Below are 48,198 nucleotides of genomic sequence, written 5' to 3'. Positions count from 1 at the left end.
AAGGCGTCGACGACATGCCGGGGGCGGACCGGGACGGGTTCAACGGCAGGCCCCGCCGACCGATTGCAAGCGGTCGGCGGGGCCATTGTGGCTCTTGACAGCGGATTGGGTCATATGAGCGAAAACGCGGTTTGTCAAAACCGCGTAACTATTAAAGTTGACGTAAGCCCTCTTCCAGGCCGGTCTTGCTGTCGGTCTTCTCGTCGCGCATCTTGATGACGCGGGCGGGGACACCGGCCACGACCGCACCGGCGGGGACGTCCTCGACGCACACGGCGCCGGCGGCAACGACAGCGCCCTTGCCTACGTGCACGCCCTCCAGAACCACGGCGTTGGCGCCGATCATGACATCGTCCTCGATGATGACGGGCGTGGCGCTGGCGGGCTCCACGACGCCTGCCAGCACGGTGCCGGCGCCGATGTGGCAGTTCTTACCCACGGTGGCGCGACCGCCCAGCACGGCGCCCATATCGATCATGGAACCCTCGCCGATAACGGAGCCGATGTTGATGATGGCGCCCATCATGATGACGGCACGGTCGCCAATCTCGACGCGGTCGCGGATGATCGCGCCCGGCTCGATGCGGGCGTTGATGCCCTTAAGGTCGAGCATGGGCACGGCGGAGTTGCGGCAATCGTTTTCAACGTCGTAGTAATCGATGGAGTCGGCGTTGGCGTCCAGGATGGCCTTAAGCTCATCCCAGTCGCCAAAGACGGTCTTGCCACGACGACCGCCGTAGACATGTGCGTCGCCCCAGGCAACCTTCATGCCCGGCTTCTCGCGCACGTACAGCTTGACGGGCGTCTTTTTGGGCGCGGTGGCGATGTAGTTGATAATCTCCTGTGCATCCATCTCGGCTGCGTTGCTCATTTGCTATCTCTCCTTTGGGTGGATTCGGTTGATACCTGGTTAGGCAAACATGACCTGGTCGAACGTATAGAAGCCGGGTTCGCGGGCGACGAGCTTCTGCGCGGCTGCCAGGGCGCCGTTGACAAAGATCTGACGGCTCGTGGCGCGGTGGGTGAGCGTGACTTCCTCGTCCTGGCCAAAGAAACCCACCTCGTGCACGCCGGCTACGGTGCCGCCGCGCAGCGAGTGCATACCGATTTCCTTGGGGTCGCGCGCGCCGCACATGCCCTCGCGGCCATAGACGGGGTGGTAGCCTGCCTCGGGCTCGGCCTCGACGACGGCGTCGAGCAACAACTTGGCAGTGCCGCTGGGGGCGTCGACCTTTTGGTTGTGGTGCGTCTCGACGATCTCGCAGTCAAAGCCGGGCAGCTCGCGTGTGGCCTGGGCCACCAGATGACGCAGGGCGGCGATGCCGATGGAGTAGTTGCCCGAGTGCATGACGCGGGCGTTCTGACCCAGCTCGCGCAGGCGGTCCATCTGCTCGGGGGTGTAGCCTGTGGTGCCTGAGACCAACGCCGCGCCCGTGCGCTCGACATAGGCGACGACGGCATCGAAGGTCACGACGTTCGAGAAGTCGATAATCACATCGGCTGCCGGGGCGCTCTCGAGCCCGGACAGATCAAAACCGATCTGGGCGACGATATCAAAAACGGGCTGCCCGCCGGCGTCGACAATGCCTTCGGCGGTAGTGCGGATGAGCGAGCCCATGCGGCCCGTTCCCATAATGACGGTCTTAATCAAGCAGACCAGCTCCCTTCAGAGCATCGGTAAGTGCGGCTCGCGTGTCGTCTGCCATGGGGCACAGCGGCATACGGTAGTTTGCCTCGATCATGCCCATCTGGGCGAGCGCTTCCTTGACGGGGATGGGGTTGACCTCGCTAAAGAGGGCGTTGATGAGCGGCTGGCCGGCAATCTGGATATCGCGGGCGCGCGCTACGTCGCCGTCCAGATAAGCGCGGCACATGTCGTGTACGAGCTGCGGCTGCACGTCGGCCCACACGCTGATGGTGCCCGAAGCGCCCAGGCTCATGAGCGGCACTGTGAGTGCATCCTCGCCCGAGTACATGCGGAAGTCATCGGACAGCAGGTGGGCGATCTTGGCCGCGTAGGCGACGTTGCCCGAGGCCTCCTTGATGCCCATGATGTTGGGGTGCGCGGCTAGGCGCTCTACGTTGCGCTCGCTGATACCGCAGCCGCAGCGGCCGGGGATGTTGTACAGGATGCAGGGGATGTCAACGGCATCGGCGACGGTCTTAAAGTGCTGATAGATACCCTCTTCATTGGACTTGTTGTAGTAGGGGGTGATGAGCAGCAGACCGTCGGCGCCCAGGCCCTGATAGGTGAGCGACTTGGTGAGCATGGTCTGCGTGGAGTTGGAGCCCGAGCCGGCGATGACGGGGACGCGTCCTGCAACATGCTTGACCACGGCGGCGACGACGGAGTTGTCCTCGTCATCGGTCATCGTGGCACTCTCACCGGTGGTGCCCAGGGTGAGGATGGCGTCGGTGCCGTTTTGCAGGTGGAAATCGATAAGGCGCTCGAGCGCGTCAAAGTCGACGCTGCCGTCCTTTTTAAACGGCGTAACCAGGGCGACGATTGAGCCCTCGAGAGTGCGGATGTCCATGTTCTTCTCCTTCGCCTTCGCGATCTGGATGCGTTTGTTCCATTGAGCTGCGACTGCTAGGCGCTCGTCTTGGGCGCGACGGCGGGCACTTTCGGCGCGCGACTTGGCCAGCAGCTCTCGGCCGCACGGCAGCACGTCGAGCGTGGCAAAGTAATCGCCCGGGCGCTCAGAGCGTCGAATGAGGTCGGCCGAGCCATCGGGGCGCAGCAGGACCTCGGCGGAGCGCAGGCGGCCGTTGTAGTTGTAGCCCATAGAGTAGCCATGCGCACCGGTGTCGTGAATCACGAGCAGGTCGCCCATTTCGATATGCGGCAGCTCGCGGTCGATGGCGAACTTGTCATTGTTCTCGCACAGATTGCCCGTGATGTCGTAGGTGTCTGTGACGGGCGCTGTGGTCTTGTCGTCGCCACCCGGCTGGCCCATCACCGTAATGTGGTGGTAAGCGCCGTACATGGCAGGGCGGATCAGGTCGACGGCGCTTGCATCGACACCGATATAGTCCTTGTAAATCTGCTTCTCGTGAATGGCCTTGGTGACCAGGCAGCCGTAGGGACCCATCATAAAGCGACCCATCTCGGTGCAGATGGCCACATCGCCCATGCCGGCAGGAACCAGGATCTCGTCGTAGGCAGCGTGTACCCCCTCGCCGATGGCGTGAATGTTGTTGGCCTGTTGCTCGGGCTGATAGGGAATGCCGACGCCGCCGGACAGATTGATGAAGGCGACGTGCGCGCCGGTCTCGCGCTCCAGGCGTGCGGCAAGCTCAAAGAGGATGCGTGCGAGCTTGGGGTAGTAGTCGTTGGTGACGGTGTTGCTGGCAAGGAATGCGTGGATGCCAAAGTTTTCGGCGCCCTTGGCCTTGAGCATGCGGAAGGCCTCGAAGAGCTGCTCGGTGGTCATGCCATATTTGGAGTCGCCCGGGTTGTCCATGATGCCGTTGGAGAGCTGGAACAGACCGCCTGGATTAAAGCGGCAGCTGACCGTTTTGGGGATGGGCCCCGCAACGCGCTCAAAGAACTCGATGTGGCTGATGTCGTCAAAGTTGACGATGGCGCCCAGCTTGTCGGCGAGCTCAAAGTCGGCAGCCGGCGTATCGTTGGACGAGAACATGATGTCGTGTCCCGTGATACCCAGCGAGCGGGCGATCATGAGCTCGGTATAGCTCGAGCAATCGCAGCCGCAGCCGTATTTGTTGAGAATGGAGATGAGCGCCGGGTTGGGGTTGGCCTTGACGGCAAAGTATTCCTTAAAGCCCGGGTTCCATGCAAAGGCGTCGCACACTTCTTGCATGTTGCGGCGGATGCCCGCCTCGTCGTATAGATGAAACGGCGTGGGGAACTGCTCGACGATATGCTCGAGTGTCTCCTTGTCCACAAACGGCTGCTTGGCCGCATATGCCTCGTTGGGGGTCAATGCCATGTCCCGTAAACCTCGCTATCCAGACGGCGCCATCTGCGCATCGAATCCGCATAGCGTGGACCCAATGTCCGGATAGCGCTCCCGCATTGCTGCAGACAGTCCTGTGGGTGTTTCCCACAGGCCCACCAGGTTGTTCGTGCCCGAAAAACCCAGTTCGGCGGGTTTCGCCTCCCCACGGGGTCAAAGCCTGCTGGCTCGCCCGCGGCTCTTCGTGCCCGCGCCTCTATCAAGTGGTAAAGACCCTATCACGTTGCACTTTACCAAACAAGAGTATTCGTATATAACGTTTAAAAAATGCAAGGATATGCTGGAAACATGTGCGCCACAATCCTGTATCACAATAAGTTGCAACAGATGTGCCTCACGAAGGGATCCTCTATGACCGAGCTCCAAGAACTCCGTCGCTATCGCCGCGATCTCCATCGCATTCCGGAGCTCGATTTCGATCTTCCGCAAACCATTGCCTATATCGAGGGCGTGTTGGCACCGCTCGCTTGCGAGGTGACCCATCCGTGCCCCAGCTGCGTCTGCGCTTTCTTCGACGCCGGCGTTGGTGCCGCGCATGCCACGGCGATTCGCGCCGATATGGATGCGCTGCCCATTGCCGAGGCAACAGGGGCAGCGTTCGCCTCGACACATCCCGGCAAGATGCACGCTTGCGGACATGACGGACACATGGCCATGGCACTTGCCGCCGCGACGTATGTCGACCGTACGATTCGCGAGCAGCCGGGCGCCATTAGGCGCAACGTACTCTTTGTGTTCCAGCCGGCCGAGGAAACGACAGGTGGTGCCAAGACGGTATGCGAGAGTGGTGTGTTCGAGCGCTATGGGGCCGACCGCATTTTTGGCTTCCATGTGTGGCCCGATCTGCCTGCCGGCACGTTGGCGAGTTGTTCCGGTCCGCTGCTGGCGCGTTCGAGCGAGACGCATATCCATATTCACGGTACGAGCATCCACATCGCTAAGACCTATGGTGTGCCGGTTGGGGAGTCGCACGATGCCGCGTTGGCGGCAGCGAAGTTTTTGGTTGCCGAGCGCGAGCTGATGGACGAGCTGGGCACCGACGAGCCCTGTATCGGTAAGTTTGGTCTGCTGCAGGCCGGTACCGTCTGCAACGCGGTGGCGGGGGAGGCCCATGTTGCCGGCAGCCTGCGTGTGTTTACGGACGACATGTTCGACCGTGCGCGTGAGGGTGTGCGCCGCGTGCTTGATGAGGCATGCGCCGCAACGGGCTGCGCATATGACCTCGATTTTGCCGAGGGCTATCCGCCGGTCGACAACGACCCCGAGCTGTTTGCCAACATCATGCCTGCCTTGCCCGAGCTGCAACTTGTGGACGAGCCGCTGCTGATCGCCGAGGATTTCGCGTTCTATCAGCGCCATCTGCCGGGCGTGTTTTTCCTGCTGGGTACGGGTATGCCAGAGGACCAAGACAACCCGAGTGATTCGGATGGCTGCCCCGCTTATGCCACAAGCGCTCTGCATACCGATAGCATGCTCTTCGACGAGGAGATTCTTCTCAAAGGCTTCGATGTCTACAAACGATTACTTTCGCTTGACTAAGGCGTGAAGGACTATTTGTTCTAGAAAACACGAACAAACGTACGATATAATAGAGATGTAAGTCTATAGAAACGTTTGACGTTACTAACGTAAGGCGATACTATGATTGCATCGTATAAAGATGAGGATACCGAACGCTTTGCCATGGGTGTGCGGGTCAGGAGGTTCGTGCCCTTTGAGCGCGTTGCGCTGAGGAAGATTCGCCAACTGCAGGTTTGTGCTTCGCTTGATGATCTTCGCGTTCCGCCGGGCAACCGCCTGGAAGCTTTGAAGGGCGATCGTGCCGGTCAATATAGCATCCGTGTTAACGAGCGCTATCGGGTCTGTTTTGAGTGGAGACAGGAGATGGCTTGGAATGTCGAAATCGTCGATTATCACAAGTGATGAGACCTCGGCCGATTTGCTGTCGCCGGTGACCCCTGGTGAGCTTCTCAAAGAGGAGTTTCTTGTTCCCATGGGCATTTCTCAATATCGCCTTGCGAAAGAGACCGGGATTCCGGCTCAGCGTATCGGGCAGATTGTCTTGGGAAAACGTCGCGTGACGGCCGACACCGACCTCCGTCTTTGCCGTTATTTTGGCCTGACGGATGGTTATTGGCTGCGCGCTCAGGTGGCGTTTGACCTTGAGGTCGAGAAAAGGCGGATCGAACCGGAACTCGATAAGATCGTTCCTGTTCAGCAGGCCATCGCACTGTAGTGCTCAGAGATGATGGGGTGGCGCGGCGATGAAGCGACGCCGACAGTCTGCTGTATATAGTCCGGGCGGTTGCGGGTGCGGCTTGCTGCTGCTCCCGGTCATCGCTGTGAGCATTGGCGTAATGTTTGCGCTTGCCGGGTTGGCAGCAGCGGCACTCGTGTTGCTGATTGTGGCCATTGGCGTGACGATTTGGCTTTGCCGCAATCGCGAGCAACGCCGTGCCGACGGTAAAACCACTGTCGGCTGGGTCGTCTTCCTGATTATTGCGTACCCGCTGAGTGCCAGCTACCTGGTGTTCTTTGTCCTGTTGATGATCAGCGCCTTTACTGGGGAATCCGTAACGGTGGGTTGACGCGCTGCCAGCAGACGGTTGCGCAAAGTGCGTTTGCTCGGCGTTTGGATAACTGCATTGGCCGTTTACTGCAGCCTTAGCTCTCAGCTAATGAATTCAAGTTCAATCCTTTCTACGATGTGCTGTGTGCCGGCGCGGTAGCCGGATCGTAGGAAGGATGAATAATGGCAAAAGAGGGAAAGAAGCCGATCGGCAAGATTGTCCTAGGCGTCATCGTGGTGCTGGTTATCGTCGGTGCCGTGGGCTCTATGGGTGGCAATTCAACCGATTCGTCTGCGAGCGATTCGGCAAAACCTGCCGAGGCGACACAGCAGGCTGAGGAGCAAAAAGAACCGCAAGAACCGTATACCATTGCTGATGAGGCTGAAGACACCTCCAATCAGTTTGCCTATAAGATCACGGGCACGCTGACCAATAACACGGACAAGGAAAAGAGCTACATTCAGATTGAGTATGTTCTGTATGATGCCGATGGCAACCAGGTTGGAACGGCTCTTGCAAACACCAATCATCTGAAGGCGGGCGGCTCCTGGAAGTTCGAGGCGCTGGGTACAGTGTCTCCCGACCAGGTTGCTAGCTGGGAGCGTTCGGACGTAAGTGGTTTCTAGCATGTTGCATGCACTGGGGGAGGTGAAGCCGTATGCCCGATAAAAAGCTGACCGAGGAGTTGCTCAATGAGCTTCTCGATGCGCCGAACATCGATGGCTATATCAGGGAGCACGACTTTGCCGCCCCGTCGCTTTCGGACTACCTGAAGCAGCTACTGCAGGAAAAGGGCTTGGAGCGTTCGCGCGTGGTTCGCATGGCCGATCTCAATGAGACCTTTGGCTATCAGATCTTTACCGGCGCGCGTCATCCGAGTCGCAATAAGGTGCTGCAGATTGCCTTTGCGATGGCGCTGACGCTCAAAGAGACCAACCGTGCGCTGACGGCTGCCGGGGTAAGCGTCCTTAACTGCAAGGACCACCGCGATGCGATTATCATCTTTTGCATCGATCGCGGGTGCAGCCTCCAAAAGGTCAACGAGGAGCTGTATCGCTTTGGCGAGGAGACGGTGAGTTAGCGGCTGATATCTGAGCCGGTGGAGCTGTCGAACAACGATGCAAACGAACGGGGCGCGGATGCCATGGGGTGTCTGCGCCCTGCGCTATGATGGAGGCTATGGATACTCAGACCCCAACATATTCCAATGACGAGCTGACCGCAGCGCTTGCCGAGCACCTGGCGTCGCTCGATCGCGACGACAGCTATCGCGTGGAGCGTGTACTTAAGCGCTCGTCCGTTGAAACAACCGAGCTCGTGTACTTTGAAGGAACCGGCGGTGGTTCGCTCGGCCCCTTTGTCCGTAAGCGCATCGATGCTTCGGCTCAAATCGGTGGGGCATACGGGCGTCTGTTTGCCGCTCAGCGGGCAGGTAGGCGTTTTGAGCACCTGCCCAGAATCGTCGATTGTCGTCGTGCGGGCGACGAGCTCAACGTGGTTATGGAATACATCGAAGGGGAGACACTCGGGGCGCTGGTGGACCGTCTGGGAGCCACCCCCGATTATGCGCACGAATTGTATCCTGCCCTATGCGATGCCGTGGGCGAGCTCCACGCCGGTTTTGCGATGGCGGGGGAGACGTCGGCGCCGGTGATCCATCGCGACCTCAAGCCGTCGAATATCATCATGACAGGTGCCAACTATACGCCTGATGACGGTCTGACGTTTTCGTCGCTGGTGATTATCGACTTGGGGATCGCGCGCGTATGGCGCGATGGCGCCGATGCCGACACCATCAAGTTTGGGACACGGCCCTATGCGCCGCCCGAGCAGTATGGGTTTGGGCAGACGAGCGTGCGAAGCGACGTCTACGCACTTGGCGCCCTGTTGTTCTTCTGCTTGACGGGAGTCGACCCTAAACCAGGGCTCGACATGCGCGAGCAATGCGAGGCGCGTGGCATTCCCACCCCACTTGCCGATGTCATCTGCATGTCGATGGCGCTCGACCCGGCCAAGCGTTTTGCGAGCGCGGAAGCGTTGGGACGGGCGACGCGCGCGGCATACGATCTGAGTCGCCCCGTGCGGCCTCCTGCGCCTGCGCCTGTCCGTACTCCGGCCTCGGAGACGGTGTTGACGCCCCAAGGGCTCCAGAACCCCACAGGGCTTCCTAGGCCTGCCGCCTCCGCTGCATGCGGTTTGCTCTCTCGCGTTCCGGAGTCTCTGGGGCGTATTTGGAATACGCTCGTCTGCTTCTCGCTGCTTGTGTTCTTTGCCGGAAGTCACTTTGCCGTCTTTCACCCCACGGGAGCAAACCAAAGCTACCCGACGTGGCTTCTCATAATCGAGTATTTTTTCTTTGTCGATGGCCTTATGGTGCTTATGCATTTTGCGCTGCTCGATAAGCGCCGTCTTCGTCGGCGATTCGCACTGCTCGACAGCTATCGCGGCAAGAAACTCGCGAAACTCTGGCTCAAGGCATTGGGTGTGCTGCTCCTATGCATGATCGTCATAGTCGCGGTTGCCAATGCGACCGGCGTTGTCGATACCTCCGCTACCTAAAAGAAAAGGGCCCCATTGGGGCCCTTTGCAGTTGCACTTAGATGCGGTTCATCTGAGCGGCGACTTTGTTGTACCAGTCCTGCCACGTGGGCGGGCAGTACTTTTTGGCCGCAGCCGGGGTAAGGGTGGAGCCGTAGTTGGCGCCCAGATAGGCAACGTGAGCGGAGATGCCCTCGCTCCAGCTGCCAAAGCTGCGCCAACCGCCGCCACGTGCACTCCAGCCCCAGGCGTTATAAGAATTGGCGCAATAAGCACCCTTGGTGCTCTCGATGCAGGCGATGGCGGGGGACCAACGGGGGTCGACACCGGTATTCCAAGCGGCGACGGCAAAGTTATAGCCCTGGCCTGCCATAGGGGAGCCGGCGAGATAATTGTCGATGCGGCTCGTCCACTCATTAATGAACGAATCGTAATCGGAGCTACCGGTATTGGAGTTGTTCACCGTGGTGTCGATGGTGGTGTTGGTGTTGGTGGCCTGGCTGCTGGAATTGCTGCCGCTTACGCCCTCGCCCGAGAGCTTCTCGGCGGCAGCGGCCTTATCGGCCTCAAGCTTGGCAAGCTCGGCGGCATTTTCCTGCTCGGCTTTTGCCTGTGCCTCGCTGCGGAGCTGCTGGGCCTGTGCCAGCGCATCCTCGGCGTTTTTTTGCTCCGCCTCAAGCTGAGACTTGGCCTGCTGGAGCTCGGCCTTGTTCTGCTCGAGTTCGGTTTGCATGCTATTGAGCTCTTCGATCTCGTCGACGCTCGAGCTCGTGATCTGGTTGGTGTATTTGCAGGTCGTGATGAACTCACCCAGGCTCTGCGCGTTGACCAGGAAGCTCACGATGGGATTGGTGCCCTTCTGATACTTGTACAGATCGCGCATGGCAGAGCTTGCCTTGGCCTGCTGCTCGGGAAGCTTAGCCTCGATTTCCTCGATGCTTGCCTCATTGGAGTCAATCTGCTTTTGCAGGTCATCGAGTTTGGTGCGGGCGTCGTTGTAGGCGCTCGTGGCGGCTTCGATCTTCTGCTGGGCTGCGGAAAGCTGGTCCTGCGTTGCCTGCGAGGCGGCATACGCCGCAACGGGGGAGAGCATCGGCGAGGCCGTCAGCGCAACGGCGAGCGCGGCGCTCGTGATGATACGAGCCGGCTTCGACGCAATGAGCGCTGCGGTGCGATGATTCGAATGCTGCATCCAGTCCCTCTGCAATCAATCGTAGGTTATGGTTCGAACGGTATTCTACTACTGCTTTCGACCTCAACTTGAACCTTAAAGGTTCCAAAGGGTCAAGTTGAACTTGAGGCTTTGGCTTTGACCTGCAGTTATGATGAATTGTTGAGAAACCATAGAGTTCAACTTTAACGTTACGGGGGCCTGTTTAAGAGGAACTTTGGGCTGTAAAAGCTATCTCAACGTGGGGTTTTACAACTACAGCGTGCCCTCCTGGCGAGCCTGCTCAATCTCTTCGAGCGCCTCGGCGGGGGTGAACGAGCAAGTGCCGTCGCCGAGCTTGACCACCTGGATTTCGTCGCCGGTATGGACCTCTCCGCCCTTTAGTACCACGCCGAAAACGCCCTCGTGGGGAAAGATGCAGTCGCCGGCGAGATAGTAGATGGCACAGCGGGTATGGCAGACTTTGCCGATCTGACTGATTTCGACGAGTACTTCGCTGCCGAGCTTGAGCTGCGTGCCCAAGGGGAGTGAGAGCAGGTTGATACCCTGGGTGGTGAAGTTCTCGCCAAAGTCGCCCTCGTGCACATCGAGCCCGCGCGCCTGCGCCGTCTGGATGGACTCCGCGGCTAAAAAAGAGACCTGGCGGTGCCAATGTCCGGCGTGCGCATCGGTAGCGAGGCCAAATTGCTCGATGACGGTGTCGCGTCCATCGGCGACGGGCGACTTGCGAGTGCCTTTGTGCTCCGACGTGTTGATTGAGACGATACGGGCAGGCCCGTTGTAAGCATCGTTTGCGGTGCGTAGGGGAGCTGCCGTCTGGGCACGATCCGCAAGTTCGCGCTTGGCGGCGTCAATGATGGGGTTGTTGATCGGATGAGCCTGGGGCACGGTGCACCTTTCGACGGGGCGGGCAACATGTTGAATCCTACAACAATGGTAGGTTCATTGCCCATTGTCATACAACGGTGAGCGCCGTCTTTGTGCTGGCCTTCGTGCTGGACGATTACGTCGATTGCCATAGATACGGTGGAGCTTTGGGCGTCGGCGGCTTGGCACGCTAGAATAAATCAGATGCGCAAAGACCGCCCGTTGTGTGGGCAGTTCATGATAGGAAGTTTCCATGGCATTGCAATTTACAGAGCGCGAGTTCATTCCCGTGCTGCTCGGTGGCGACATCAACGCCTATTCGGTGGCGCGCGCCTTCTACGAGGAGTACCAGGTCAAGAGTCTGGTCTTTGGCAAGTACCAGACGGGTCCCGCGTACCGCAGCCAGATTATCGACTACACGCCCAACGTGGATATCGATACCATGCCCGTGATGCTCAAAACCGTCAACGGCATTGCCCAAGCGCATGCCGATAAGACGATTGTCCTTGTGGGCTGTGGCGATAACTATGTTGCCCTCGTGGCTCAGGCCAAGGATGCCCATGAGTTGGCGGATAACATCGTCGCGCCTTACGCTCCCTACAGCATGCTCGAGCAGTGCCAGAAGAAGGAGATCTTCTACGAGCTGTGCGAGAAGCATGGCGTGCCTTATCCGCATACCTTTACCTTCACCATGGCGATGCTGAACGACCAAGGCGAGGCACCTGCCGAGGTGCTCGACCAGATCGATTTTCCTTACCCGATGATTCTGAAGCCTTCTGACGGCATCATGTGGTGGCAGCACGAGTTCGAGGGCCAGAAGAAGGCCTATGAGATTGCCGACCGCGCCGAGCTGGAACAGGTCATTCGCGATTCGTATGCCAGCGGCTACACTGACGACCTGATCTTGCAGGACCGCGTGCCCGGTAACGACGAGTACATGCGCGTGCTCACCAGCTATTCCGACCGCAACGGCAAGGTGCGCATGATGTGCCTGGGCCATGTGCTGCTCGAGGAGCATCAGCCCCACGGTGTCGGCAACCATGCCTGTATCATTACCGAGCCCAACGACGAGCTCATGGACGGCGTGCGCAAGTTGCTCGAGGACCTTCACTTTGTGGGCTATTCCAACTTTGACGTTAAGTACGACGAGCGCGACGGCTCGTTTAAGTTCTTCGATTTCAACACGCGCCAGGGCCGCAGCAACTACTACGTCACTAACAGTGGCTTTAACGTTGCCAAGTATGTGGTGGACGAGTATGTGTTCAACCGTCCATTTGAGCCGGAGTTTGTGACGGCTCAGGACGAGGCCCTGTGGATGGTCGTCCCCATGGGCGTCGTCGACAAGTACGTCAAGGATCCCGAGCTGCGCGCTAAGGTGCATCGTCTGGACAAGGAGGGCAAGGGCGCCGACCCTTCGTTTATGAAGGGCGACTTTGTCTTTAACCGCTGGCTGCGCATGTGGCACACCAAGCTGCGCCACTTCAAGCTGTTCAAGACGTATTACAAGTAGATGAGCGCGGCGCCCGTCCGGTTTGCATCGGGCGGGCGCGGGTATGATACGCGCAATTGCGCAAGCGTCACCAAGGAGGCGGCGATGGAAAAGCTGGGAGTTATCGGCGGCATGGGCGCCGAGGCCACGTCGTATTACTACGACCAGGTGGTGCGCCACACGGCTGCTGCCTGCGATCAGGAACATATCGACATGGTGGTGCTCTCCAAGTCGACCATGCCCGACCGCACGTTGGCCATTAAGACCGGCGAGCATGCCAAGCTGCTGGCGACCATGAAAGAGTGTGCCCAGGCACTCGAGTCGCTGGGCTGCGCGCACATTGCCATTCCCTGCAACACGTCACACTACTTCTACGATCAGATCCAGTCGTTTACGAAGGTGCCGATTATCCACATGCCGCGTGAGTCGGTGCGCTATGCTCTGGCCGGTGCGGTGATGGGGGAGTGCGAGTTCGACCCCAACCTGAGTATGCCGGCCGAGCCGGTGCACAAGATTGGCATCATGGGCACCGACGGAACCGTGGGCGCGGGCGTCTACGGCCGCGAATGTAAGGCTGCGGGTGTTGAGGTCGTCTATCCCAGCGAGAAACGTCAGAACGATGTGATGTCGCTTATCTACGATGATGTGAAGGCCGGACGTGAGCCCGATATGGATAAGTTCGACCGCGTGATGTGGGAGTTCGCCCGTAGCGGCTGCGACCGCGTCATTCTGGCCTGCACCGAGCTCTCGGTGCTGCAAAAGTACCGAGAGATGCCCGAGATCACCCTCGACGCCATGGATGTCCTGGTGCGCGAATCCATCATCCGCAGCGGCGCCCCCTACCGCCTCTAGCTTCCGACCCGCCAAAAAGGGACAGGTTAATTTTGGTAGGTTTTATCTGGTGAAACAGTAAAGGCCTCGGCTCGTTTGGTGCGAGCCGAGGCCTTTTGCGTTGGGCGGTTGCTGTCGGTGGTGAACTAGAACAGGAAGCCGATGGCGATGAGGGCGATGCTGACGATGAGCACGGCGATGTCCAGGCCCTTGATGGGGTAGCGCTTGTACGAGCTGGCGCGCGTACGCAGATAGAAGCCGCGCTGTTCTGCCGCCAAGGCTGTGGCATCGGTCTTGCCCACGCTTGAGATGAGCAGCGGCACGCACAGTGGCAACATGAGCTTAAGCTTCTTGATGGGGTTCTTGGTGTCGTACTCGACGCCGCGTGCGGTCTGCGCCTCCATGATGGCATTCATCTCCTGACCAAACACCGGCACAAAGCGCAGCGCCGTGGTAAAGGTGAAGGCATAGCGATACGGCACGTGCAGCACCTCGACGCAGGCGTTGGCAAGGTCGTTGAGCTTGGTCACCATGAGCATGAGGATGAGTGGTAACGCCACACCCAGCAGGCGCAGGCAGGCCTTCGATCCTGTGATGAGGCCCGTGTCGGTGATAAAACCCCACACCACGTTGCCATCGCGCATAAAGGCCAGCTGGAGCACCAGCATGATAAGCGCGAGCGGAATCAGCAACTTGAGCAGCGAGAACAGACGGTCGACGACGCCGGCATAGGCACCCAGTGCAAGGGTGAGTGCCAAAAAGCCCAGCAGCGCTACGTAGGTGTCGGACAAGAAGATGCCGACGATGATGGCAGCGGCGAGGCCCAGTTTGACGACGGGGTTCAGGCGATGCAGCAGCGTATCGCCCGGCATGTAGTCGATGACGTTAACCACGGTGGACCATCTCCTTGGTAATTCGAACGACATCGGTGACCTCGCTCACCTGCGCAAAAGCGGGCGAGACGGAAGATGCCAGACGGCGCGAGAGTTCAATAACCTGGGGAGGCTCCACGTAGGCATGCTGCATGAGTTCGATGTTCGAGAATAGCTCGTGCGTGCGGCCGCGGTCGAGGATGCGACCGTCGGCCATTACCACAATGCGCTCGGCAAAATCCGAGACGACTTCCATATCGTGGCAGACCATAATCACGGCGCAGCCGCGCTCGGCCATGGTGCGCACCGTTTCCATGACGGTCATGCACTCGCGGTAATCAAGGCCGCTCGTGGGCTCGTCGAGCACGACGATCTTGGGCTCAACCACTACGACGGAGGCAAGCGCCACCATTTGTCGCTGGCCGCGCGAAAGTGAGAAAGGTGCCTCATCGGCAGGCAGGCCAAAGCGGTCGATAACAAGTTGAGCACGACGCAGAGCCTCGGCACGGTCGATGCCGGCAAGCTCCAGGCCAAAAGCGACCTCGTCGAGTACGGTATCCTTGCAGATCTGGCGGTCGGGGTTTTGGAAGAGCGTTGCGACCTCGCGGGCAATGCGGCTCGTGGGAACGGCTGCGGTATCCAACCCCGTGACGCGCACGCTGCCCGAGGCGGGCTTAAGCAGGCCTGTGAGCAGCTTGGTGAGCGTGGTCTTGCCGGCACCGTTTTGGCCGACGATGCCCACGAGCTCGCCAGGATAGAGCGTCAGGCTTAGGTCGTGGACGGCGGCGCCGCCATTGGGATAGGCAAACTCAACGTGATCGAAGGTGAGCACGGGCTCGGCGTCCTTGGCATGAGGGCGCAACGACGGTGCATGCGGGGAGCCGGCGGGCGCCTGGGCTTCGCTGGCCGCGTGTGCGGGGTCGACGATGCCCGAAATCAGGCGCTCAGCCTCGTCGACATCCAAGCAAGGGGTACCGCTTACCAGGCCATCGGCCTCGAGGCTATTGAAGATACGCGTGACGCGAGGGCAGTCGACGCCGATGGCACGGAGCTCGTCGGTATGCGCGAAGACCTCGTGTGGTTCGCCCTGCAGCGCGATTTCGCCATGGTTGAGCACGAGCACGCGGTTGCAGTACTCCGAGAGCAGGGCGACCTTTTGCTCAACGACGACGATGGTGATTCCAAGTGCGCGGTTTACCTCACGCAGCGTCTCGAAGACCAGCGTGGAGCTGGCAGGGTCGAGTGCCGCGGTGGGCTCGTCGAGAACCAAGACGCGCGGACGCATAGCAAGGATGGCGGCGATGGCTACCTTTTGCTTCTGTCCGCCCGAGAGGGTGGCAATCTCGCGGTCGCGCAGGTCGCTGATGCCGACGGTCTCGAGCGTTTCGCTCACGCGCCGCTCGATCTGGTCGTGGGGAACGCCAAAGTTCTCGAGGCCAAAGAGCATCTCGTCCTCGACGACCGAGGCGACCATCTGCGTGTCGATATCCTGCAGCACACTGCCGACGATTTGCGACACGTCGGTCAGCGAGACCTCGCAGGTGTCGTGGCCGTCAACCATGACGGACCCAAAGAACGTGCCGGTGTAGTGGTGGGGCACGGCACCCGACAGGCAGGCGGCAAGCGTGGACTTGCCGGCGCCCGAGGGCCCGATGATGCCGATGAAATCTCCCTTGTTCACGCTGAGCGAGATGTGGCTGAGCGCCTGCTCGGTCTGCGTGCCATAGGAGAACGAGACATCGTCGACGTTGATGATCGTTTCCATGGATACCTTTCATAGTCATTGGGGACGTTCTTAAATGACCAGTCGTTTAAGAACGTCCCCAAGAGCTCGTTGTTTGGGACAGTCTTTACCGATGGGGCACTGTGGGTTAGTTGAGCCTAAGGGCCTTCTGGATGGGCAAGTAGAGGGCGCCGACCAGAATGGCGTTAAAGACGGCGGTCATGGCGACGACGGGCAACATGGCGGCGGCGAGCTCGCCGACCACGCCGAGCATGGCCATCTTGATGACCATGAAGATGACGCCGGAGACAAAGGTGGTCAGGAAGGTTGCGACAATGGCGATCGCGGGCTTGACCTGACCGTTCTTGCCGGCGGCGTTGACGATGCCGGCCATGAGCATGGCGGCGATGCCCTCAGCGGCAAAATCGACGAACGGCGAAGCGGTGGTGATCTGGATTACGGCAGCCGAGATGAGGCCAATGACGAGCGCCTGGCCGATGTTGGGGCGAACGACCAGGATGGTGAGGCAGAAGGCCGAGATGATGAACTCGGGGCTGATCATGCCGCCCGAGATGCCCGAGATGGCCTTGCCGACGGTGAAGTTGAGGATGAAGCCGGCAGCGAGCAGGATGGCGAGCAGGACGAGAGCACGGACGTCGAGTTTGCCGCGGTCGGCGGTCTGGACGGTGCGGGGCTGGGCGGCGGTGGTGTTCTGAGACATGGTGAAAATCCTTTCGGAATGGGGGTGCAAGAGAAAAGCGGAGGCGCGTGATGCGAATGCGATCGGGCTCGAGATAGAAAAAGGCCCCCGGTCGAAACCGGAGGCCTTCCAATCACCTAGAGCGCAAAAACAGGCGTGAGGGACTCACTGTCGACCGATCGTATTCGCATCACGCCACCACCAGTTGTTGAGAGACTTCATCGTGTTCTTCATGTTGGTGGCTCCTTTCGTGATACCGTGGCACGGTCGCACCTAGTTGCTGTTGCGCTGCACTATAGCACAGCGAAGTGCGTGCGGGGAAATCTTTTTTGAAAAGATTTCAGGCGGGTTTCCCGCCGGTCAAAAGAGCGGGCTGGGCGGGCGAGGCTGCCATTGCTGCCTTGCCCGCCCAGCTAAGACGTTACTCCTTATTGCGACGGTAGAGGAAGTAACCGCCCGCGGAGATGACGGCAACGCCAGCGATGGCGAATGCGGCCACCATGCGGCCATCAAAACGATCGCCAGTGGTGGGCAGGCCGCCCTTGGTGTTCGTCTTGTTAGTGGTTACCGTGGTCGTGGTGTCGGACTTGCTAGGCTTCTCAGGCTTGGCGGCTGGCTGCTCGGGCTTAGCGGGCTGCTCGGGCTTAGCGGGCTGCTCGGGGGTACCGGGCTGCTCAGGAGTACCAGGCTGCTCGGGAGTGCCGGGCTGATCCGGGGTGACCGGATCGGTGGCAAGAGCATCCTTGGCGTAGGTGATGGACACCTTGAGGCCGTTGGTCTCGGTGTTCAGGTCGCTTGGGGTGAAGGGCTGGTCGAAGTTTTCGGCCTTCTGATAGGCGCGCATCTCCTGGAGCAGTGCCTTGCACTTCTTGTAGGTGTTCTCGGTAGCAGCCTTGCCGGCCTTGTTGGCCAGGGCAGTGCGGCCCTCGGTGGTCGTCTCGGCCAGCATGGCGGTGTCGACTTCCTTGTTCTGCTCGATGAGCTCGTTCTGGAGCGCATCGAGGTAGGTGCGGACGCTGGTGGCGAATTGTGCGCGGTTCGCGAAGCAAAGCGAGTTGATGTCCATCAGGACGTAGTTAATGGAGTTCTCGGGCTCCTCGTTGTTCACGATGTCCGTCTCGCTGCAGTGACCATAATCAACGGTCTGGTCGCTGAAGTAGGGGCTGACTTCGGTCATCAGAGCGGAGTATAGCGGGATAGCGACGGAGAACTCGGCGCAGGAGAGCATCTCCTACTGGATGGTTGCAACCTCGGGGTCATAGCCCTTTCGAATCTGGAAGAGGTTGGCCTCGGCGTTGCGGTCGGAACCGATGCTGCTGACACCGTCAGTATTGGCATTAAGGCCGGGGACTTTTTCACCGCGGTTGCCGAAGGCGCGAATCAGCTCAAACGTGTTCCAGTCGGACTTGCTGGGCTGGAAGAACAGCGGCTGCATCTCATGAACCATGGCACCGAGCGTGACGTCATTCTTGTCCTTGTCCTTGACGATCTCGTAGTCGGTGCCCTCGGTCAGCGGAGCCATAAAGTAGTCACGGCCCTGGATATAACGCGCCCAAGAGCCCATGCCCGTATTGTTGATAGATACACCGTAGGTCTGGGCAACATCGAACTGTCCGTCTTCAAAGTACTTGGCGAAGCCCTTCTCTTCGGGCATAGTCTTGATCCCCTCAGAGTGGAGGCAGTTCTCAGGATCGTCAAGATTGACCTGGAAATTGAGGTTACTAATGTTGGGGTTGACCGAAGCGACGTCGTCGGTCAGCTTCATAGCGATCCACTGGTGGCCGGAAAGCGCGGCGAACAGCCAAGTTTCGGTGTTGTCGGCGATGACAATCTGGTCGTTGGAGCAGACGCCCTGCTCGTCAATTAGACTGCCGATAAGCTCGACGCCCTCGCGGGCCGTTGCGCTCTCGCCCAAGATGACGCCCGCGTAGCTGTACTCGCCGATGCCGGTATTTTTGACCTCGGGATTTGCTTTGTGGGCATGCTCGGTCGTGGGATCCGCTGCCTTGGCATCGTCGTTGTAGGAGGTGCTCAGTGTTGCGGAGCAGGAGACGCCCTTCTCATTGATGCCGGCCTCGGAGTAGGCATCCCAGCGTCCGTCCCACTCAGCAGGATGGTCGCGCACGTAGCTGTAACGATACGTAGTCTTGGTCGAGGTGTAGGAGAATCCGGACTCGTTCGAGCTGTAGGTATGACCAGGGCCATAAGAGGGCTCGATGCCATAGTGTTTGAGGTAACGAGTGCCAATGTCCTCGGTGCGGCCATAGTACGTGTTACCGTCGGCCGTAAGGTTCTTGCCCATGTACATCTGCGTGCAGGCGAGCGCAGATGTCGGCATGGACATGATGGTTGCAGCTCCAAAGGCGAGGCCTATGCCAAGCTTTTTGAGCGCGTTGACGGGGTGAGTTTTCCTCATTTTCCCTCCCAGCGTGCGAAAGCCCTCCGTTGCCAGAGGGCTTCAGCCAATAAAGACACCCCATTAGCGTAACGAACTGGAAACAATATTCATCTATGAAAGAAACTTACTCGATAAGCGTAATGAAATATGCGATGAGCGGTTAATTGTACTCAGTTTATAGCTTTACTTTAATAAAGACGCCCTGTAATTACTGTAGTCGAATAAAGTAGCTGGGAATGCCCGAAATGAAAATCCCCTGCTGTTTGGCAAATGCATAAACGGCAGGGGAGACGATAATTGGATGAATATCATACCAATGTAGATTTACTTCTTTCGGCGGTGAATCACGTTGATGGCGTAACCGACGAGCATGGCCAAGACGATGACAATAAAGCCGATCAGGGGATTGTCGTTCATGGGGTCCTCCTATTTTCCGAGCGGTGAGAATTCGTCGACGATGAGGTCGAGGCATTGCGGAAGCGCGCGGGCACCAAAGACGCCCGAGTTGCTGGAGATGATCTCGCCATCGAACTGCATGCCCAGCGACGGCGTGCAGGTGATCTTGGCTTCCTTGGTCTGGATGATCTTGAACTGCGGACGGCCGAGCAACTTGCCGGCGGGGTCGAGCGCGGCGGTGATCACGGTCGGGAGCAGCTGGACGGTTTTTACGGGCTCGATGACCGCGATGTCGACCATGCCGTCGTTCATGCGGCAATCGGGGAACAGGTTGATGTCGTTTTGAATGACCGAGGTGTTGCCGGCCATGCAGCAGATGCCATCGAGCTCCTCGACAATGCCGTCATGCTCAATCGTAAAGTGCGCTACCGTAGGGTTGGGCGTGGCGAGCGCAGAGAGGAAGTAGGCGATCTCGCCGATGTCGTTTTTGGTGGGGGCGGCCTTCATCATGATCTCGGCGTCGAAGCCCGAGCCGGCGATGATGATAAAGCCGTGGCGCTTCTCGTTGCCGTCTTCGTCGAGCCAAAAGAGCTCGCCCATGTCTACTTTGACCGTGCGACCGGCGCGGCAAGCCTTGGCAAGCGCCGCCGCCTCGGGGGCATTGCCGATGTTGTTGAAGAACAGGCAGGCCGTACCGGAGGGGAAGACGAGCGTGGGGACACCGCATCCGCGCATCTGGTCGAGCACGTTGGAGACAGTGCCATCACCGCCCGAAACGACCACGCGATCAAACTCGCGCACGTCTGCCACGGCGTCCTCGGGTTCCATGCCATCGCCGATAAAGCGCATCACGACCTCGTCGCCGCCCTGTGCAAGGGCGTGCGTGAATGCGAAGATTTCATCTGAGCTGGGGCCCGATGCCGGGTTGTGGATGATAAGGCAGCGCATACTTACGTTCCCGTTCTGTGACTAACCGAGTATAGTTGTAAGGCAATGCCGATATCCTACCCGTGTTTTTCGGGCCTAACCTTATTCGATGGGTTGATATGTACATTTCCACACATCAGGCTCTACTCGACTTTTGCCAGCGCGCCCGTGAGTTCGACGCGATTGCCGTCGATACCGAGTTTTTGCGCGAGCGCACGTTCCATCCGCGCCTGTGCTTGGTTCAGATTGCCACCCCTGCCGAGAGCGTCGCGGTCGATCCCCTGGTGATCGACGACCTATCGCCGCTGGCCGAGCTTATGGCAGACGAGAGCGTGACTAAGGTCTTCCACGCCTGCTCGCAGGATATGGAGGTTATGCTCCATACCGTGGGCGTGCTGCCACGACCGATTTTCGATACGCAGGTCGCCGCTGCCTTTTTGGGCGAGCGCCAGCAGATTTCGTATGGCGCGCTTGTTCAGACGTTTTGCGGCGTCTCGCTGCCCAAGACCGAGTCGCTGACCGACTGGTCGCGTCGCCCGCTGACCGATAAGCAGATTGAGTACGCGATTGATGACGTCAAGTACCTGATCGTCGCCTATACCGAGATGATGAGTCGCCTGCGCGAGCTGGGCCGTGTGGACTGGGTGCTCGACGAGCTACGCCCGCTGGCTGACGAGTCGCACTATCGCGCCGACCGTCACGAGGCATTCCGCAAGGTCAAGCGCATCAACTCGTGCAGCCGCCACCAGCTGGGCATCGCGCGCGAGCTCGCCGCCTGGCGCGAGGACCGCGCCGAGCGCCGTAACATCCCGCGCAAGTGGGTCATGTCCGACGACACGCTGCTTGCGCTCGTCAAGCGCAATCCCGTGCGCGTTGAGGAGTTCCGTAGCATTCGCGGTACCGATCAGTTGGGGGAGCGCGACGTGGACGGTGCGCTCATGGCCATCAAGCGCGGCGCAAGCTGCCCGCACGATCGCCTGCCGCTCATGGTGCGCGGGCATCGCCAGATCTCTCCGGAGCTGGAGAGCGTGACGGATCTCATGTACGCGCTTATCCGCCTGGTTGCCGAACGCTCGGGAGTGGCGACCTCGGTCATTGCCTCGCGCGATGACCTGGCCGACTATATTGAGCATCCCGAGCAGAGCCCCTTGCGCGAAGGCTGGCGCTTTGAGCTTGTGGGCTCGCGCCTGGACGATCTGCTCTCGGGCAACATGGGACTCACTGTGAAGGACGGCAAAATCGAGCTTTTGTAGTTACGCGGTTTGCCAAGCGCTGCAAACGTTTTAGAGCTGCAATGCCAAAACATCGATGGTGTCTCGTTGGCTGGGCGAGTGGGTAAAATGCCTCCAACGTGTAACTCGATTCGGAGGAATTCGCATGCCTTATTACTATGGATACGGCTTTGGCATCGACCCGCTGTACCTGCTGGTTGTTCTTGTCTGCACGGTGATCGGTCTTGCCGCACAGAACTATATCAACTCGACGTACAAAACCTGGTCCAAGGTTCGCTCGGACGGCGACACGGGCGCCACGGTCGCTCGCCGCATGCTCGACGCCAACGGCTGCAACGCCGTGGGTATCAAGGGCGTCGCTGGTGAGCTCACCGATCATTACAACCCGCAGGACAACAACCTGTATCTCTCGGATGCCAACCGTTCGGGCGGGTCGGTCGCAAGCGTTGCCGTTGCCTGCCACGAGGCGGGCCATGCCGCCCAGCGTCAAAGCGGTTATGCCATGATGAAGGTTCGCACCGCCCTCGTGCCGGTCGTCAACTTTACCCAGAACACCTGGACCATCGTGTTGCTCTTGGGCCTATTTATGAACATTGCCGGGCTCACGGCCCTCGCGCTGATCTTCTTCTCGTTTAGCGTGCTGTTCCAACTGGTTACGCTGCCGGTCGAGATTGATGCTAGTCGGCGCGCCGTGGCGTATATTGAGCAGTCGGGTATGAGCTCCAAGCAGGTCAACGGTGCCAAGAAGGTGCTGACGGCCGCCGCGCTTACCTATGTGGCTGCGGCGCTCACCTCGATTATTCAGCTGCTCTATCTTATGGCTCGCTACAACAGAAACTCCAACCGATAACAAATTGGGTCGCTGGGCGCCGCGGGGATTCGTGTCCCCGCGGCGCTGTACTATGTGTTGGACTTGAATTTGCGCAGGGCCGAAGCCCTTGTGCACGATGACGAAAGGAGGCTGCGTGGCAGGCTGGAATCTGACCGGCAATACCGTTTCCGCCGAGTTCGACGGTTCGGACGATCAGGAGCGCAAGGAGCTCAGCGTGAGCCAAGCGGTGGAGATCGCCGCCGGCGCGCTCGACGCCATTCCGCAGCTGAGCGTTTTGGGTGAGGTCACGGGTTTTCGTGGTCCCAATGCCCGAAGCGGCCACTGCTACTTCCAGATTAAAGACGACTCGGCCGCCGTCGACTGCATCATCTGGAAGGGCGCCTATCTCAAGCGTACCTTCGATCTGCGTGACGGCATGCAGGTGAGCTTTAAGGGCAGCTTCAACCTCTATAAGGCCACAGGCCGCATGAGCTTTGTCGCTCGCTCGTTTTCGCTGGCGGGGGAGGGTCTGCTGCGTCAACAAGTGGCGCAACTGGCCGAAAAGCTACGCCGCGAGGGCCTGATGGACGAAGCGCGCAACCGCCGCATCCCGGTGTTCTGCTCCCGCGTGGCGGTCGTCACCTCGCTTTCCGGTGCGGTAATCGACGACGTCAAGCGTACATTGCGTCGGCGCAATCCGCTCGTCGAGCTTGTCTGCGTGGGCGCCAAGGTTCAAGGCGAGGGTGCGCCGGCCGAGCTTATCGAGGGCCTGCGCCGTGCCGCCGCCATCACGCCGGCGCCCGACTGCATCTTGCTGGTGCGCGGCGGCGGCTCCTTCGAGGACCTCATGACCTTCAACGACGAGGAGCTTGCCCGTGCAGTGGCTGCCTGTCCCGTGCCCGTGGTGACCGGTATCGGCCATGAGCCCGATACCTCGATTTGCGACATGGTGAGCGACCGCCGCGCCTCCACGCCCACGGCGGCGGCAGAATCGGTGGCGCCGGCTATGACGGAGTTGGCCGATGTGCTCGAGGCGCGCCATCAGCGTCTGGGTGCCGCGATGGCATCGATGATTGGGTCGGCCCAGGTCGACCTGGAGATGCTCGATCAGCGCGGTCGCCGTGCCTGGGATACCTATACGGCTCGCCTGGGCGATGCGCTCGATGCGGCTGCGTGCCGCCCGTGCCTCAACGACCCCACATTTATGGTCGAGCGTCGCGAATCGGAGCTTGCGCTGACCGCCGATCGCCTGTCGGGCGCCATAGTACGCTCGGTCGGGACATTTCGCTCCAACTTTGAGCGCTTGCCCGAGCGTCTGGTTGCAAGCACCTCGGGGCTCGATGGCAAGCGCCATGCGCTCACGCTCGCGAGCTCTCGCCTGGAGCATCAGGGGCGCACGATGCTCAACAAGCCAGCGTCCGACCTGGGCCGTACGGCAGCCTCGCTCGATGCCCTGTCGCCGCTCAAGGTGCTTGCCCGCGGCTATTCCATCGCGTACAGCGTTGACGGCGTGGCTATGAGCGCCAAGACCTTTAAGCCGGGCGACGCCATTCGCGTACGCATGGCAGACGGCAACGTGGCAGCAACGGTCGATACGGTCGAGTAGGCTGCGTTTCATAGCGGTAAACCTTTAGGAAAGGAAACAGATATGGCAGAGAAAACCCCGGTCGAGCAGCTTACGTACAAGCAGGCTTCGCAGGAGTTGGAGCTCATCATCCGCAGCCTGGAGTCGGGCGATATGGAGCTCGAGGAGTCGCTCGAGAGCTATACCCGCGGCGTAGAGCTCCTCAAGAGCCTGCGTACTCGCTTGTCCGATGCCGAGCAGAAGGTCTCGGTGCTCCTTAAGGACGTCGACGGCAACGACGTGCTCGCCGACGGCGAGGCCGCCAACACGGACGACAACCTCTCGTTCTAACCACCCCGACCAAATATAATTACCTTGGTCTGCGAGAAAGGAACCAACCATGTGTGATTGCATCTTCTGCAAAATTGCCAACCACGAGATCCCCTCGACCGTCGTTTACGAGGACGATCAAGTCATCGCCTTCGACGACCTCAACCCCCAGGCGCCGGTCCACACTCTCGTGATTCCCAAGAAGCACTACAGCGATATCGCCGATAATGTGCCTGCCGAGACCATGGGCGCCATGGCTCACGCCATCCAGGAGGTCGCTAAGGCCAAGGGCTTGGAGGACGGTTTCCGCGTCATCTCCAACAAGGGCGTCAACGCCGGTCAGACCGTCATGCATTTCCATATGCACGTCCTCGGCGGCAAGAACTTGGGTGAGAACCTCATCTGAGGGCGCGTAGGCCGTCGACTTGGCTGCCTTTGGAGTAATCTATGCAGCTTTCTCAACTCGAATACCTTCAAGCGGTAGCGAACTATGGCGGCGTGCGCAAAGCAGCTCGCGCCGTTCATGTGAGTCCGCAGGCCGTTTCGTCGGCAATCAAAAAGTTGGAATCTGAGTATCAGATCGTTTTGCTCAACCGATCGGCGGGGGAGGCTGTTTTGTCTCCGGCGGGCAGAGAATTTGCGCGTCGTGCACGCGTGATCCTGGCACAAGTCGACGATCTCAAAAAGTACGCTCAATCGAGGGACGACGGCGTCTCGCCCGACGGCCACTTTCGTCTTTACGCCCCCTGCCTTCATGGGCGGGGGCGCCTTTTTGCCGAAAACTGGTATGACTCGTTTGAAAGCTCGCACCCTCAGATTCACCTCGATGTGTGGCATCAGCCAACGGCTACATGCTTTGAATCACTTATACTTGGCATTTCGGACGCGGCTATCTCGTTTGAGGAACCACGGGACAGCGTCCTTTCTTCAAAATATATGGGTGAAAAGGAGCTCAGGGTTCTTTCATGCCCAGCTGGTCATCAATCTGTGGGTGCTATGACCGTTCGTGAGTTACTGGGCGGCAGGCTCGCTGTTCCCATTAATTTGTCACCCTGTCTCAATGCAATCAATCAATGTCCCGAAGCTCAGCTGGTTAATTTCCGCTTTCGCGATGTCGAATACGGAAACAGGGCGCAGGCTGAGTTTCTTCAAGCCGGGGGATTGATATTGAGTTTTTCTGGCTCTTCTCTCGCATCGGATGGATCGGAAGTGAGCGAGTGCTCCATTGAAGCCTCACATGACGTAGCCTTGCCCATCTACTTTTGCTATCGACAAAATGCCTGGACCGATCGACACCAGACGGTATTTCTTCACCTATTGCGTCATCTCGCTTCGTGAGGCCATTTGGCCTCGTGTCGTCAAGTGAATGTTGACGCCCTGCAACACATAGCTGACAGCTTTGCCCTCATGCTTTTCCAAGATTTCGATTTAGATTGCTGACTCTTGGAGGGCGGAGCATGAAAAACCGTACGGTTTTGCTTTATATGACGTTCGTTTTTCTGTCGAACTTCAGCACTATTTTGTATTTTCTGACGGTTTACCTTGAATTCGTCGGATTCTCGATAGTGGCGATTTCTAGCATGATGATTGCATATCAAGTGAGCAAGTTCATCCTCGAAGTTCCCACTGGCTATATTGCTGATAGGTTTGGACGAAAGGCAAGCGGTCTCGTTGGCGTCGTGGGGATGCTTGGATACTACGCCGCCCTGCTTCTCGTCCGTTCCCCTCTGCTTTTAATCGGTGCGTTCGCTCTCAAAGGTTTTGCCGTTGCATGTCTGAGCGGATCCATAGAAGCGATTTACATTGACAGCGTCTCTCAGGACCAGCTCGTAAGACTTAATGTCGTTGAGCGATTTGTTTTCTATGCCTCTTATGCCATCTCCGCTTGCGTGGGCGGTTTCATTTCGTCTGTCGGTGCATATCTCATTGGTCTTTCGGCAGATATCATCGCAATGGTGTTGACGTTGGTTGTCGTTGTCTGCATTCCTGAGATGCGAAGAGGGGGCACTGCGGGGGCACCTGAGCGTGGAATTAGCCCGAAGATGATCGGTGCCGCTATTGCGTGTAATGGCATTCTTCGTTCAGCGTTCATCATGGACTGTTCTCAGGCATTTGCTTTTGTCGCCCTGGAAGACTTTTTCTCACTGCTGCTTGCGGGCCGCGGAATGAATTCCGTCGCTTCGGGTGTGACCATTGCGGTCCAGCTCCTTGCCTCGGCCTCCATGGGGCTTATTGTGCCCAGTGTGATTGCTCATGTCGACAAGGGCCGTTTTGCGCGTATTTGCGGCATCATTCGCTTAGTCTTGACAGCTTTGTTTTTGATCCCCCTTACTCCGGCTAATTTGCTGCCCGTGTTCTATGTGCTGCAGACAGTTGCGTACTCGTTGTTTGCCCCAATCAAATACTCAGTTTTCCAAAATGCTGCCGACTCATCGATGCGCTGTTCACTGATTTCGGTTCAAAGCCAGATGGTGGCGGTGGGTGCCGTTCTTTTCTATCTGCTCAACTCTGTGCTGAGTAGCGTTGCGGGCATTCGAGTCGTATTGCTTGTTGCGCTCGGGATTTCTTCCCTGGTGTATATCCCCGCGCTATTTCGTCTTACAAGTCAAAGGCCATGAGTATTTAGGCACCGATAACTTATATATCAACGCAATAAACCCGAGCGCGAGGGCGTTTGGGTTTATTATTGAAGTGTATGTAACCTGGCGGCGCCACACCGCCTGTTAGTAGGGAGACACATGAACGTTCTGGTCGTCAACGCAGGATCTTCGACCCTTAAGTATCAGGTCATCGATACCAAGTCCCACAAGGTGTCCGCAAAGGGCTCCTGCGAGCGCGTCTGCTTTACCGGCGGTACCTTCACCCATGCTGCCAACGGCTCCAAGAAGGTGACCGAGAACATCGAGTTCCCCGACCACAAGGTCGCCATCGAGGCTGTCCTGAAGGACCTCGAGGCCAACGGCGTCAAGATCGAGGGCATCGGTCACCGCATCGTTCAGGGCGGTTGGTACTTTGGCGATTCCTCCCTCGTCGACGAGGACGTTCTCGCCAAGATTCGCGAGGTCGCCCCGCTAGCGCCGCTGCACAACAACCCCGAGGCCAACGTTATCGAGTACTGCCTGGAGCAGTATCCCGACCTGCCCAACGTTACGGTCTACGACACCGCTTTCCACTTCAACATGCCCGAGGTCGCCAAGACTTACGCCCTTCCCAAGGATGTTTGCGACAAGCTGCACATCCGTAAGTACGGCGCCCACGGCACCAGCTACCGCTACATCTCCAAGAAGGTCGCCGAGATGACCAACGGCGAGGCCCGCAAGGTCGTCGTGTGCCACATCGGCTCCGGTGCCTCCCTGTGCGCCATCGAGGACGGCAAGTGCATGGACACCACCATGGGCCTCACCCCGCTCGACGGCGTCATGATGGGCACCCGCTGCGGCTCCATCGACCCGGCTACCGTGTGCTACCTGCAGCGCGAGGGCGGCTACACCTTCGACGAGGTCGACGAGATGATGAACAAGAAGTCCGGCCTTTTGGCTGTGACCGGCGGCAAGACCAACGACTGCCGCAATGTCGAGGAGCTCGCCGCTGCTGGTGACCCTGAGGCTCAGCTCGCCTTCGATATGTTCGTCTACAAGATTGCCGCCAAGGCTGCCGAGATGGCCACTTCCATGTGCGGCATGGACACGCTGGTCTTCACCGCCGGCATCGGTGAGCACGCTCCGGCCGTTCGCGCCGGCGTTGCCGACCGTCTGGCCTTTATGGGCGTCAAGATGGACCATGCCCGTAACGCCCTGCGTGGCGACGGCGCTTGGTGCCTGTCTGCCAAGGATTCCAAGGTCAAGATCTTCGTCATTCCCACGGACGAGGAGTTCATGATCGCTTCTGACGTCGAGCGCATCGTCAACGGCAAGTAATTGCAAGAGGGGAGGGGCTGGACGACCGAGCGCCGTTCGGCCCCTCTTTTGTGCTCGTTGGGCGATATGCTTGATAGCTATTTATCAAGTTGTGATAACTTCTTATTAAAATGCGGCCGCCTTAAGGGGTCTGCGTCGACCGTATTGCACTGCAAAGGAGTCTCATGAACGTACTTGTTGTCAACGCCGGCAGCTCAAGCCTTAAATATCAGCTTTTGGATACCGTTACCCGCGAGGTTTTCGCCAAGGGCAACTGCGAACGTATCGGTTCGGACATGGGCATCTTTGGCCACTCCGAGAACGGTGGCGCCAAGCAGACCGAGGAGGTCCCTTTCCCCGATCATCGCTCTGCTATCGCTCGTGTGCTCGAGGAGCTCGAGAAGACCGACTTTACGATTGATGGCATTGGGCATCGCATCGTTCAGGGCGGCTGGCACTTCGATGATTCCGCGGTCGTCGACGACGAGGTCATGGCCAAGATTCTCGAGGTGGCACCGCTTGCTCCGCTGCACAACTACGGCGAGGCCGCGGCGATTGAGTATTGCCGTGAGAAGTATCCGGAGCTGCCCAACGTGGCGGTCTTCGACACCTCGTTCCACATGACCATGCCCGAGGTCGCCTATACCTACGCGCTGCCCAAGGACGTGTGCGACAAGTACCACGTGCGCAAGTACGGCGCCCACGGCACGAGCCACCGCTATGAGTGGATGATGGCCAAGGAGATCCTGGGTTCGCGCTGCCACCGTCTGCTTTCGTGCCATTTGGGTAACGGTGCTTCGCTTGCTGCTATCGAGGACGGCGTGTGCCGCGACACCACGATGGGCCTCACGCCGCTTGACGGTCTGATGATGGGTACCCGCTGCGGTTCCATTGACCCGGCTACCGTATGCTACCTGCAGCGCGAGGGCGGTTACAGCTACCGGGAAGTCGACGACATGATGAACAAGCAGTCCGGCCTGCTTGCCATTTCGGGTATCTCCAACGACGCCCGCGACATCCGCACGCGCGCCTCCGAGGGCGATGAGCGCTGCCTGCTTGCCTTCGATATGTTCGCCTATAAGGCCATGCAGCAGGCCGGTTCCATGATCGCTTCCATGGCGGGCGTGGACACCATTACCTTTACCGCCGGCATCGGCGAGAACGACTGGTCGATCCGCAAGGCCTTCTGCGACTGCTTTGAGTGGTTGGGCGTGCGCATCGACAACAACAAGAACCGCGAGGCCGTGGGCAACGGCCCACAGGTCATCAGCGCCGCCGGCTCTTCCGTCACGGTTATGGTCATCCCCACCGACGAGGAATACATGATCGCCCACGACGTCGAGCGCCTGACCAAGAACAACTAACGCGCGCATTTGCAAGTAAACGAAAGGCCTCCAGAGCAACAGCTCCGGAGGCCTTTTTACTAGCAGGTGGACGGCGGAAACCCCATCCCATTTCGAGCGCAAATACTGGGACACGCTTTCCGGTTGAGGCACGTTGCGGAAAGTGCGACCCACAATAAAGCAAAATTCCGTCCCAAAGTTTCCCAAACAGGCCCCAAGCGGAAGCCACATCCCACAATCTGCCTCCAAACTGGGATGTAGTTTCCGGCACAACAACCGCCGAAGCCCACCGGCCTTTCAATCTCCAAAGTGATCATCATCAGCAACGCCTGCGCTCCCAGCAACGGCACCCATCCATTCAGATTTTCAGCTCCAGCTCGTAGCCAAGCCGCCGTCCACCCCGGATTCTCTGATTGCTACGTGGCGGCAGGGACCCTACAGGGTAAAGCTCTGAAAATATTCCGCAGGACGCATGAAACCCCCGCCGCACGAAGTGCGCAGCGGGGGTTTCATGCATGTCCGAGGACGTTTTCAGAGCTTTACCCTGTAGGGTCCCGAGGGGATATGTCCGCTACTCAGCCATCTGGGCCTGGACGGCGGTGATGGCCACGACACCCACGATGTCGTCGGCAGAGCAGCCGCGCGAAAGGTCGTTAACCGGCTTGGCGATGCCCTGCAGGATGGGGCCGTAGGCGTCGGCGCCGGCGAAGCGCTGGACCAGCTTGTAGCCGATGTTGCCGGCCTCGAGGTCGGGGAACACGAGCACGTTGGCCTTACCGGCAACGGAGGAACCAGGAGCCTTGAGCTGAGCGACGGTGGGAACGATGGCGGCGTCGAGCTGCAGGTCGCCATCGATGGCGAGCTCGGGAGCCTTCTCCTTGCAGAACTTCACGGCCTCTTGGACCTTCTTGGCGACCTCGCCGCCGGCGGAGCCCATGGTGGAGTAGGAGAGCATGGCCACGTGCGGCTCAACGTTGCCCATGAAGGTGGACCAGGAGTGAGCGGAGGCGATGGCGATCTCAGAGAGCTCGTCGGAGGACGGGTTGATGTTGAGGCCGCAGTCGGCGAAGATCAGCGTGCCGTCGGTGCCGAACTGCGGGGTGTCGGTGCACATCACGAAGAAGGCCGAGACCAGCTTGGTGCCCGGGGCGGTCTTGAGGATCTGAAGCGCAGGGCGCAGGGTGTCGGCGGTGGAGTGGCAGGCGCCGGAGACCAGGCCGTCGGCGTCGCCCATCTTGACCATCATGGTGCCAAAGTAGGTGGCATCCATCACCTGGGCGCGAGCCTGCTCGATGGTAACGCCCTTCTTGGCGCGGAGCTCGGCAAACTTCTGCGCGTACTCCTCGTGCTTCTCGGCATTACGCGGGTCGATGACGGTAGCGCCGGGAACGTTGATCTCGTCGGGGTTGCCCAGGATGACGATCTTTGCCAGGCCCTCCTCGATGATCTTGGTGGCCGCGACGATGGTGCGCGGATCCTCGCCCTCGGGCAGGACGATTGTCTTAAGGTCGGCCTTGGCGGCAGACTTCATACGGTTTAGGAAATCGCTCATGTTACTCCTTACAAGCGTTTCGCTAAGCTCCAGGCGCCCGGCTGTTCACGAATAAACCCGCTGCTAGCGGGTTTACCTTTCAATTATGTACGCCGCGGTGCTTGAGCTTTCCTTGTGTGGCAAGCTCATTATAGGACGCATTAGCGCTATAATCGCTCTGATAAATATGTCTCGAAGAATGTTCGAGAAAAGCCCAGCTAACGAGCCCGTGGCTTTTGACAAGGAGTATCGATGCAGATTACCTCAGGCCTGCCTGAAGGCTTTAACGCCGGCGTATACGACATGATTGTCGTCGGTGCTGGATATGCCGGTGCCGTTTGCGCCCGTCGTCTCGCCGAGACTATCGGCTATCGCGTTGCCGTTCTGGAACGCCGTAGCCACATTGCGGGTAACGCCTACGACTGCGCTGATGAGGCCGGAATCCTGGTCCACGAGTATGGTCCGCACATCTACCATACCTTTAATGAGCGCGTCCACAATTTCCTGTCGCGCTTTACCAAGTGGACGGACTACCAGCACAAGGTGCTCGCCAACATCAACGGCACCCTTATGCCTGTGCCCTTTAACCACGCGAGCCTCAAGCTTGCCTTTGGCGATGAGCGCGGCGAGGAGCTGTATCAGAAGCTCGTGGAGACCTTTGGCAAGGACGTCAAGGTGCCCATCATGGAGCTGCGCAAGAAGAACGACCCGGATCTTGCCGAGGTCGCCGATTACGTCTACGAGCACGTCTTTTTGCATTACACCATGAAGCAGTGGGGTCAGACGCCCGACCAGATCGATCCCTCGATCACCGGCCGCGTTCCCGTCTTTGTGGGCGACGATGACCGCTACTTCCCGCAGGCTCCCTTCCAGGGCATGCCGCAGGACGGCTATACCGCGCTGTTCGAGCGCATGCTCGACCACGATCTGATTGATGTGTTCTGCGACGTGGACGCCCGCGACCTCTTCGAGATCGACGAGACCACCGTCAAGATCGACGGTAAGGTCTATGGCGGCGAGATCGTCTACACCGGTCCGCTTGACGAGCTGTTCAACCTCGACCTGGGCGCTCTGCCGTACCGTACGCTCGACATGAAGTTCGAGACGCTCGATATGGACCAGTTCCAGCCCGTGGGCACCGTCAACTACACCACGAGCGAGGACTACACGCGCATTACCGAGTTCAAGAACATGACCGGTCAGATCCTGCCCGGCAAGACCACCATCATGAAGGAGTACTCCAAGGCCTATACGCCCGGCTCGGGCGAGACGCCGTACTACGCCATTCTTGAGCCCGAGAACCGTGAGCTCTATGAGCGCTATCTTGAGCGCGTCCAGAACCTGACGAACTTCCACCCGGTGGGTCGTCTGGCCGAGTATCGTTACTACGATATGGACGCCGTGACCAATTCCGCCCTCGATCTTTCGGATGAGATTATCGCCTGCCATGCATAAAGTCATAACATTCGGTATTCCCTCGTATAACGCCGCCAAGGACATGGACCATTGCATCACCTCCATCTTGGAGGGGAGCAATTACGCCACCGATATCGAGATTATCGTGGTGGACGACGGCTCCAAGGACGAGACGGCCGATAAGGCCGATGAGTGGGAGGCACGTTATCCCGGTATCATTCGCGCGGTACACCAGGAGAACGGTGGCCACGGTATTGCCGTCCTTTCGGGTCTGCGCGAGGCACAGGGCACCTACTACAAGGTTGTCGACTCGGATGACTGGCTCGACGCTGCGGCTCTTTCGACCATGCTGTCGATTCTGCGTGGCTTTGAAGAGCGCGATCAGCGCGTTGACCTGTTTATCTCGAACTACGTGTACGAGAAGGTTTACGAGGGCACGCATACCGCTATTGGCTACAAATTTGCCCTGCCGCGCAAAAAGATCTTTTCCTGGGATCAGATCGGTCATTTCCGCCTGGACCAGAACCTACTCATGCACAGCCTGTGCTATCGCACGGATGTGCTGCGCGAGTCCAACCTTCCCATGCCGCCGCACACGTTCTATGTGGACAACATCTACGCCTACGTGCCGCTGCCGCGTTGCAAGACCATGTACTACGCCGACATCGACCTCTATCGCTACTTTATCGGTCGCGAGGGCCAGAGTGTCAACGAGGCCACGATGGTCAAGCGTCTGGACCAGCAGTTCCGTGTGACGCGCATCATGATGGAGTCGTACCACCTGTACAGCGATGTTGAGTCGTCGCGTCTGCGCTCGTACATGATGGGCTATTTCACCATGATGATGGCGATCTGCTCGGTGCTCACCAAGCTTTCCGAGGAAGATTGCGCCGACGAGCGCCTAAAGACGCTGTGGAATGATTTGAAGGCCTACGACGAGCGCATGTATCGTCGTGCCCGCTACGGCGTGGTCGGGTTCTTCACCAATCTGCGCGGACGGGCCGGAGACAAAACCACACTCGGCCTATACCGTCTTGCCTCAAAGATCTTCAAATTCAACTAGCTGCCGAGTAATCGCTGCTGATAGGTTGACTGGGCCCCTTGGCCTTTAGTTTGCTACTGCGAACAGTCCTGCTCGCACGGAAAGCACATTAAGTGCTTTCCGGCTCGTGCGGAACTTGTATCAAACTAAAGGCCAAGGGGCCTCTGCTATAAGAATCGATTGTCAGGTTATTTGAATTTGAAGATCTTCGACGCGCGGTACACAGGGGCCTGGGCTGAAAAAATATTAGTTGGTAGTCGGTCGGAGGCGGGCGGGCATTACGTTTGTCGCGAGTTCCGCATGCAAAGAAGGCCACTTAATGTGGCCTTCGTCTTGCATAGGACTGTAGAGCAGCAAACGTAATGCCCGCCCGCCTCCGACCGACGGTCGAGTGAGATTACTTCGCAGCACCTGGGATTCCGTGGGAGGTTTTGGCGGTTTTGGCTCCGTTTGCGATGGCAGTTTCCAGGGCCCTTACTGCGAGCATGCCCAGCAGGTCTAGGGGAACGGCGGCGCTTGCCTGGGCGCCCAGTTTGCCGCTGGCGAGGGTGTAGATGGTGTCGCCGTCGTTGGTGGTGTGTGTGGGGCGGATGGCGTGTGCGTAGGCGTCTGCGGCCATCTGGGAGACCTTGGTGGCTTGTGCCTTAGTGAGTTCCACGTTGGTGACGATGCAGCTGATGGTGGTGTTGGTGCGGTCGAGCGGCATCTGCATGGATCCGGCGGCGGCAAAGGCTGCGAGTTCCATGTCGACGATCTGGTCGCTATCGGCTGCGGCGCGCATGCCGGAGACCCACTCGCCGGTGAAGGGGTCGACAACGTTGCCGCAGGCGTTGACCGAGACCACGGCGCCCACCTTGATGGGGCCGAGTGCCACGGCGGCAGCTCCAAGGCCGGCCTTCATGCAGGTGGCAGGCCCCATGAGCTTACCCACGGTAGCGCCCGTGCCGGCGCCTACGTTGCCCTGTTCGAGCTTGGTGGGGGTGTGGTCGAGTGCTTCGCGCACGGCGGCGATGCCGGCCTCAATGTCGGGGCGCACGGTGGGGTTACCAAAGGCAAGGTCGAAGATACAGCTGGAGCACACGATAGGCACCTGCGTGGGGCCGACGGGAAGGCCGATGCCGCGGCTCTCAAGCTCGCGAGCGACGCCGCTTGCAGCTTCGAGGCCAAAGGCCGATCCGCCCGAAAGGCAGACGGCGTGGACCTTGTCGACGGTGTTCTCGGGTCGTAGCAGGTCGGTCTCGCGCGAAGCGGGAGCGCCACCGCGTACGTCAACGCCGCCGGTGGCGCCCTCGGGTGCCACGATTACGGTGCAACCGGTGCCGGCCTCCTCGTCCGTATAGTTGCCATAGCAAAAGCCATCGACATCGCAGACGTCAATGGCCTCGAGCAGTGTATCCATGTTTAACTCCTATCGGTTTTCCGCCGCGCCTTGTGCCCGGTCGGGATCCGTACGGTACGCCAAAATTGTAGGCGCTGGGGAATACCCAGCGCCAGATGCAATTACGAGAGTTTTTGAATCGCGCGCGCGACGCGGGCGATGGGTAGGCCCACTACGTTATAGAAGTCGCCCGAAATATCGTGCACGAGCATGCGGCCGCCTGTGCCCTGGATGCCGTAGGCGCCTGCCTTATCCATGGGCTCACCCGAGGCAACGTAGTGCTCGATCTGCTCGTCGGTGAGCTCGTAGAACGTCACGTCGGTCACATCGACAAACGACAGGCTCTCGGCGGCATGCGGGGCGGCCGTATCGCCTGCCTTAACGATGCAGACGCCGGTTGCGACCTGGTGCGTGCGGCCCGAAAGCTCACGGAGCATGGTGCGCGCCTCGTCCTCGGTTGCCGGCTTGCCCAAAATCTTGCCGTCGAAGGTGACGATGGTGTCGGCCGCGACGGTCAACTCATTGGGCTCGGCATACTCGGCAGCAACGGCAGCCGCCTTGGCGCGTGCCAAGCGCTCGACAAGCGTGAGCGGGGGCTCGCCATCAAAGGGCGTTTCGTCGATATCCGCGGGAATCACGCGAATGTTGTAGCCTGCCTCGCGCATCAGCTCTATGCGGCGCGGCGATTGGGAAGCCAAAATCATAGTTGGATGCCCTCGGCGACCTTCTCGACGGCCTTGTCGCCGGCGAGCGTGCGCAGCAGCTCCAATGCAAAGGGGAGTGACTGTGCCATGCCGCTGGCAGTGATGATGTTGCCGTCTTGCGTGACCTTCTCGCCAGTATAGGCGCCTTCGGGGAAGCTTTTCTCAAAGCCAGGGAAGCACGTGGCGTGGCGCCCCTCGAGTAGGTCGAGCTCGCCCAGGATAAACGGGGCGGCGCAGATGGCGGCGACGTGCTTGGTCGCGGCGAACTCGCAGACCACGTCGCAGACACGCTGATCGGCGCGCAGGTTGGTGGCACCGGGCAGGCCGCCGGGCAGCACGACGCAGTCGTACTCGTCAAAGTTGATCTCATCAAAGAGCGCATCGCAGGTCACGGGGATCTGCAGCGAGCTTACGACCTCACGCGTGGGCATAATCGAGACGAGCGTGGCACGCACGCCGCCGCGACGCATGACATCGACCATGGTCAAGCATTCAATAGTTTCAAAGCCATCGGCGGCGAGAACGGCAACGCTGGGCATGAGGGTTCCTTTCATAGGCGGCATACAATTAGCCGTCTTATACCCCGAAGACCTCCGCTTGCCACGCTCGATTTCCCAATGATTTTTCTGAGCAATGATTAAGTGGCTAGTTGCGCCTAAGGTGGACGACGGTCTCGCAGTGGAAGGTTTGTGGGAACAGGTCGACTGGCGTGATCTTTACGGGGGAGAAGGTGCCTTCTTCGACAAAGCGTTTGAGATCGCGCGCCAGGGTGGCCGGGTCGCAGCTCACGTAGGCGACATCGCGAGCACTCGTGCTGGCGATAAGGTCGATCGCCTCGGGGGCGAGGCCTGCGCGCGGCGGGTCGACCACCAAGATGTCGGCATCCTGGTCGGGGAACTCGCGCACCGCGTCTCCGCCAATGACGTCGACGTTATCAAGCTTGTTGATTTCCAGGTTACGGCGTAGATCGCGCACGGCGGGGCCGTAGGCCTCGACGGCAGCGACAAAGTCGCAGCGGCGGGCGAGCGGCAGGGTAAAGGTGCCGGCACCGCAGTACAGGTCCACGGCAAGCTCGTCTTCCTGCGGGTCGAGCGCTTCCATGACAAGATCGATCAAAATCTCGGCACCCTTGGTGTTGACCTGGAAAAAAGACGGGGCAGACAAGCGCATCTGACCCTCGGCGATATTCTCGGTCCATGAGCCCTCTCCGGCGAGCATTTCGACCTTGGAGACACGGCGGGCCTTCTTTTCGCCCTTGCTCATCACGCGCACGATGCTCGTGGGATGAGCGGCGTCCGCCAGCACGCGGGAGACCTGCGAGCGCGGAAAAGAGCCTGTGGGCGTCCAGAGTGCGACCTCGAGTGCCTTGGTGCGGCGCGATGCGCGAATGCCCACGCGTTCGAGCCCCAAGTCATGGCTGCCGCTTAGATAGTTGAGTGCGCCGACGACCGATTTGAGTGCCTTCGGGAAGCGCTTATCGAACAGCGGACACATATCGACGGTCACGATTTTGCTGGGGTCGACACCGTGCATGCCAAGGCGCACGCGACCGTTGACGACGGTCGGTTCGAGCTCGATTTTATTGCGGTAGCCCCAGTCGTCCTTGGTGTGGCAGATGGGCTGTACCAACTCATCGACCTGCTCAGGAGCGAACTTGCCGATGCGCTCGAGCGTGGAGCGCAGGTTTTGCTCCTTGGCGGCGAGCTGTGCCGTGCGTGAGAGATTGCCCCACGAGCAGCCGCCGCAGATGCCCACGAAGGGGCAGGGAGGCTGAATGCGATCGGGGCTTGGCTCCAGAATCTCGGTGGTGCGGGCGCGCATGAACGACTTGCCGTCCTGTACGACCTCGGCCTCGACGGTGTCGCCTGCCACGGCACCCTGCACAAAGACGGCCTTGCCGTTGTCGGCATGTGCCAGCCCGTCGGCGCCGTAGGTCATCGATTCTATAGTGAGCTTCATATCCCTGCCTGTCATTCGCGTTGTTATTCGCACCATGGTAGCAGGGAAAAGCGCCCCGCATCTGAGGCTTTCCTCAAATGCGGGGCGCTTCTACAAACTGCTTCTACAAACGACTATTTCGTCTTGCCGGTAATGAGCGTCTTAAGACCCAGGCCGATCAGGCCCAGGCCCATGCGCACGCGACCGGGGCGATGGCGCTCGATGGCCTTGGTCTTGCCAGCGGGCTTATCGCGACGGGCGCTCGTCTCGGGTGCGGGCTTGGTGACCTGCGTCTCGGGCCGAGGTGCAGGTGCAGGCTCGGGCTCAATGACGGTCGCCTGGACCTCTTGGACCTTGGGTGCTACTGGCTGCGGCTCGGCCTCGGGGGCAGGTTCCGCCTCAATGACGGGCTCGGGCGCGGCCTCGGCGTTGCGATAGGCACGCTCCAGTAGAGCTTCCTGCGAGTTGAAGGGTTTCTCACCCTCTGCACGCTCTACGGGGACCCAGGTGCCGTCGCTCGTGAGGCTGCGGGCCTTCACGTTGTCGCGCAGCTGCATGCCCATGTACTCGTGTACTAGGGCGCGGCAGGTGGGGTCGAGCACGGGGAAGGCGATCTCCACGCGGTGCTCGGTGTTGCGCGTCATCATGTCGGCCGAGCTCAGATAGATCATGTCCGAGTCCACGCCAAAGGCGTAAACGCGCGCATGCTCCAAAAAGCGTCCGACGATAGAACGGACATGCACGTTCTCGGTCTTGCCCGGAACACCGGGCTTGAGGCACGAGATACCGCGGATGATCATGTCCACGCGGACTCCTGCGCACGATGCCTCGGCGATTTTGTCGATGACCTCGCGGTCGGTCAGCGAGTTGAGCTTAAAGAACACGCGGGCGGGCTCGCCGGCAAGGGCGCGCTGGATCTCGCGATCCAGGCCGCGCATGATGAGCGGTTTCAGTCCGACGGGCGCCACACCCAGGAAGCGGTAGTCGCCGCGCAGGTTGCCCAGCGACAGATTGCGGAAGAACAGGTTGGCGTCTTCACCGATGCCGGGATGGGCGGTCATGAGCATAAAGTCGCTGTAGAGTTTGGCCGTCTTCTCGTTAAAGTTGCCGGTGCCCAAAAGCGTGAGACGGGTGAGCGCCATGCCCTCGCGATAGGTGAGCTGGCAGATCTTTGAGTGGCATTTAAAGCCCTCGGAACCATAGATGACGGTGCAGCCCGCCTCTTCCAGACGCTCGGCCCACTCGATGTTGTTCTGCTCGTCAAAGCGGGCACGAAGTTCCATGAGCACCGTGACCTCTTTGCCGTTCTCGGCAGCATCGATCAGCGATTCGCACAGGCGGCTCTGCTTGGCCACGCGGTAGAGCGTGATGCGCAGCGAGATGCACTCGGGGTCGTAGGCGGCCTCGTGCACCAGATCCAGGAAGGGGTTCATGGCCTCGTAGGGATAAAAGAGCAGCTTGTCGCCCTGCAGCACCTGTTCGCGGATGGAGCGGGTCATGTCGATGTTGGGGTTGGGCTGCGGCTTAAACGGCGTAAAGAGCAGCTCGTTGCGCAGGTGCTCGGGAATCTTGCCCTCAATGCCAAAGACGTAGCCCAGGTCGAGCGGGATATCGCAGGTAAAGACCGAGCGACGCGAGAGCTCGAGCGCCTTGCGGATAGTCTTGAGCGTCGCCTTCTCGAGCGACCCCGAGACGGCGAGCACTACCGGCTGCAGGCGCAGGCGCTTCTTGAGGATGCGCTTCATGTGCTGGCGGTAGTCCTCTTCCTCTTCGACGCCCTCGCCGTCCGGATCGATGTCGGCGTTGCGGGTGACGCGGATCAGCGCACGATCCAGCGGCTTATAGGAGCCAAAGCAGCTGTCCAGGCAGGCGAGAATGACGTCCTCGAGCAAGATGTAGGAGTAGGTGCCGGTGGGCGAGGGAATCTCGACCACGCGGTTCATCGAGGCGGGAATCTCGATAAGGCCCAGCAGGCTCTCCTCGTCGGTGGCGCCGTCCAGACCACAGGCCAGATAGAGCGCGCCGTTGCGCAGGTTGGGGAAGGGGTGGCGCGGATCGATGACCAGCGGCGAGATGACCGGCGACACGTAGGCCTGGAAGTAGCGGGTTACGAAGGTGCGCTCCTCGGGCGTAAGCGAATCGATGCGGGCGCGGTGAACGCCCAAGGTGTCGAGCTTGCCTTCGATGCTCTTAAAGATGGATTCCCAACGAGTAAGGAGCCCGGGCATTTCGGCCATGACAGCATCGACCTGTTCGGAGGCGGTCATATTGCTCTTGTTGTCGACAGGCTGTTTTTTGAGCTCTGCCAGATCGGACAGGCCGCCCACGCGCACCATGAGAAACTCGTCGAGGTTAGACTCGAAAATCGACACGAACTTTAGACGCTCGAACAGCGGAACGGTCTCATCGAAGGCTTCGTCAAGCACGCGGTTGTTAAAGCGCAGCCAGCTAAGCTCTCGGTTTTGCGTGTACGAGAAGTCGCGCGGCGGCTTGCGCAGCTTTGCAGCGGCTTGCTTCTTTTCGATTTTGCTCGGCATATGCATCTGTCCGTTCAGTCCCCGTAGGGGACGGTAGCCTAACTCTTATTCACTATTGTCTCAATTTAGTCGACCGCTGGCACGAACGTATCGCGTGAACGGTATCTTTACCTACTTCTTACGCTGACGAGTCATAGGACTGACGCCCTGCTCGTCTGCAAGCGGTCTATATCCTCACTCAACTGGTACGTAAGTGTGAATAAGAATGATGGATAGCTGAATATCATTGAATGCAGGCGGAAACGTAAACAAACATCATTTATATACATAAAACCGATTTAGCTATGCAATTCTGAATCAAAAGTTTAGAGACGCAATCGCAAATGGTTTTTAAGAAAAAAGAGCGTTTACCTTAGAAAAGTTACTTTAGAACGCCGAAGTACATCATGGGGGAATCACATGCGATATACCGTTCATCGCACTTTGTTGACCGTTCGGGGGCGAGGTGGAATTGCGGGTGGAATTTGGATATAACTAGAGCTGTCAGCAAGCAGTGCCCGTTACGGAAGGGCGCTGAGAGATTCGGCCGAAAGGCCCGAAAGAAAGGTAGGAGGCCATGACGAAAGGTCTGCACGTGCCTTCCGAGATCGGCAAGCTCAGGAAGGTCTGCCTGCACCGTCCCGGCGACGAGCTCCTCAACCTGCCGCCCGACGAGCTCGAGCGACTCCTGTTCGACGACGTCCCGTTCCTGGAGGTCGCGCAGCAGGAGCACGACACCTTCGCCCAGATCCTGAGGGACCAGGGCGTGGAGGTCCTCTATCTCGAGAACCTCGTCGCTGAGGTGTTCGACCAGGTCCCCGGCGCCCGCGCCGAGTTCACCGACCAGTACATCGCCGAGGCCGGCATCCGCGGCCAGCACATGCCGCAGATCGTCCGCGAGAAGCTGGACTCCATCGAGGACAACCTCGAGTTCGTCAAGAAGACCATGGCCGGCATGACCAAGTCCGAGATCGACATGCCCCTCACGGCGTCCACGACCCTCGACTCCCTGGTCAACTCCGAGTCCGAGTCCGACCTGATCATCGACCCGATGCCCAACCTCTACTTCACCCGCGACCCGTTCGCGGTCATCGGCGAGGGCGTCAACCTCAACCGCATGTACTCGGTCACCCGCAACCGCGAGACCCTGTACGGCAAGTACATCTTCAAGTACCACCCCGACTACAAGGACGTCTCGCTGTACTTCCGCCGCGACTGCCAGTTCCACACCGAGGGCGGCGACGTGCTGAACATCAACGAGAAGACCCTCGCCGTCGGCATCTCCCAGCGCACCCAGGCCGCCGCGATCGACGTCATGGCCCAGAACATCTTCTGGAACTCCGACTCCAAGGTCGAGCGCATCCTGGCCTTCGACATCCCGGTCTCGCGCGCCTTCATGCACCTCGACACGGTCTTCACCCAGATCGACGTCGATAAGTTCACGATCCACCCCGCCATCATGGGCACCCTGCGCGTCTACGAGCTGACTGCCGGCAAGAACCCGGGCGACGTGAACATCCGCCTGATCGAGGACACCCTCGAGCACGTCCTGGAGGACGCCACCGGCGTCGACCAGGTCAAGCTGATCCCCTGCGGCGGCGGCGACCCGATCGCGGCCTCCCGCGAGCAGTGGAACGACGGCTCCAACACCCTGTGCGTCGAGCCCGGCAAGATCTGCGTCTACGCCCGCAACACCGTCACCAACGACGTGCTGTACAAGGAGGGCCTGGACCTTCTCGTCGTGCCCTCCGCCGAGCTCTCCCGCGGCCGCGGCGGCCCGCGCTGCATGAGCATGCCCTTCTGGCGCGAGGACCTCTAGGGTCTTCAAGGACCCGTACAGGTCATAATACATACATCTAGCTGCCATTAGATGTCTCCCATTGGGGCGGTGCGGGTTTTCGCACCGCCCCAATCTTGTATGAGGAACGTCAACACGATTGGACGACTGCTTTTGTAAGGAGCTTGGCCATGGACATCAAGACGATTGGCGTTGAGGAATGGCTCAACGTTTGGGAGAAGAGCGCCACGTGGGACATCGCCCAGTCGACGATCTCGTCGCTCACCATGGGCGAGCTGCGCGCGCTCGATGAACAGGACGGCGCCACGTTCTACGAGCGCCTGGACCGCGAGAAGATGAACTACGGCTGGATCGAGGGCTCGCCGGAGTTTAAGGCCGAGGTTGCCAAGCTGTATCGTCGGGAGGTCAATCCCGATCACATTCTGCAGACCAATGGCTGCACGGGCGCTAACCTCAACGCCATCATGGCTGTGGTCGAGCCCGGCGACCATGTTATCGCCGAGTGGCCCACCTACGCGCCGCTCTACGAGATTCCGCGCACGCTGGGCGCCGAGGTCGAGTATTGGGAGCTTCGCGAGGAACTCGGCTGGAAGCCCGATATCGAGGAACTCAAGCGCTTGGTGCGCCCCAACACCAAGCTTATCTGCATAAACAACGCTTCGAACCCCATCGGTACGGTGCTCGATGCCGATATGCTCGGCCAGATTGCCGAGATCGCCCGTTCGGTGGGCGCCTACGTGCTGTGCGACGAGGTGTATCTGCCGCTCGAAAACACTGAGTCCTTTATGTCGATGGTCGACATGTACGAGAGGGCCATTGTCACCAACTCGTTGTCGAAGACCTATTCGACGCCTGCGGCCCGCGTGGGCTGGGTCCTGGCCGACGAAGAGGTGTCCAACCGCATCCGTACCTATCGCGATTACACCATGATCTGCGGCGGCGTGTTCAACGATGCCCTGGCGACCTATGTGCTTGAGCACAAGGATAAGATTCTCGAGCGCAATCGCAAGATCGTGTTTGGCAACCGCGATATCGCGCAGGCTTGGATCGATACGCAGCATCGCGTTTCCTGGACGGCCCCGCAGGGCGTGTCCACCTCGTTTATCCAGCTGGATATTCCCGAGGACGACGAGGAGTTCTGCAGACGCCTGCTGTCCGAGAGGGGAGTGCTGCTGGTCCCCGGTAGCCGTTTTGAGCTTCCCTGCGGCGCACGCCTGGGCTACTGCGCGAGCGAGGACGTTCTGCGCGAGGGCCTGAGGCTTTTGGGCGAGGCACTGGCGGAGTTCGATCGCTAGGATTCCGATGGTCTTCGGGGGCCTTATCCAAATTAGCCGAAGATAATCGAAAACGGATCCGTTTCCCTAGTGAAGCGGGTCCGTTTTTCTATACCGAGAAGTCAAGTTGTTACAAATGGGGCCGTAAAGCGAGCCGGTATCCGCTGGGCCTTATACTGAGTTTCCGGTGAACGGTATCAAGCGTCTGGTAAACGGTAATTTATTTACCAGAAATGAATAGGACAAACTTTTTTCTGAATAAAAATGAAAATGGTTGAGACGCGGTGTGAACCGCTAATTCTATTCATAGGTTTATTGGAAATATGCAATTTGAGGATGGTTTAACAAAGTTTAGTTCCATTTGATTTTAGGATTAAAACGCGTTTAAGCACGTAAATACGCTTTATTAAGATGAAGTGTGCCATGCGTGAAGTATATGTGTATGCCGTTCACCCCCTATAAAAAACCGTTCGGGGGCAAGGTGGAAGTATGAGCTGATTTTGGATATAAATATGTCGTCAGCAATAACGCCTCACACGGAGGGGCGCTAACGAATCGGCCCTGACAAGGGCCCGAAAGAAAGGTAGGAGGCCATGACGAAAGGTCTGCACGTGCCTTCCGAGATCGGCAAGCTCAGGAAGGTCTGCCTGCACCGTCCCGGCGACGAGCTCCTCAACCTGCCGCCCGACGAGCTCGAGCGACTCCTGTTCGACGACGTCCCGTTCCTGGAGGTCGCGCAGCAGGAGCACGACACCTTCGCCCAGATCCTGAGGGACCAGGGCGTGGAGGTCCTCTATCTCGAGAACCTCGTCGCTGAGGTGTTCGACCAGGTCCCCGGCGCCCGCGCCGAGTTCACCGACCAGTACATCGCCGAGGCCGGCATCCGCGGCCAGCACATGCCGCAGATCGTCCGCGAGAAGCTGGACTCCATCGAGGACAACCTCGAGTTCGTCAAGAAGACCATGGCCGGCATGACCAAGTCCGAGATCGACATGCCCCTCACGGCGTCCACGACCCTCGACTCCCTGGTCAACTCCGAGTCCGAGTCCGACCTGATCATCGACCCGATGCCCAACCTCTACTTCACCCGCGACCCGTTCGCGGTCATCGGCGAGGGCGTCAACCTCAACCGCATGTACTCGGTCACCCGCAACCGCGAGACCCTGTACGGCAAGTACATCTTCAAGTACCACCCCGACTACAAGGACGTCTCGCTGTACTTCCGCCGCGACTGCCAGTTCCACACCGAGGGCGGCGACGTGCTGAACATCAACGAGAAGACCCTCGCCGTCGGCATCTCCCAGCGCACCCAGGCCGCCGCGATCGACGTCATGGCCCAGAACATCTTCTGGAACTCCGACTCCAAGGTCGAGCGCATCCTGGCCTTCGACATCCCGGTCTCGCGCGCCTTCATGCACCTCGACACGGTCTTCACCCAGATCGACGTCGATAAGTTCACGATCCACCCCGCCATCATGGGCACCCTGCGCGTCTACGAGCTGACTGCCGGCAAGAACCCGGGCGACGTGAACATCCGCCTGATCGAGGACACCCTCGAGCACGTCCTGGAGGACGCCACCGGCGTCGACCAGGTCAAGCTGATCCCCTGCGGCGGCGGCGACCCGATCGCGGCCTCCCGCGAGCAGTGGAACGACGGCTCCAACACCCTGTGCGTCGAGCCCGGCAAGATCTGCGTCTACGCCCGCAACACCGTCACCAACGACGTGCTGTACAAGGAGGGCCTGGACCTTCTCGTCGTGCCCTCCGCCGAGCTCTCCCGCGGCCGCGGCGGCCCGCGCTGCATGAGCATGCCCTTCTGGCGCGAGGACCTCTAAGTCTTTCCGTTTCCGGTGCGGTCCCCCTACAACCGCACCGGCTTCGCCCGTTAAACGGGCAACACTAATACTTACGTAATTCATTTCTTCGAAAGGAATCGAACCATGGGTGTTAACCTCTCCGGCCGTAGCTTCCTCAAGCTTCTCGACCTCACCACCGAGGAGATCGAGTACCTGCTCAAGCTCTCCAAGAACTTCAAGGACATGAAGCGCGCTGGCGTTCCGCACCGCTATCTCGAGGGCAAGAACATCGTTCTGCTCTTCCAGAAGACCTCCACTCGTACCCGCTGCGCCTTTGAGGTCGGCGGCATGGATCTGGGCATGGGCGTCACCTACCTCGATCCGGGTTCGTCGCAGATGGGCAAGAAGGAGTCCATCGAGGACACCGCCCGCGTTCTCGGCCGCATGTATGACGGCATCGAGTTCCGTGGCTTTGCCCAGGACGATGTCGAGGAGCTCGCTGCTAAGTCCGGCGTGCCCGTGTGGAACGGCCTGACCACTGAGTGGCATCCCACCCAGATGCTCGCCGACATCCTGACCGTCCAGGAGAACTTCAACTACGACATCAAGGGCAAGACTCTCGTTTTCATGGGCGACTGCAAGAACAACGTTGCTCGCTCCCTCATGGTCGTCTGCTCCAAGCTCGGCATGAATTTCGTGGCCTGCGGCCCCGAGGAGTGCATGCCCGCCGACGACGTCATCGAGGCCTGCAAGCCCATCGCCGAGGCCAACGGCTGCACCATCAAGCTGACCACCGACGTCAAGGACGGCGTCACCGGTGCCGACGTTATCTACACCGACGTGTGGGTCTCCATGGGCGAGCCCGACGAGGTCTGGGCCGAGCGCATCGCTCAGCTCACCCCGTATCGTGTTACTTCCGAGGTCATGGCTATGGCCAACCCGGGTGCCATCTTCCTGCACTGCCTGCCCAGCTTCCACGACACCAACACTACGATTGGCGCCGAGAAGTGCGAGCAGTTCGGCATCACCGAGCAGGAGGTCACCGACGAGGTCTTCGAGAGCCCCGCTTCCAAGGTCTTCGACGAGGCCGAGAACCGCATGCACACCATCAAGGCTGTCATGTACGCCACGCTCAAGTAAGAGCATCTAGCATCTCGCTCGGGGTGTATTGCTGCTCACCCCGAGCGGTTTTGTCTGGTAAATATCTTGCGTCGGGCGGTGGGCACGGCACGGAAAATCCGCTTCGCGCGAGAAAGTTAAATGATTTATGAAGGGGGGATGAGAACCATGACTGAGACCGCTAAGAAAAAGCGCGGTATGCCTTCATCGTTCACCATTCTTCTAGCTCTGCTGGCAATTGTTGCAGTTGTTACCGTTATCGTCTCCGGCACGTCCGGCGGCGCGGTTACTGCCGCCCGTCTGAGCGATTTCTGCACCGCCCCGATTAAGGGCTTCGCTGACGCTCTGCCCGTCTGCCTCTTCGTTATGATCCTGGGCGGCTTCCTCGGTATGATGACCGAGACCGGCGCTCTGGACAACGGCATCGCCGTCCTGGTGCAGAAGCTTAAGGGCAACGAGATCATGCTCATTCCCGTGCTGATGCTCATCTTCTCCCTCGGTGGTACCACCTATGGTATGTGCGAGGAGACCGTTCCCTTCTACGCCCTGCTCGCCGCTACCATGATGGCTGCCGGCTTCGACCCGATGGTCGGCGCCGCTACCGTCCTGCTCGGCGCTGGCTGCGGCTGCCTCGGCTCCACGGTTAACCCGTTCGCCGTCGGCGCTGCCGTCGACGCCCTGACCGGCGTTGACATTGCCGTGAACCAATCCATCATCATCGGCCTCGGTGCCGTCCTGTGGCTTGTTACCACCGTCATGTCCATCGTCTTCGTGATGAACTATGCCAAGAAGGTCAAGGCTGACAAGGGTTCCACCATCCTCTCGATGCAGGAGCTCAAGGACGCCGAAGAGGCTCACGGCAAGGCTGCTTCCGAGGTCCACAAGGAGGTCAAGCTCACCGGTCGTCAGAAGGGTGTTCTGATCGCCTTCGCCTTCACCTTCGTCGTCATGATCGTCGGCTTCATCCCGCTGGCCGACCTCAACGAGGGCGTCGCCAACTTCTTTGACGCTGGCGCTGTCTACGACGCCGACGGTAATGCCGTCGTCCAGGGCTGGTCTGCCCTGATCACCGGCCTGCCCATTGGCCAGTGGTACTTCGACGAGGCTTCCACCTGGTTCTTCCTCATGGCTATCCTGATTGGTATCATCGGTGGCCTGTCCGAGAAGCAGATCGTCAACACCTTCATCACCGGCGCTGCCGACATGATGTCCGTTGTTCTCGTCATCGCCCTCGCCCGTGGCATCTCCGTCCTCATGGCTAGCACCGGCCTCGACGTCTTCGTCCTCGACGCTGCCGCCAATGCCCTGGCTGGCCTGTCCGGCGTGATCTTCGCTCCCATGAGCTTCTTGGTCTACTTCGGCCTGTCCTTCCTGATTCCTTCGACCTCCGGTATGGCCACCGTCTCCATGCCCATCATGGGACCGCTGGCTGTTAAGCTCGGCTTCTCGCCCGAGGTCATGGTCATGATCTTCTCCGCCGCCATCGGTGTCGTGAACCTGTTCACCCCGACCTCCGGCGCCATCATGGGCGGTCTCGCCCTGGCCAAGATCGAGTGGACGACCTGGCTCAAGTTTGCCCTTAAGCTCATCGTCGCACTCTCCGTCGTCTGCGCCGTCATCCTGACCGTCGCCTGCGTGCTGCTCTAAGTACCCAACGGGTACCCCACGGAAACCTTGACGATCCTGTAAAGGATCACCTGGTCATCGTCTGTCCGGTGGGGTAAACCCACCGGTAGACTCCTACCTTTAGCCCCCTCCCGTTCCGTGCGCGGGAGGGGGCGCTCTTGTGTTCCGGCGTTTTACCAAACGCCGGAACTGCTCGACGCTGCAAGCCCGCCAGAGCGGCAATCTGACGTTCAATCGTCGGGCATGGCCAAAAGGCCTATGCCCTCCTCTTTCACGTCACTTTGCTCGCTCTGGTGGGCTTTCGCTCATATGACCCAATCCGCTGTCAAGAGCCACAATGGCCCCGCCGACCGCTTGCAATCGGTCGGCGGGGCCTGCCGTTGAACCCGTCCCGGTCCGCCCCCGGCATGTCGTCGACGCCT

Annotated in this window: 42 protein-coding genes and 1 riboswitch; of the genes, 25 read left to right on the top strand and 17 right to left on the bottom strand. The window is 59.5% G+C overall.

Going from position 1 to position 48,198, the window contains the following annotated elements:
• Positions 1 to 151: 151 nt before the first annotated feature.
• The 3 genes from dapD to dapA are packed head-to-tail and all read right to left on the bottom strand — an operon-like array spanning position 152 to position 3,953.
• Positions 152 to 871 (bottom strand): 2,3,4,5-tetrahydropyridine-2,6-dicarboxylate N-acetyltransferase, encoded by a 720-nt coding sequence (gene dapD, locus AAAX31_RS08170; RefSeq protein WP_099431491.1) that lies wholly within the window; start codon positions 869 to 871, stop codon positions 152 to 154.
• Between the two features lie 39 nt (positions 872 to 910).
• The gene (dapB, locus tag AAAX31_RS08165) at positions 911 to 1,651 is read right to left on the bottom strand and encodes a 4-hydroxy-tetrahydrodipicolinate reductase (protein WP_197032804.1); all 741 of its coding nucleotides are present in this window, start codon (positions 1,649 to 1,651) and stop codon (positions 911 to 913) included.
• Positions 1,644 to 3,953: a 4-hydroxy-tetrahydrodipicolinate synthase gene (dapA, locus tag AAAX31_RS08160; RefSeq protein ID WP_117840192.1), complete on the bottom strand. Its 2,310-nt coding sequence runs from the start codon at positions 3,951 to 3,953 to the stop codon at positions 1,644 to 1,646. The genes dapB and dapA overlap by 8 nt, the downstream gene beginning before the upstream one ends.
• Before the next feature lie 65 nt (positions 3,954 to 4,018).
• Positions 4,019 to 4,187: riboswitch (Lysine riboswitch) on the bottom strand.
• A 144-nt stretch (positions 4,188 to 4,331) separates the two neighbouring features.
• Between dapA and AAAX31_RS08155 the strand changes: the two genes are divergently transcribed.
• The 7 genes from AAAX31_RS08155 to AAAX31_RS08125 all read left to right on the top strand — a co-directional run bounded on the left by AAAX31_RS08155 (position 4,332) and on the right by AAAX31_RS08125 (position 9,109).
• Complete coding sequence (locus AAAX31_RS08155; protein ID WP_233506200.1) at positions 4,332 to 5,519, top strand: N-acetyldiaminopimelate deacetylase; 1,188 nt, start codon at positions 4,332 to 4,334, stop codon at positions 5,517 to 5,519.
• A gap of 102 nt (positions 5,520 to 5,621) precedes the next feature.
• Entirely contained in the window at positions 5,622 to 5,903 is a 282-nt protein-coding gene (locus AAAX31_RS08150) for a type II toxin-antitoxin system RelE/ParE family toxin (protein WP_006234335.1), read from the top strand.
• Positions 5,875 to 6,216, top strand: a complete 342-nt coding sequence (locus AAAX31_RS08145; protein WP_117759044.1) for a HigA family addiction module antitoxin — start codon at positions 5,875 to 5,877, stop codon at positions 6,214 to 6,216. Before AAAX31_RS08150 ends, AAAX31_RS08145 begins: the two co-directional genes overlap by 29 nt.
• 28 nt (positions 6,217 to 6,244) lie before the next feature.
• Positions 6,245 to 6,568, top strand: a complete 324-nt coding sequence (locus AAAX31_RS08140; protein WP_117759042.1) for a hypothetical protein — start codon at positions 6,245 to 6,247, stop codon at positions 6,566 to 6,568.
• Between the two features lie 164 nt (positions 6,569 to 6,732).
• A complete protein-coding gene (locus AAAX31_RS08135) occupies positions 6,733 to 7,176 on the top strand; it encodes an FxLYD domain-containing protein (protein ID WP_055309781.1) in 444 nt (147 codons plus the stop codon).
• A 32-nt stretch (positions 7,177 to 7,208) separates the two neighbouring features.
• Positions 7,209 to 7,631, top strand: a complete 423-nt coding sequence (locus AAAX31_RS08130) for an XRE family transcriptional regulator (RefSeq protein ID WP_117759040.1) — start codon at positions 7,209 to 7,211, stop codon at positions 7,629 to 7,631.
• A gap of 98 nt (positions 7,632 to 7,729) precedes the next feature.
• Positions 7,730 to 9,109: a protein kinase gene (locus AAAX31_RS08125; protein WP_117833482.1), complete on the top strand. Its 1,380-nt coding sequence runs from the start codon at positions 7,730 to 7,732 to the stop codon at positions 9,107 to 9,109.
• Positions 9,110 to 9,146: 37 nt separating this feature from the next.
• Here the strand turns inward: AAAX31_RS08125 and AAAX31_RS08120 are convergent, their stop codons facing one another.
• Together AAAX31_RS08120 and AAAX31_RS08115 are read right to left on the bottom strand one after the other, a co-directional pair.
• Positions 9,147 to 10,280 carry a glucosaminidase domain-containing protein gene (locus AAAX31_RS08120; protein WP_117759034.1) on the bottom strand — a complete coding sequence of 378 codons (1,134 nt, stop codon included), beginning with the start codon at positions 10,278 to 10,280 and terminating at the stop codon, positions 9,147 to 9,149.
• A gap of 234 nt (positions 10,281 to 10,514) precedes the next feature.
• On the bottom strand, positions 10,515 to 11,147 hold the full coding sequence (locus tag AAAX31_RS08115; protein ID WP_199411461.1) for an MOSC domain-containing protein: 633 nt from the start codon (positions 11,145 to 11,147) through the stop codon (positions 10,515 to 10,517).
• 232 nt (positions 11,148 to 11,379) lie between these two features.
• Between AAAX31_RS08115 and AAAX31_RS08110 the strand changes: the two genes are divergently transcribed.
• A complete protein-coding gene (locus tag AAAX31_RS08110; protein ID WP_117759032.1) occupies positions 11,380 to 12,636 on the top strand; it encodes an ATP-grasp domain-containing protein in 1,257 nt (418 codons plus the stop codon).
• 84 nt (positions 12,637 to 12,720) lie between these two features.
• Positions 12,721 to 13,467 (top strand): aspartate/glutamate racemase family protein, encoded by a 747-nt coding sequence (locus AAAX31_RS08105; RefSeq protein WP_040358337.1) that lies wholly within the window; start codon positions 12,721 to 12,723, stop codon positions 13,465 to 13,467.
• 125 nt (positions 13,468 to 13,592) lie between these two features.
• On the opposite strand, the gene AAAX31_RS08100 is transcribed toward AAAX31_RS08105, so the two are convergent.
• The 6 genes from AAAX31_RS08100 to AAAX31_RS08075 all read right to left on the bottom strand — a co-directional run bounded on the left by AAAX31_RS08100 (position 13,593) and on the right by AAAX31_RS08075 (position 20,483).
• The gene (locus AAAX31_RS08100; protein WP_022094111.1) at positions 13,593 to 14,339 is read right to left on the bottom strand and encodes an energy-coupling factor transporter transmembrane component T; all 747 of its coding nucleotides are present in this window, start codon (positions 14,337 to 14,339) and stop codon (positions 13,593 to 13,595) included.
• On the bottom strand, positions 14,332 to 16,083 hold the full coding sequence (locus AAAX31_RS08095) for an energy-coupling factor transporter ATPase (protein WP_349076845.1): 1,752 nt from the start codon (positions 16,081 to 16,083) through the stop codon (positions 14,332 to 14,334). The genes AAAX31_RS08100 and AAAX31_RS08095 overlap by 8 nt, the downstream gene beginning before the upstream one ends.
• A gap of 106 nt (positions 16,084 to 16,189) precedes the next feature.
• Positions 16,190 to 16,762 (bottom strand): hypothetical protein, encoded by a 573-nt coding sequence (locus tag AAAX31_RS08090; protein ID WP_117759028.1) that lies wholly within the window; start codon positions 16,760 to 16,762, stop codon positions 16,190 to 16,192.
• 400 nt (positions 16,763 to 17,162) lie between these two features.
• Positions 17,163 to 17,969: a hypothetical protein gene (locus tag AAAX31_RS08085; protein ID WP_349076843.1), complete on the bottom strand. Its 807-nt coding sequence runs from the start codon at positions 17,967 to 17,969 to the stop codon at positions 17,163 to 17,165.
• A gap of 3 nt (positions 17,970 to 17,972) precedes the next feature.
• A complete protein-coding gene (locus AAAX31_RS08080; RefSeq protein ID WP_349076842.1) occupies positions 17,973 to 19,157 on the bottom strand; it encodes a C69 family dipeptidase in 1,185 nt (394 codons plus the stop codon).
• Between the two features lie 408 nt (positions 19,158 to 19,565).
• Positions 19,566 to 20,483, bottom strand: a complete 918-nt coding sequence (locus tag AAAX31_RS08075; protein WP_117759024.1) for a diacylglycerol kinase family protein — start codon at positions 20,481 to 20,483, stop codon at positions 19,566 to 19,568.
• A gap of 98 nt (positions 20,484 to 20,581) precedes the next feature.
• Between AAAX31_RS08075 and rnd the strand changes: the two genes are divergently transcribed.
• From rnd to AAAX31_RS08030, 9 genes are all read left to right on the top strand, one after another.
• The gene (gene rnd / locus AAAX31_RS08070) at positions 20,582 to 21,715 is read left to right on the top strand and encodes a ribonuclease D (protein WP_006234315.1); all 1,134 of its coding nucleotides are present in this window, start codon (positions 20,582 to 20,584) and stop codon (positions 21,713 to 21,715) included.
• 124 nt (positions 21,716 to 21,839) lie between these two features.
• Entirely contained in the window at positions 21,840 to 22,544 is a 705-nt protein-coding gene (locus AAAX31_RS08065) for a zinc metallopeptidase (RefSeq protein ID WP_117759022.1), read from the top strand.
• A 130-nt stretch (positions 22,545 to 22,674) separates the two neighbouring features.
• Entirely contained in the window at positions 22,675 to 24,111 is a 1,437-nt protein-coding gene (gene xseA, locus AAAX31_RS08060; RefSeq protein ID WP_349076852.1) for an exodeoxyribonuclease VII large subunit, read from the top strand.
• A gap of 42 nt (positions 24,112 to 24,153) precedes the next feature.
• Positions 24,154 to 24,420, top strand: coding sequence for an exodeoxyribonuclease VII small subunit (gene xseB / locus AAAX31_RS08055; protein ID WP_006234311.1), 267 nt, complete (start codon positions 24,154 to 24,156; stop codon positions 24,418 to 24,420).
• Between the two features lie 49 nt (positions 24,421 to 24,469).
• Positions 24,470 to 24,805, top strand: coding sequence for a histidine triad nucleotide-binding protein (locus AAAX31_RS08050; RefSeq protein WP_035137921.1), 336 nt, complete (start codon positions 24,470 to 24,472; stop codon positions 24,803 to 24,805).
• A gap of 41 nt (positions 24,806 to 24,846) precedes the next feature.
• Entirely contained in the window at positions 24,847 to 25,737 is an 891-nt protein-coding gene (locus tag AAAX31_RS08045; RefSeq protein WP_117759020.1) for a LysR family transcriptional regulator, read from the top strand.
• Between the two features lie 119 nt (positions 25,738 to 25,856).
• Entirely contained in the window at positions 25,857 to 27,017 is a 1,161-nt protein-coding gene (locus AAAX31_RS08040) for an MFS transporter (protein ID WP_117770120.1), read from the top strand.
• Between the two features lie 120 nt (positions 27,018 to 27,137).
• Positions 27,138 to 28,316 (top strand): acetate kinase, encoded by a 1,179-nt coding sequence (locus AAAX31_RS08035; protein ID WP_117770119.1) that lies wholly within the window; start codon positions 27,138 to 27,140, stop codon positions 28,314 to 28,316.
• Between the two features lie 164 nt (positions 28,317 to 28,480).
• Positions 28,481 to 29,659: an acetate kinase gene (locus tag AAAX31_RS08030; RefSeq protein WP_117770118.1), complete on the top strand. Its 1,179-nt coding sequence runs from the start codon at positions 28,481 to 28,483 to the stop codon at positions 29,657 to 29,659.
• Positions 29,660 to 30,209: 550 nt separating this feature from the next.
• Here AAAX31_RS08030 and pta read toward each other — a convergent pair.
• Complete coding sequence (gene pta, locus AAAX31_RS08025) at positions 30,210 to 31,190, bottom strand: phosphate acetyltransferase (RefSeq protein WP_006234296.1); 981 nt, start codon at positions 31,188 to 31,190, stop codon at positions 30,210 to 30,212.
• Between the two features lie 231 nt (positions 31,191 to 31,421).
• Between pta and glf the strand changes: the two genes are divergently transcribed.
• Positions 31,422 to 32,624 carry a UDP-galactopyranose mutase gene (gene glf, locus AAAX31_RS08020; RefSeq protein WP_349076839.1) on the top strand — a complete coding sequence of 401 codons (1,203 nt, stop codon included), beginning with the start codon at positions 31,422 to 31,424 and terminating at the stop codon, positions 32,622 to 32,624.
• Positions 32,617 to 33,648, top strand: coding sequence for a glycosyltransferase family 2 protein (locus tag AAAX31_RS08015; RefSeq protein WP_006234294.1), 1,032 nt, complete (start codon positions 32,617 to 32,619; stop codon positions 33,646 to 33,648). The genes glf and AAAX31_RS08015 overlap by 8 nt, the downstream gene beginning before the upstream one ends.
• A 376-nt stretch (positions 33,649 to 34,024) precedes the next feature.
• Here AAAX31_RS08015 and AAAX31_RS08010 read toward each other — a convergent pair whose 3' ends face one another.
• The 5 genes from AAAX31_RS08010 to ppk1 form a co-directional block, all read right to left on the bottom strand.
• On the bottom strand, positions 34,025 to 35,026 hold the full coding sequence (locus AAAX31_RS08010) for a P1 family peptidase (protein ID WP_117770116.1): 1,002 nt from the start codon (positions 35,024 to 35,026) through the stop codon (positions 34,025 to 34,027).
• Between the two features lie 101 nt (positions 35,027 to 35,127).
• The gene (locus AAAX31_RS08005) at positions 35,128 to 35,709 is read right to left on the bottom strand and encodes a Maf family protein (RefSeq protein ID WP_117770115.1); all 582 of its coding nucleotides are present in this window, start codon (positions 35,707 to 35,709) and stop codon (positions 35,128 to 35,130) included.
• The gene (locus AAAX31_RS08000; RefSeq protein WP_055287259.1) at positions 35,706 to 36,248 is read right to left on the bottom strand and encodes a DJ-1 family glyoxalase III; all 543 of its coding nucleotides are present in this window, start codon (positions 36,246 to 36,248) and stop codon (positions 35,706 to 35,708) included. The genes AAAX31_RS08005 and AAAX31_RS08000 overlap by 4 nt, the downstream gene beginning before the upstream one ends.
• 106 nt (positions 36,249 to 36,354) lie before the next feature.
• The gene (gene rlmD, locus AAAX31_RS07995) at positions 36,355 to 37,683 is read right to left on the bottom strand and encodes a 23S rRNA (uracil(1939)-C(5))-methyltransferase RlmD (RefSeq protein WP_349076836.1); all 1,329 of its coding nucleotides are present in this window, start codon (positions 37,681 to 37,683) and stop codon (positions 36,355 to 36,357) included.
• 98 nt (positions 37,684 to 37,781) lie between these two features.
• Complete coding sequence (gene ppk1, locus AAAX31_RS07990; RefSeq protein ID WP_229066897.1) at positions 37,782 to 40,184, bottom strand: polyphosphate kinase 1; 2,403 nt, start codon at positions 40,182 to 40,184, stop codon at positions 37,782 to 37,784.
• A gap of 556 nt (positions 40,185 to 40,740) precedes the next feature.
• Here ppk1 and arcA (AAAX31_RS07985) point away from each other — a divergent pair.
• The 5 genes from arcA (AAAX31_RS07985) to AAAX31_RS07965 all read left to right on the top strand — a co-directional run bounded on the left by arcA (AAAX31_RS07985) (position 40,741) and on the right by AAAX31_RS07965 (position 47,797).
• Entirely contained in the window at positions 40,741 to 41,982 is a 1,242-nt protein-coding gene (gene arcA, locus AAAX31_RS07985; protein WP_055309804.1) for an arginine deiminase, read from the top strand.
• Between the two features lie 149 nt (positions 41,983 to 42,131).
• Positions 42,132 to 43,256 carry an aminotransferase gene (locus tag AAAX31_RS07980; RefSeq protein WP_349076835.1) on the top strand — a complete coding sequence of 375 codons (1,125 nt, stop codon included), beginning with the start codon at positions 42,132 to 42,134 and terminating at the stop codon, positions 43,254 to 43,256.
• A 572-nt stretch (positions 43,257 to 43,828) separates the two neighbouring features.
• Complete coding sequence (gene arcA / locus AAAX31_RS07975) at positions 43,829 to 45,070, top strand: arginine deiminase (protein ID WP_055309804.1); 1,242 nt, start codon at positions 43,829 to 43,831, stop codon at positions 45,068 to 45,070.
• 105 nt (positions 45,071 to 45,175) lie between these two features.
• Complete coding sequence (gene argF, locus AAAX31_RS07970) at positions 45,176 to 46,171, top strand: ornithine carbamoyltransferase (RefSeq protein WP_006234279.1); 996 nt, start codon at positions 45,176 to 45,178, stop codon at positions 46,169 to 46,171.
• Positions 46,172 to 46,318: 147 nt separating this feature from the next.
• Positions 46,319 to 47,797, top strand: coding sequence for a YfcC family protein (locus AAAX31_RS07965; RefSeq protein WP_349076831.1), 1,479 nt, complete (start codon positions 46,319 to 46,321; stop codon positions 47,795 to 47,797).
• The last annotated feature ends 401 nt before the right edge of the window (positions 47,798 to 48,198 follow it).

Origin of the sequence: Collinsella sp. CLA-ER-H5, assembly GCF_040092375.1 — a bacterium.
Lineage (GTDB): Bacteria > Actinomycetota > Coriobacteriia > Coriobacteriales > Coriobacteriaceae > Collinsella.
Note: the sequence above shows the minus strand (reverse complement) of the source record. Positions and strands in the feature narration are given on the sequence as shown.

Coding starts and splice junctions, on each gene's coding strand:
- dapD (WP_099431491.1), bottom strand. CDS start 871: ATGAGCAACGCAGCCGAGATGGATGCACAGGAGATTATCAACTACATC.
- dapA (WP_117840192.1), bottom strand. CDS start 3,953: ATGGCATTGACCCCCAACGAGGCATATGCGGCCAAGCAGCCGTTTGTG.
- AAAX31_RS08155 (WP_233506200.1), top strand. CDS start 4,332: ATGACCGAGCTCCAAGAACTCCGTCGCTATCGCCGCGATCTCCATCGC.
- AAAX31_RS08150 (WP_006234335.1), top strand. CDS start 5,622: ATGATTGCATCGTATAAAGATGAGGATACCGAACGCTTTGCCATGGGT.
- AAAX31_RS08145 (WP_117759044.1), top strand. CDS start 5,875: ATGTCGAAATCGTCGATTATCACAAGTGATGAGACCTCGGCCGATTTG.
- AAAX31_RS08140 (WP_117759042.1), top strand. CDS start 6,245: ATGAAGCGACGCCGACAGTCTGCTGTATATAGTCCGGGCGGTTGCGGG.
- AAAX31_RS08135 (WP_055309781.1), top strand. CDS start 6,733: ATGGCAAAAGAGGGAAAGAAGCCGATCGGCAAGATTGTCCTAGGCGTC.
- AAAX31_RS08130 (WP_117759040.1), top strand. CDS start 7,209: ATGCCCGATAAAAAGCTGACCGAGGAGTTGCTCAATGAGCTTCTCGAT.
- AAAX31_RS08125 (WP_117833482.1), top strand. CDS start 7,730: ATGGATACTCAGACCCCAACATATTCCAATGACGAGCTGACCGCAGCG.
- AAAX31_RS08120 (WP_117759034.1), bottom strand. CDS start 10,280: ATGCAGCATTCGAATCATCGCACCGCAGCGCTCATTGCGTCGAAGCCG.
- AAAX31_RS08110 (WP_117759032.1), top strand. CDS start 11,380: ATGGCATTGCAATTTACAGAGCGCGAGTTCATTCCCGTGCTGCTCGGT.
- AAAX31_RS08105 (WP_040358337.1), top strand. CDS start 12,721: ATGGAAAAGCTGGGAGTTATCGGCGGCATGGGCGCCGAGGCCACGTCG.
- AAAX31_RS08095 (WP_349076845.1), bottom strand. CDS start 16,083: ATGGAAACGATCATCAACGTCGACGATGTCTCGTTCTCCTATGGCACG.
- AAAX31_RS08090 (WP_117759028.1), bottom strand. CDS start 16,762: ATGTCTCAGAACACCACCGCCGCCCAGCCCCGCACCGTCCAGACCGCC.
- AAAX31_RS08085 (WP_349076843.1), bottom strand. CDS start 17,969: ATGCTCTCCTGCGCCGAGTTCTCCGTCGCTATCCCGCTATACTCCGCT.
- AAAX31_RS08080 (WP_349076842.1), bottom strand. CDS start 19,157: ATGAGGAAAACTCACCCCGTCAACGCGCTCAAAAAGCTTGGCATAGGC.
- AAAX31_RS08075 (WP_117759024.1), bottom strand. CDS start 20,483: ATGCGCTGCCTTATCATCCACAACCCGGCATCGGGCCCCAGCTCAGAT.
- rnd (WP_006234315.1), top strand. CDS start 20,582: ATGTACATTTCCACACATCAGGCTCTACTCGACTTTTGCCAGCGCGCC.
- AAAX31_RS08065 (WP_117759022.1), top strand. CDS start 21,840: ATGCCTTATTACTATGGATACGGCTTTGGCATCGACCCGCTGTACCTG.
- xseB (WP_006234311.1), top strand. CDS start 24,154: ATGGCAGAGAAAACCCCGGTCGAGCAGCTTACGTACAAGCAGGCTTCG.
- AAAX31_RS08050 (WP_035137921.1), top strand. CDS start 24,470: ATGTGTGATTGCATCTTCTGCAAAATTGCCAACCACGAGATCCCCTCG.
- AAAX31_RS08045 (WP_117759020.1), top strand. CDS start 24,847: ATGCAGCTTTCTCAACTCGAATACCTTCAAGCGGTAGCGAACTATGGC.
- AAAX31_RS08040 (WP_117770120.1), top strand. CDS start 25,857: ATGAAAAACCGTACGGTTTTGCTTTATATGACGTTCGTTTTTCTGTCG.
- AAAX31_RS08035 (WP_117770119.1), top strand. CDS start 27,138: ATGAACGTTCTGGTCGTCAACGCAGGATCTTCGACCCTTAAGTATCAG.
- AAAX31_RS08030 (WP_117770118.1), top strand. CDS start 28,481: ATGAACGTACTTGTTGTCAACGCCGGCAGCTCAAGCCTTAAATATCAG.
- pta (WP_006234296.1), bottom strand. CDS start 31,190: ATGAGCGATTTCCTAAACCGTATGAAGTCTGCCGCCAAGGCCGACCTT.
- glf (WP_349076839.1), top strand. CDS start 31,422: ATGCAGATTACCTCAGGCCTGCCTGAAGGCTTTAACGCCGGCGTATAC.
- AAAX31_RS08015 (WP_006234294.1), top strand. CDS start 32,617: ATGCATAAAGTCATAACATTCGGTATTCCCTCGTATAACGCCGCCAAG.
- AAAX31_RS08010 (WP_117770116.1), bottom strand. CDS start 35,026: ATGGATACACTGCTCGAGGCCATTGACGTCTGCGATGTCGATGGCTTT.
- AAAX31_RS08005 (WP_117770115.1), bottom strand. CDS start 35,709: ATGATTTTGGCTTCCCAATCGCCGCGCCGCATAGAGCTGATGCGCGAG.
- AAAX31_RS08000 (WP_055287259.1), bottom strand. CDS start 36,248: ATGCCCAGCGTTGCCGTTCTCGCCGCCGATGGCTTTGAAACTATTGAA.
- rlmD (WP_349076836.1), bottom strand. CDS start 37,683: ATGACAGGCAGGGATATGAAGCTCACTATAGAATCGATGACCTACGGC.
- ppk1 (WP_229066897.1), bottom strand. CDS start 40,184: ATGCCGAGCAAAATCGAAAAGAAGCAAGCCGCTGCAAAGCTGCGCAAG.
- arcA (WP_055309804.1), top strand. CDS start 40,741: ATGACGAAAGGTCTGCACGTGCCTTCCGAGATCGGCAAGCTCAGGAAG.
- AAAX31_RS07980 (WP_349076835.1), top strand. CDS start 42,132: ATGGACATCAAGACGATTGGCGTTGAGGAATGGCTCAACGTTTGGGAG.
- arcA (WP_055309804.1), top strand. CDS start 43,829: ATGACGAAAGGTCTGCACGTGCCTTCCGAGATCGGCAAGCTCAGGAAG.
- argF (WP_006234279.1), top strand. CDS start 45,176: ATGGGTGTTAACCTCTCCGGCCGTAGCTTCCTCAAGCTTCTCGACCTC.
- AAAX31_RS07965 (WP_349076831.1), top strand. CDS start 46,319: ATGACTGAGACCGCTAAGAAAAAGCGCGGTATGCCTTCATCGTTCACC.